Origin of the sequence: Nocardioides agariphilus, from assembly GCF_015352445.1 — a bacterium.
In the GTDB taxonomy this organism is placed as follows: domain Bacteria; phylum Actinomycetota; class Actinomycetes; order Propionibacteriales; family Nocardioidaceae; genus Nocardioides; species Nocardioides agariphilus.
Genome location: NZ_JADKPO010000030.1, coordinates 1 through 52,925 on the forward strand (window position 1 = coordinate 1; position 52,925 = coordinate 52,925).

The 52,925-nt window shown below is 70.1% G+C and carries 57 protein-coding genes and 1 riboswitch; of the genes, 37 read left to right on the top strand and 20 right to left on the bottom strand.

The window, feature by feature from the left end; all coding sequences use genetic code 11:
* The first annotated feature begins 377 nt into the window (after positions 1-377).
* The 5 genes from napA to ISU10_RS18080 all read left to right on the top strand — a co-directional run bounded on the left by napA (position 378) and on the right by ISU10_RS18080 (position 3,900).
* Complete coding sequence (napA, locus tag ISU10_RS18060) at positions 378-668, top strand: nucleoid-associated protein NapA (RefSeq protein ID WP_194697826.1); 291 nt, start codon at positions 378-380, stop codon at positions 666-668.
* Between the two features lie 96 nt (positions 669-764).
* Positions 765-1,235, top strand: a complete 471-nt coding sequence (locus ISU10_RS18065) for a LytR C-terminal domain-containing protein (RefSeq protein ID WP_370865638.1) — start codon at positions 765-767, stop codon at positions 1,233-1,235.
* Positions 1,236-1,262: 27 nt separating this feature from the next.
* Positions 1,263-2,096 carry a trehalose-phosphatase gene (gene otsB, locus ISU10_RS18070; protein ID WP_194697828.1) on the top strand — a complete coding sequence of 278 codons (834 nt, stop codon included), beginning with the start codon at positions 1,263-1,265 and terminating at the stop codon, positions 2,094-2,096.
* A gap of 60 nt (positions 2,097-2,156) precedes the next feature.
* A riboswitch (SAM riboswitch) is annotated at positions 2,157-2,278 on the top strand.
* Between the two features lie 10 nt (positions 2,279-2,288).
* Positions 2,289-3,590 (top strand): threonine synthase, encoded by a 1,302-nt coding sequence (gene thrC, locus ISU10_RS18075; protein WP_194697829.1) that lies wholly within the window; start codon positions 2,289-2,291, stop codon positions 3,588-3,590.
* 34 nt (positions 3,591-3,624) lie between these two features.
* Positions 3,625-3,900, top strand: coding sequence for a MoaD/ThiS family protein (locus ISU10_RS18080; protein WP_194697830.1), 276 nt, complete (start codon positions 3,625-3,627; stop codon positions 3,898-3,900).
* 6 nt (positions 3,901-3,906) lie between these two features.
* Here ISU10_RS18080 and ISU10_RS18085 read toward each other — a convergent pair whose 3' ends face one another.
* The 5 genes from ISU10_RS18085 to ISU10_RS18105 form a co-directional block, all read right to left on the bottom strand.
* Positions 3,907-4,383 carry a GDYXXLXY domain-containing protein gene (locus ISU10_RS18085; protein ID WP_194697831.1) on the bottom strand — a complete coding sequence of 159 codons (477 nt, stop codon included), beginning with the start codon at positions 4,381-4,383 and terminating at the stop codon, positions 3,907-3,909.
* Complete coding sequence (locus ISU10_RS18090) at positions 4,380-5,651, bottom strand: DUF2157 domain-containing protein (protein ID WP_194697832.1); 1,272 nt, start codon at positions 5,649-5,651, stop codon at positions 4,380-4,382. The genes ISU10_RS18085 and ISU10_RS18090 overlap by 4 nt, the downstream gene beginning before the upstream one ends.
* A 116-nt stretch (positions 5,652-5,767) precedes the next feature.
* The gene (locus ISU10_RS18095; protein WP_228501284.1) at positions 5,768-6,943 is read right to left on the bottom strand and encodes an RNA polymerase sigma factor; all 1,176 of its coding nucleotides are present in this window, start codon (positions 6,941-6,943) and stop codon (positions 5,768-5,770) included.
* A gap of 38 nt (positions 6,944-6,981) precedes the next feature.
* Positions 6,982-7,335 carry a YciI family protein gene (locus ISU10_RS18100; RefSeq protein WP_194697833.1) on the bottom strand — a complete coding sequence of 118 codons (354 nt, stop codon included), beginning with the start codon at positions 7,333-7,335 and terminating at the stop codon, positions 6,982-6,984.
* Positions 7,336-7,341: 6 nt separating this feature from the next.
* The gene (locus ISU10_RS18105) at positions 7,342-7,695 is read right to left on the bottom strand and encodes a YciI family protein (RefSeq protein ID WP_228501285.1); all 354 of its coding nucleotides are present in this window, start codon (positions 7,693-7,695) and stop codon (positions 7,342-7,344) included.
* 301 nt (positions 7,696-7,996) lie between these two features.
* Here ISU10_RS18105 and groL point away from each other — a divergent pair, with 301 nt between their 5' ends.
* Positions 7,997-9,625, top strand: a complete 1,629-nt coding sequence (gene groL / locus ISU10_RS18110; RefSeq protein WP_194697834.1) for a chaperonin GroEL — start codon at positions 7,997-7,999, stop codon at positions 9,623-9,625.
* A 144-nt stretch (positions 9,626-9,769) separates the two neighbouring features.
* Here the strand turns inward: groL and ISU10_RS18115 are convergent, their stop codons facing one another.
* Positions 9,770-11,458, bottom strand: coding sequence for an RCC1 domain-containing protein (locus ISU10_RS18115; RefSeq protein ID WP_194697835.1), 1,689 nt, complete (start codon positions 11,456-11,458; stop codon positions 9,770-9,772).
* A 59-nt stretch (positions 11,459-11,517) separates the two neighbouring features.
* On the opposite strand from ISU10_RS18115, the gene ISU10_RS18120 reads away from it, so the two are divergent.
* Positions 11,518-12,381: an EamA family transporter gene (locus ISU10_RS18120; protein ID WP_194697836.1), complete on the top strand. Its 864-nt coding sequence runs from the start codon at positions 11,518-11,520 to the stop codon at positions 12,379-12,381.
* A 38-nt stretch (positions 12,382-12,419) separates the two neighbouring features.
* Here ISU10_RS18120 and ISU10_RS18125 read toward each other — a convergent pair whose 3' ends face one another.
* On the bottom strand, positions 12,420-13,055 hold the full coding sequence (locus ISU10_RS18125; RefSeq protein ID WP_194697837.1) for a maleylpyruvate isomerase N-terminal domain-containing protein: 636 nt from the start codon (positions 13,053-13,055) through the stop codon (positions 12,420-12,422).
* A 74-nt stretch (positions 13,056-13,129) separates the two neighbouring features.
* On the opposite strand from ISU10_RS18125, the gene ISU10_RS18130 reads away from it, so the two are divergent.
* The 3 genes from ISU10_RS18130 to ISU10_RS18140 are packed head-to-tail and all read left to right on the top strand — an operon-like array spanning position 13,130 to position 14,919.
* Complete coding sequence (locus ISU10_RS18130) at positions 13,130-13,681, top strand: RNA polymerase sigma factor (protein WP_370865641.1); 552 nt, start codon at positions 13,130-13,132, stop codon at positions 13,679-13,681.
* Positions 13,678-14,310, top strand: a complete 633-nt coding sequence (locus tag ISU10_RS18135; RefSeq protein ID WP_194697838.1) for a hypothetical protein — start codon at positions 13,678-13,680, stop codon at positions 14,308-14,310. The genes ISU10_RS18130 and ISU10_RS18135 overlap by 4 nt, the downstream gene beginning before the upstream one ends.
* Positions 14,311-14,331: 21 nt before the next feature.
* A complete protein-coding gene (locus ISU10_RS18140) occupies positions 14,332-14,919 on the top strand; it encodes a nucleotidyltransferase family protein (protein WP_194697839.1) in 588 nt (195 codons plus the stop codon).
* Here ISU10_RS18140 and ISU10_RS18145 read toward each other — a convergent pair.
* Positions 14,873-15,673, bottom strand: a complete 801-nt coding sequence (locus ISU10_RS18145; protein ID WP_194697840.1) for a methyltransferase domain-containing protein — start codon at positions 15,671-15,673, stop codon at positions 14,873-14,875. The genes ISU10_RS18140 and ISU10_RS18145 overlap by 47 nt on opposite strands.
* 73 nt (positions 15,674-15,746) lie before the next feature.
* Here ISU10_RS18145 and ISU10_RS18150 point away from each other — a divergent pair, with 73 nt between their 5' ends.
* Genes ISU10_RS18150 through ISU10_RS18160 form a run of 3 tightly spaced genes read left to right on the top strand, consistent with a single transcriptional unit; the run spans position 15,747 to position 18,923 of the window.
* A complete protein-coding gene (locus ISU10_RS18150; RefSeq protein ID WP_194697841.1) occupies positions 15,747-16,622 on the top strand; it encodes an AAA family ATPase in 876 nt (291 codons plus the stop codon).
* Positions 16,622-17,758: a vWA domain-containing protein gene (locus ISU10_RS18155; protein ID WP_228501287.1), complete on the top strand. Its 1,137-nt coding sequence runs from the start codon at positions 16,622-16,624 to the stop codon at positions 17,756-17,758. Before ISU10_RS18150 ends, ISU10_RS18155 begins: the two co-directional genes overlap by 1 nt.
* The gene (locus ISU10_RS18160) at positions 17,751-18,923 is read left to right on the top strand and encodes an XdhC family protein (RefSeq protein WP_194697842.1); all 1,173 of its coding nucleotides are present in this window, start codon (positions 17,751-17,753) and stop codon (positions 18,921-18,923) included. The genes ISU10_RS18155 and ISU10_RS18160 overlap by 8 nt, the downstream gene beginning before the upstream one ends.
* A 51-nt stretch (positions 18,924-18,974) precedes the next feature.
* Here ISU10_RS18160 and ISU10_RS18165 read toward each other — a convergent pair whose 3' ends face one another.
* Positions 18,975-19,565, bottom strand: coding sequence for a DUF308 domain-containing protein (locus ISU10_RS18165; RefSeq protein ID WP_194697843.1), 591 nt, complete (start codon positions 19,563-19,565; stop codon positions 18,975-18,977).
* A 94-nt stretch (positions 19,566-19,659) separates the two neighbouring features.
* On the opposite strand from ISU10_RS18165, the gene ISU10_RS18170 reads away from it, so the two are divergent.
* The 14 genes from ISU10_RS18170 (at position 19,660) to ISU10_RS18235 (ending at position 33,582) form a co-directional block, all read left to right on the top strand.
* A complete protein-coding gene (locus ISU10_RS18170; protein ID WP_370865643.1) occupies positions 19,660-20,955 on the top strand; it encodes a transcriptional regulator in 1,296 nt (431 codons plus the stop codon).
* 63 nt (positions 20,956-21,018) lie between these two features.
* Positions 21,019-21,594, top strand: a complete 576-nt coding sequence (locus tag ISU10_RS18175) for an ArsR/SmtB family transcription factor (protein ID WP_194697844.1) — start codon at positions 21,019-21,021, stop codon at positions 21,592-21,594.
* The gene (locus ISU10_RS18180) at positions 21,591-22,868 is read left to right on the top strand and encodes an MFS transporter (protein ID WP_194697845.1); all 1,278 of its coding nucleotides are present in this window, start codon (positions 21,591-21,593) and stop codon (positions 22,866-22,868) included. The genes ISU10_RS18175 and ISU10_RS18180 overlap by 4 nt, the downstream gene beginning before the upstream one ends.
* Positions 22,869-22,977: 109 nt before the next feature.
* Positions 22,978-23,523: a hypothetical protein gene (locus ISU10_RS18185; RefSeq protein ID WP_194697846.1), complete on the top strand. Its 546-nt coding sequence runs from the start codon at positions 22,978-22,980 to the stop codon at positions 23,521-23,523.
* Positions 23,514-24,263 carry an ABC transporter ATP-binding protein gene (locus tag ISU10_RS18190; protein ID WP_194697847.1) on the top strand — a complete coding sequence of 250 codons (750 nt, stop codon included), beginning with the start codon at positions 23,514-23,516 and terminating at the stop codon, positions 24,261-24,263. The genes ISU10_RS18185 and ISU10_RS18190 overlap by 10 nt, the downstream gene beginning before the upstream one ends.
* The gene (locus tag ISU10_RS18195) at positions 24,260-25,528 is read left to right on the top strand and encodes a hypothetical protein (protein WP_194697848.1); all 1,269 of its coding nucleotides are present in this window, start codon (positions 24,260-24,262) and stop codon (positions 25,526-25,528) included. Before ISU10_RS18190 ends, ISU10_RS18195 begins: the two co-directional genes overlap by 4 nt.
* Entirely contained in the window at positions 25,525-26,130 is a 606-nt protein-coding gene (locus ISU10_RS18200) for a hypothetical protein (RefSeq protein WP_194697849.1), read from the top strand. Before ISU10_RS18195 ends, ISU10_RS18200 begins: the two co-directional genes overlap by 4 nt.
* A 1-nt stretch (position 26,131) precedes the next feature.
* Positions 26,132-26,488 carry a hypothetical protein gene (locus tag ISU10_RS18205; RefSeq protein ID WP_194697850.1) on the top strand — a complete coding sequence of 119 codons (357 nt, stop codon included), beginning with the start codon at positions 26,132-26,134 and terminating at the stop codon, positions 26,486-26,488.
* Positions 26,489-26,593: 105 nt separating this feature from the next.
* On the top strand, positions 26,594-27,082 hold the full coding sequence (locus ISU10_RS18210; protein WP_194697851.1) for a (2Fe-2S)-binding protein: 489 nt from the start codon (positions 26,594-26,596) through the stop codon (positions 27,080-27,082).
* Positions 27,079-29,550: a xanthine dehydrogenase family protein molybdopterin-binding subunit gene (locus ISU10_RS18215; RefSeq protein WP_194697852.1), complete on the top strand. Its 2,472-nt coding sequence runs from the start codon at positions 27,079-27,081 to the stop codon at positions 29,548-29,550. Before ISU10_RS18210 ends, ISU10_RS18215 begins: the two co-directional genes overlap by 4 nt.
* Complete coding sequence (locus ISU10_RS18220; RefSeq protein ID WP_194697853.1) at positions 29,547-30,398, top strand: FAD binding domain-containing protein; 852 nt, start codon at positions 29,547-29,549, stop codon at positions 30,396-30,398. Before ISU10_RS18215 ends, ISU10_RS18220 begins: the two co-directional genes overlap by 4 nt.
* Before the next feature lie 24 nt (positions 30,399-30,422).
* A complete protein-coding gene (locus ISU10_RS18225; RefSeq protein WP_194697854.1) occupies positions 30,423-31,133 on the top strand; it encodes an SRPBCC family protein in 711 nt (236 codons plus the stop codon).
* 78 nt (positions 31,134-31,211) lie between these two features.
* Positions 31,212-32,969: a DUF2207 domain-containing protein gene (locus ISU10_RS18230; RefSeq protein ID WP_194697855.1), complete on the top strand. Its 1,758-nt coding sequence runs from the start codon at positions 31,212-31,214 to the stop codon at positions 32,967-32,969.
* 52 nt (positions 32,970-33,021) lie between these two features.
* Positions 33,022-33,582, top strand: a complete 561-nt coding sequence (locus ISU10_RS18235) for a LemA family protein (RefSeq protein WP_194697856.1) — start codon at positions 33,022-33,024, stop codon at positions 33,580-33,582.
* Between the two features lie 235 nt (positions 33,583-33,817).
* On the opposite strand, the gene ISU10_RS18240 is transcribed toward ISU10_RS18235, so the two are convergent.
* The 5 genes from ISU10_RS18240 to ISU10_RS18260 form a co-directional block, all read right to left on the bottom strand.
* Positions 33,818-34,087, bottom strand: coding sequence for a DUF167 domain-containing protein (locus tag ISU10_RS18240; protein ID WP_194697857.1), 270 nt, complete (start codon positions 34,085-34,087; stop codon positions 33,818-33,820).
* Between the two features lies 1 nt (position 34,088).
* On the bottom strand, positions 34,089-34,955 hold the full coding sequence (locus tag ISU10_RS18245; RefSeq protein WP_194697858.1) for a bile acid:sodium symporter family protein: 867 nt from the start codon (positions 34,953-34,955) through the stop codon (positions 34,089-34,091).
* 39 nt (positions 34,956-34,994) lie between these two features.
* Positions 34,995-36,605 carry a peroxidase family protein gene (locus ISU10_RS18250; RefSeq protein WP_194697859.1) on the bottom strand — a complete coding sequence of 537 codons (1,611 nt, stop codon included), beginning with the start codon at positions 36,603-36,605 and terminating at the stop codon, positions 34,995-34,997.
* A 138-nt stretch (positions 36,606-36,743) separates the two neighbouring features.
* Positions 36,744-38,921: a M36 family metallopeptidase gene (locus tag ISU10_RS18255; protein WP_194697860.1), complete on the bottom strand. Its 2,178-nt coding sequence runs from the start codon at positions 38,919-38,921 to the stop codon at positions 36,744-36,746.
* 123 nt (positions 38,922-39,044) lie between these two features.
* The gene (locus ISU10_RS18260) at positions 39,045-39,680 is read right to left on the bottom strand and encodes an alpha-ketoglutarate-dependent dioxygenase AlkB (RefSeq protein ID WP_194697861.1); all 636 of its coding nucleotides are present in this window, start codon (positions 39,678-39,680) and stop codon (positions 39,045-39,047) included.
* A 188-nt stretch (positions 39,681-39,868) separates the two neighbouring features.
* On the opposite strand from ISU10_RS18260, the gene ISU10_RS18265 reads away from it, so the two are divergent.
* The 4 genes from ISU10_RS18265 to ISU10_RS18280 all read left to right on the top strand — a co-directional run bounded on the left by ISU10_RS18265 (position 39,869) and on the right by ISU10_RS18280 (position 44,372).
* Positions 39,869-40,216, top strand: a complete 348-nt coding sequence (locus tag ISU10_RS18265; RefSeq protein WP_194697862.1) for a hypothetical protein — start codon at positions 39,869-39,871, stop codon at positions 40,214-40,216.
* Between the two features lie 65 nt (positions 40,217-40,281).
* Positions 40,282-41,025 carry an ABC transporter ATP-binding protein gene (locus ISU10_RS18270; RefSeq protein WP_194697863.1) on the top strand — a complete coding sequence of 248 codons (744 nt, stop codon included), beginning with the start codon at positions 40,282-40,284 and terminating at the stop codon, positions 41,023-41,025.
* 9 nt (positions 41,026-41,034) lie between these two features.
* Positions 41,035-43,572 carry an ABC transporter permease gene (locus ISU10_RS18275; protein ID WP_194697864.1) on the top strand — a complete coding sequence of 846 codons (2,538 nt, stop codon included), beginning with the start codon at positions 41,035-41,037 and terminating at the stop codon, positions 43,570-43,572.
* A gap of 77 nt (positions 43,573-43,649) precedes the next feature.
* Entirely contained in the window at positions 43,650-44,372 is a 723-nt protein-coding gene (locus tag ISU10_RS18280; RefSeq protein ID WP_370865648.1) for a GntR family transcriptional regulator, read from the top strand.
* Here ISU10_RS18280 and ISU10_RS18285 read toward each other — a convergent pair.
* Positions 44,369-44,722, bottom strand: coding sequence for a DUF8819 family protein (locus ISU10_RS18285; RefSeq protein WP_194697865.1), 354 nt, complete (start codon positions 44,720-44,722; stop codon positions 44,369-44,371). The two genes, ISU10_RS18280 and ISU10_RS18285, sit on opposite strands and share 4 nt — an antisense overlap.
* Positions 44,723-44,816: 94 nt before the next feature.
* Here ISU10_RS18285 and ISU10_RS18290 point away from each other — a divergent pair, with 94 nt between their 5' ends.
* The 3 genes from ISU10_RS18290 to ISU10_RS18300 are packed head-to-tail and all read left to right on the top strand — an operon-like array spanning position 44,817 to position 46,239.
* On the top strand, positions 44,817-45,527 hold the full coding sequence (locus ISU10_RS18290; RefSeq protein WP_194697866.1) for a copper homeostasis protein CutC: 711 nt from the start codon (positions 44,817-44,819) through the stop codon (positions 45,525-45,527).
* 23 nt (positions 45,528-45,550) lie between these two features.
* Entirely contained in the window at positions 45,551-45,835 is a 285-nt protein-coding gene (locus ISU10_RS18295; RefSeq protein ID WP_194697867.1) for a DUF4031 domain-containing protein, read from the top strand.
* The gene (locus ISU10_RS18300) at positions 45,835-46,239 is read left to right on the top strand and encodes a VOC family protein (RefSeq protein ID WP_194697868.1); all 405 of its coding nucleotides are present in this window, start codon (positions 45,835-45,837) and stop codon (positions 46,237-46,239) included. Before ISU10_RS18295 ends, ISU10_RS18300 begins: the two co-directional genes overlap by 1 nt.
* On the opposite strand, the gene ISU10_RS18305 is transcribed toward ISU10_RS18300, so the two are convergent.
* The 5 genes from ISU10_RS18305 to ISU10_RS18325 form a co-directional block, all read right to left on the bottom strand.
* On the bottom strand, positions 46,236-46,829 hold the full coding sequence (locus ISU10_RS18305) for an HD domain-containing protein (RefSeq protein WP_194697869.1): 594 nt from the start codon (positions 46,827-46,829) through the stop codon (positions 46,236-46,238). The genes ISU10_RS18300 and ISU10_RS18305 overlap by 4 nt on opposite strands.
* A 64-nt stretch (positions 46,830-46,893) precedes the next feature.
* Positions 46,894-47,874: a magnesium transporter CorA family protein gene (locus ISU10_RS18310; protein WP_194697870.1), complete on the bottom strand. Its 981-nt coding sequence runs from the start codon at positions 47,872-47,874 to the stop codon at positions 46,894-46,896.
* A gap of 44 nt (positions 47,875-47,918) precedes the next feature.
* Entirely contained in the window at positions 47,919-48,464 is a 546-nt protein-coding gene (locus ISU10_RS18315; RefSeq protein ID WP_194697871.1) for a dihydrofolate reductase family protein, read from the bottom strand.
* Positions 48,465-48,535: 71 nt separating this feature from the next.
* Complete coding sequence (locus ISU10_RS18320) at positions 48,536-48,937, bottom strand: VOC family protein (RefSeq protein WP_194697872.1); 402 nt, start codon at positions 48,935-48,937, stop codon at positions 48,536-48,538.
* An 84-nt stretch (positions 48,938-49,021) separates the two neighbouring features.
* Positions 49,022-50,377: a transaminase gene (locus ISU10_RS18325; RefSeq protein WP_194697873.1), complete on the bottom strand. Its 1,356-nt coding sequence runs from the start codon at positions 50,375-50,377 to the stop codon at positions 49,022-49,024.
* Between the two features lie 43 nt (positions 50,378-50,420).
* On the opposite strand from ISU10_RS18325, the gene ISU10_RS18330 reads away from it, so the two are divergent.
* The 3 genes from ISU10_RS18330 to ISU10_RS18340 all read left to right on the top strand — a co-directional run.
* Positions 50,421-52,100 (top strand): FAD-binding dehydrogenase, encoded by a 1,680-nt coding sequence (locus ISU10_RS18330; RefSeq protein WP_228501290.1) that lies wholly within the window; start codon positions 50,421-50,423, stop codon positions 52,098-52,100.
* A 147-nt stretch (positions 52,101-52,247) separates the two neighbouring features.
* Positions 52,248-52,397 carry a hypothetical protein gene (locus ISU10_RS18335; protein ID WP_194697874.1) on the top strand — a complete coding sequence of 50 codons (150 nt, stop codon included), beginning with the start codon at positions 52,248-52,250 and terminating at the stop codon, positions 52,395-52,397.
* Positions 52,398-52,507: 110 nt separating this feature from the next.
* Positions 52,508-52,925: DUF222 domain-containing protein (locus tag ISU10_RS18340; RefSeq protein WP_194697875.1), on the top strand; the 418-nt coding region annotated here is incomplete at its 3' end.

Genomic DNA, 52,925 nt, shown 5'->3' on the forward strand with positions numbered 1-52,925 from the left:
TTCGAGACAGGCGCTGCGCGCCTTCCTCAACCAGCGGTGTTCGAGGGGGTCTTCCTCGATGGTGCGTCTGCTGGTTGAGGAGGTTGCGCCGCAACCGTCCGAAACCAGGATCGTGGGTGGTGCTGGGTTGCGTGTGGGGGGTTTCGAGACAGGCGCTGCGCGCCTTCCTCAACCAGCGGTGTTGGAGGGCTGCGCGCCTTCCTCAACCAACGGAGTTCGAGGCCATCTCAAAGTCCTCGAAGTAGAGCCAGGGGAGATCAGGCAGCTGACCAGGGCGTCGGCGGCTCCGGATGGCATAGCGTCAGGCTGGACAAACGCAGCAGCGACGCGCCGGGACCGAATGACATCCGTGTGATTCATCGCCTACAGTGGTCCGCATGGACGCCGCCACTCATCTCGCCCGGGCCGATGGCCAGCCTGGCCTGAGCGACCGCGACCGCGAGATCCTCGAGTTCGAGCGCCAGTGGTGGAAGTACGCCGGTGCCAAGGAGACCGCCGTCCGTGAGCAGTTCGATATGTCGGCGACCCGCTACTACCAGGTGCTCAACGCCCTCATCGACCGGCCCGAGGCACTCGAGGTCGACCCGCTGCTCGTCCGTCGCCTGCGCCGCCTGCGAGCTGCTCGTCAGCGTCAGCGCTCGGCGCGACGCCTCGGGTTCGAGGTCTAGGGCGACATGAGGCCGACTTCCCCGTCACGGCCACCCGCTCGGCCGAGTCCCCGGCCACACCGCCAAGGGCACCGGTGGGCTCGCACCGAGCACGGCGTGGTCTTCCCCTCGCCCGTGGTGATCCTCAGCATCGTCGCGGTCGCCATGGCCGGCCTGGCCTACTTCGCGACGCAGGGCCAGCCGCCCACCGAGCGTGAGGTCACGCCGGTCGCGACGACGCCGTCGGAGACCACCACGTCCACGCCGTCATCGATGCCCACCACCAAGCCGAAGCCCACCAAGCCGCCGGTCGACAAGGGCAAGGTCTACGTCGAGGTCTACAACAACTCCGGTGTCACCGGCCTGGCGGGCCGTATCGGCGACACCGCGACACAGGCGGGCTGGCAGGTGGTCGGCACCGACAACTGGTACGGCAGCATCCCGGCCTCGACGGTCTACTACCCGCCCGCGCTCAAGCGTGCGGCCCGGGCCTTGGCGCTCGACCTCGGCATCGGTCGCACCGCGTTGGCCGTCGACCCGATGAAGCGCGACCGGCTGACGGTCATCCTCACCTCCGACCACGCCTGAGCGAGAGGTTCATGCCAGGGTTGGCACGTGGACTTCACCTCGGCCGACGGCGAGCAGCGCTATGCGGACCTGGTCGCGCACGCTGAGAGCGTGATCGTCGGTCTCGACTTCGACGGCACCCTGGCCCCCATCGTCGACGACCCCGGCTCGGCCCACATCCACCCGGAGGCACCCGAGGTGCTGACCGACCTCGCGGAGGTGGTCCGCGCCGTCGCGGTGGTCACCGGCCGGCCCGCTCGTCAGGCGCTGGCCCTCGGCGGTCTCGACGAGGTCGGCGACGCGATCGGGGGTCGGGGCCGCGAGCTCTACCTGTTCGGCCAGTACGGCAACGAGCGCTGGACCTCTACCAACCGTCGCGTGATCACCCCGCGACCGCCGGCCGGGCTCGCGACGTTCGAGCGGGAGCTGCCACGGGTGCTGCGCGGCGCCGACGCCGCCGAGGCGTTCGTCGAGGACAAGGGCCTCGCCGTCGCCGTGCACACGCGTCGTCTCGACGACCCGGACGGCGCCTTCGAACGGCTCGTCAAGCCCATCGGCGACCTCGCCGAGCGGCACGGCCTGACCGTCGAGCCCGGCCGCCAGGTGCTGGAGGTCCGCTCCCACGGGATGCACAAGGGCCTGGTCGTCGAGTACCTCGCCGAGCACCTCGAGGCCGGCGGGTTCCTCTTCGCCGGCGACGACCTCGGCGACCTCGAGGCCTTCGAGGCCGTCTTGGACCTCCGCAGCCGGGGGTTGTCGACGCTCCTGGTCTGCTCGGCCTCCCGCGAGCAGTCGGCCCTGCGCGACCTGGCCGACGTCGTGGTCGCCGGTCCCGACGGCGTCCTCGACCTGCTGCGACAGCTGACGCGCGACGCCGCCTGACGCATCCGGATGGTGGACGCGCAGTACGCATGCTGAGACAGCGGCCGGTAGGTTAGGGCTTGCTCATCGAGAGGGACTGAGGGAACGGCCCTGCGAAGTCCCGGCAACCGGCTGCAACATCCAGGCAACTGACCGGTGCCAATTCCGGCCCGCGGCGAGAGTCGTCACGGGGAAGATGAGGGAGGTCAACTCTTGAGCGCCCCAGCCGTCGAACTAGCTGACCAGAAGCCGCGCACGACCCATCGCCCCGGTGCCTTCGGGCACGCCCGGGCGCTGGTCTGCCGGGAGTGTGGTCACGAGGTCGAGCTCGGCCCGTCCTACGCCTGTCCGGAGTGCTTCGGACCCCTCGAGGTGGGCTACGACGAGGAGGCGCGCGCCCGTGTCACCCGCGCGCAGATCCAGGCCGGCCCGCCCAACATCTGGCGCTACAAGGCCCTGCTGCCTGTGCCCGACGACATCGAGTCGAGCCCCAACACCGAGCCCGGCTTCACGCGGCTGCTGCGCGCGGACAACCTGGGCCGCACCCTCGGCATCGACACCCTCTGGGTCAAGGACGACTCCACCAACCCGACCAACTCCTTCAAGGACCGCGTGGTCGCCTGCGCCTTGAGCGCGGCTCGGGAGCTGGGCGCGACGACCTTCGCCTGCCCGAGCACGGGGAACCTGGCCAACGCCGTCGCCGCCGCAGGCGCCCGTGCCGGCATCAAGACCGTGGTGTTCATCCCGGCCGACCTCGAGAAGCCCAAGCAGGTCAACTCCGCCGTCTACACCGACTCGCTCGTGGCCGTGAACGGCACCTACGACGACGTCAACCGGCTGGCCTCCGAGATCGCCGGCGAGGAGGAGGGCTGGGCGTTCGTCAACGTCAACGTGCGGCCGTTCTACGCCGAGGGGTCCAAGACCCTGGGCTTCGAGATCGCCGAGCAGCTCGGCTGGCGACTGCCCGACCAGGTGGTCATCCCGGTGGCGTCGGGCTCGCAGCTGACCAAGGTGGACAAGGCCTTCCAGGAGCTGATCAAGCTCGGCCTGGTCGAGGAGAAGCCCTACAAGATCTTCGGCGCGCAGGCGACGGGGTGCTCGCCGGTGTCGGCGGCCTACAAGGCCGGCACCGACGCGATCCGTCCGGTCAAGCCCGACACCATCGCCAAGAGCCTGGCCATCGGCAACCCGGCCGACGGCATCTACGTGCTCGACATCTGCCGCCGAAGCGGAGGTGCGGTCGAGGACGTCACCGACGACGAGGTGCGCCAGGGGATCTTGCTGCTCGCGCGCAACGAGGGCATCTTCACCGAGACAGCCGGGGGCACCACCGTGGCGGTGACCAAGAAGCTCGTCGAGACCGGGCAGCTCGACCCGACGCTCGAGACCGTCGTGATCAACACGGGCATGGGACTCAAGACCCTCGATGCCATCGCTGACCAGGTGGGTCCCGCGGCGACCATCGACCCGTCGTACACCGCTTTCTCCGCCACCGGCATCGGTGCGCGAGACTGACCTGACCGAACCCCCACGAGGAGCTGAGCCACTGATGAGCGTGTCCGTCCGGATCCCCACCATCTTGCGCACCTACACCGGTGGCGAGTCGGAGGTCAGTGCCCAGGGCGCCGACCTGGCGGCCGTGCTCGACGACCTGGACGCCAACTTCGCGGGCATCAAGGGTCGCATCCTCGACGAGTCGGGGGCGCTGCGGCGCTTCGTCAACGTCTACGTCGGCAACGACGACGTGCGCTTCCTCGACAACCTGCAGACCCCCACGCCCGACGGCACCCAGATCTCGGTGATCCCGGCGGTCGCCGGAGGCTGACCGAGGTCAGGCCGGCTCCACGCGCACCAGCGCCGCATGACCCCGTGAGTCGACCTTGACGACGGCCACCATCTGGCCACCGGCGACGTCGTCCTGCATCGCGGCAGCCTCATCTTGCGGCAGGAACAGGCTCTCGATGCCGCAGCGCACCCGCCAGTCGCGGTCGTCACACGCCAGGTACGGCGTGCCCTGCGGCCGCGTGCGGGTGTAGTCGCCGGCGACCCAGAGGTCGCCGTCCTCGACCAGCGTGACGTAGAGCGTGCCGTCGCCGGCCACCTGCTCGGCTCGCTGCTCGGAGATCTCGGGGTAGTCGAGGTCCACGTAGGCGCCGCGGAACGGGTCGAGGGGATCCACCGGGGCAACCCGGAGGCGGTACTCCTCGCCGGTCGTCCTGGCCGAGATTCGCGGAGCGACTGCCAGCCCTACCAACGCGAGCTGGACCAGGGCGACGACGAGGACCTTCACCACTGCTGGACGTCTCATCGGACTGCTCCTTGTGCGTCGTCGGCGAGGCTGCGCGCGAGCTGGCGGCGGGCGCGGTCGGCGAGCCAGCCGGTGCCGGCGAAGACCAGCCCGAGCAGCAGGAACAGCCAGGCGCCCTGGATGATCGCGGCGAACACCGAGAACGCCTGCGTGGTCGTGAACACCACGAGCGCGGCGGTGGCCAGGAACGTCAGGCGGCGACTGTCGCGCAGCACGCCCAGGACGGCGAACCACCCTGCCGCGGCCACGTAGGCGACCACGCCGAACGCGGCGTGCGCCCAGCCCTCCAGCCCGACCTGGTTGCCGGTGTCGAAGTCTGCCCCCAGATCTGACCCGAACTCCCACAGCACCAGCAGCACGCCCACCACCGCGACGACCAGGGCCAGCGCCGGCTCGAGGCGCGCGTTGTCGGTCGCGAAGGCGGTCGAGGCGACCATCGCGAGACCAGCGGCGACGAGCACCGCGACCACGGTGGTGGACCAGCTGAAGTCGTCGGCGGTCACGAAGGGGAGAGCGGCCACGAACAGCGCGCCGAGGGACAGCAGAGCGCCGATCTCACGCCAGGCGCCCGAGAAGCCCCTGAACGACGTGCCCAGGCGCGTCGCGTGGACCGCGGCGACCGACGCCGCGACGCCTCCCGCCGAGAACAAGACGAGCAGCACGGTCAGCGCGTCGGGGGAGTCCCAGCTCACCTGCCACACCAGCCAGGACGCCAGGCTGAGCAGACCGATCACCAACGGACCCGCGGCGCGGACGGCGTACGCGTGCACCAGGGCGCCCAAGCCCCACCACGCCAGGAGCTGCGGCTCGTACGCCGGCACCTGCAGGCTCTGCGCGGCCTGCATGACCACGGCACCGAACGCGAGCGCGGCCATGATCCGCACGGCGCCCACGACCGGGGACGGGATCGGGCCGCCGTGCTCGCGCCGGCCGGCCAGAGCCTCACCGCCTGCGAGTAGGGCCAGCCAGAAGGCCGACACCACGATGAAGCGCGTCAGCGGCGGCAGCTGGTCGAGGTTGCTGGCGACCAGCCAGATGATGCCGACGCCCACGAAGCACGCGCCGAGCACGAGCAGCAGGCTGGCCAGGCTGAACCGGCGCGAGGGGTGGTAGCCGGCCAGGATCCTGGTCGCGGTCTGGTCGTCGAGAAGACCGGCGGCGCGCCAGTGGGGCAGCTCGGCGGCCAGCCAGTCGAGCTGGGCGGGGGTCGCCGGGCGGGTGCGTGGTGGTGCGGCGGGTGGCGGTTCGGTGGTCACGGCTGTGCTCATGGCCTCATGCTCGGGGCGCCACGGGTCGGGCGCCTGCGCCCGCGTACTCAGGTGACCTGGGTAGTAGGGCGCCAGTCAGGACCCCAGTCCGGACGCCAGTCAGGACGCCAGTCGCCTCAGCTGGAGCCGGGCAGCAGCCGCCGAAGTCCGGACCGCTCGGCCTCGTTTGCGCACAGGTCGATCGCGCGACGCAGCTCGGCGGCCGCCTCGTCGCCTCGGCCCAGGCGCAGCAGCAGCTGGCCGCGTACGGCCGGCAGCCGGTGGCCCGGCAGGTCCAGGTCGTCGAGCAGCGCGAGCCCGGCATGGGGGCCGTCGGCCTCGGCCACCGCGACCGCCCGGTTGAGGCGCACGACCGGCGATCCGGTGAGGTCGTCGAGCTCGCGGTAGTGCGCCGAGATCCGCGGCCAGTCGGTGTCGGCCGCCTCGGTGGCGATCGAGTGCTCGGCGGCGATCAGCGCCTGCAGGAGGTACGGCGTGCCCGGCGCGTGTGCCCACGGCGTCAGGAGTGCGAGCGCCTCGGCGATCTCGTCGTCGTGCCAGCGTCGCCGATCCTGGTCGGGCAGCAGCACCAGCTCTCCGCGGGCGTCGACGCGTGCGTCGCGCCGTGAGTGCTGCAGGAGCATCAGGGCCAGCAGGGAGTCGAGCTCGACGCCCGCAGGTGCGACCTCGCGCAGCACGCGCGCGAGCCGGACCGCGGCCGCGGCCTGGTCCGGTCGCAGGACGTCTGCGCCCGAGCCCGGCGCGTAGCCGGCCGTGAAGGCCAGATAGGCGACGTCCATCGCGAGGGTGAGTCGCTGCTCGAGCTCGGGACCGGGCGGCAGCTCGAACGCCTCCTGGGCCAGGCGCTTGCGTGCGCGCGTCAGCCGTGCGGCCATCGTCGGGATCGGCACCAGGAACAGCCGCGCGATGTCCTCGGTCGCCACCCCCATGACCAGGCGCAGCGACAGCGCCGCCGCCGACTCGGGCGAGAGCGTGGGATGGGCGCACAGGAGCACGAGCCGCAACCGCTCGTCGTACGCCGAGACGCCGAGGTCACCGGAGTCGACCATCACGCGCTGGGCCTCCTCGGTCAGCTCGGCCTCGACGGCGAGCACGGGCAGCTTGCGGGCGGCGACCGCCTCGGCACGGAGGCGGTCGAGGATGCGGTTGCGGGCGGCCGTCAGCAGCCAGGCCGACGGGTTGGCGGGAGTGCCGTCAGCGGGCCAGGTCCGAGTAGCCGCCTCGAAGGCGTCCCCGAGGCCGTCCTCGGCCAGGTCGAGGCGCCGGTACCGCGCGACGAGCAGGGCCAGCAAGCGGCCCCACTCCTCGCGCCAGACCTGCTCGACGTGGTTCAGAGGTCCTCGATGTCCACGACCGGACGCACCTCGATGACGTAGTGGTCCGGCAGCAGCCGGCACAGCTCCATCACCTCCTCGATGGTGCCCGCGTCGACGTGGTAGTAGCCGCCGAGCTGCTCGACCGTCTCGGCGTACGGGCCCTCGACGACCTGGCGGAGGCCCCCGATCGTGCGGAGCGTTCTCGCGGTCTCCTGGCGGGCGACCGCCTGGCCACCGAGGATCTTCCCGCGCGCGGCGACGGCTTCGCAGAACGCGTCATGGCCGGCCATCACCGCCGCTCGGTCGTCGTCGGTCATCCGACCCCACGAGTCGGGGTCGGCCTCGGCCAGCAGGACCAGGTGGCTCACCCGCGCTCACATCCCCTTGCAGGCACGGACCTCGATCAGGCTCTCGCCCTCGCCGAGCACCTTGCACGCATCGACCACGGCGTCGATGCTGTCGGCCTCGATCAGGTAGAAGCCGGTCAACTGCTCCACGGACTCGGAGTAGGGGCCGTCGGTGACGGTCTGCGTTCCGTCGGACGACGTGCGCAGGGTCTTGGCCTCTCGGGAGTAGGTCAGCTCCGAGCCGCCGGTGACGCGTAGCCCGCGCTCCTCGAGGAGCTTCGCGAACTCCTGGTGCTTGTGGTACGTCGCCTGCCGCTGCTCCTCGCTGGCGCCCTGCCAGGCAGCCTCGTCACCTGGCAGCAGCACGATGTACTCGGTCATGGGTCCACTCCTCTTCGGCTCGTGGTGAGTGTGTCACTGGCATGACGGGCGGGGTACGACGAAATCGACAGGTCTGCTCGAAGGCTTCCCAGCGCCCGGACGTCGAGCCACATCGTTTGCACTCGCAGGGTGCGAGTGCTAAACATGACGCTGGCACTCTCGGCATGAGAGTGACAAGACATCCGGACCGGGGTAGCTGAGGTCACGGGCGCCGGCGAGCAGGGTTCGCCGGGTCAGCCGGGGCCGTCCGTCGCGGGCAGCGAGCCGGCCACCAGACTCATAAGAAGGAATCGCAAACCAGATGGCGAAGCTGATTGCTTTCGACGAGGAGGCCCGGCGCGGTCTGGAGCGTGGCATGAACACGCTCGCGGACGCCGTCAAGGTCACCCTTGGCCCCAAGGGCCGCAACGTCGTGCTCGAGAAGAAGTGGGGTGCGCCCACCATCACCAACGATGGTGTGAGCATCGCCAAGGAGATCGAGCTCGAGGACCCCTACGAGAAGATCGGGGCCGAGCTCGTCAAGGAGGTCGCCAAGAAGACCGACGATGTCGCTGGTGACGGCACCACGACCGCCACGGTCCTGGCCCAGGCGATGGTCCGCGAGGGCCTGCGCAACGTGGCCGCGGGTGCCAACCCGATGGGCATCAAGCGCGGCATCGAGAAGGCCGTCGAGGCCGTCTCCGAGGCGCTGACCGCCGCGTCCAAGGACGTCGAGACCAAGGAGCAGATCGCCTCGGTGGCGGCCATCTCCGCGGGCGGCGACCAGAGTGTCGGCGACATCATCGCCGAGGCGATGGACAAGGTCGGCAAGGAGGGCGTGATCACGGTCGAGGAGTCGAACACCTTCGGCATCGACCTGGAGCTCACCGAGGGCATGCGGTTCGACAAGGGCTACATCTCGGCCTACTTCGTGACCGACCCCGAGCGCATGGAGACCGTGCTCGACGACCCCTACATCCTCGTGGCCAACCAGAAGATCAGCTCGGTCAAGGACCTGCTGCCGCTGCTGGAGAAGGTCATGCAGGCCGGCAAGCCGCTGCTGATCATCGCCGAGGACACCGACGGCGAGGCCCTCTCGACGCTGGTCGTCAACAAGATCCGCGGAACCTTCAAGTCCGTCGCCGTCAAGGCTCCGGGCTTCGGTGACCGTCGCAAGGCCATGCTGCAGGACATCGCGATCCTGACCGGTGGCCAGGTCGTCAGCGAGGAGGTCGGCCTCAAGCTGGAGTCGACCGGCATCGAGCTGCTCGGCTCGGCCCGCAAGGTGGTCATCACCAAGGACGAGACCACCATCGTCGAGGGCTCCGGTGACGCCGACCAGATCGCCGGCCGGGTCAACCAGATCCGCGCCGAGATCGAGAAGTCCGACTCCGACTACGACCGCGAGAAGCTGCAGGAGCGCCTGGCCAAGCTGGCCGGCGGTGTTGCGGTGATCAAGGTCGGCGCGGCCACCGAGGTCGAGCTCAAGGAGCGCAAGCACCGCATCGAGGACGCCGTCCGCGCCGCCAAGGCGTCGGTCGAGGAGGGCATCGTCGCCGGTGGCGGCGTGGCGCTCGTGCAGGCCGGCATCACGGCGTTCGAGAAGCTCGACCTCACCGGTGACGAGGCCACTGGTCTCAACATCGTCCGGGTCGCGCTGGCTGCCCCGATCCGCCAGATCGCGGTCAACGCGGGCCTCGAGGGCGGCGTGGTGGCCGAGAAGGTCGCCGGTCTGCCCATCGGTCACGGCCTCAACGCCGCGACCGGCGAGTACGGCGACATGCTCGCGGCCGGCATCCCCGACCCGACCAAGGTCGTCCGCTCGGCCCTGCAGAACGCCGCGTCGATCGCCGCGCTGTTCTTGACCACCGAGGCAGTTGTCGCGGACAAGCCCGAGAAGGCTCCCGCGATGCCCGGTGGCGACGGCGGCATGGGCGGCATGGACTTCTGAGGACTACTGCGCCGAGTCGGCGCAGATCGCCCCACCAGAGTCAACGAGTCGGCGCAGACAGCCCTTCCAAGAGGGCGATCTGCGCCGACTCGGCATTTGTCAGAGGCGGACGAACGATGTCGGACGCGGCCGATCTGCTGCTCCCTACCGAGCGGTCACCCGGGCACGGGCGGTGGTGGCGCGCAGGGAGCCGTTGCCGGCGTACGACGCCTTGATCGTGATGCGTACGGCGGCTCGCGTGGTCCGCAGCTGCGGCTGGGTGATCTCCACCCGGGCATGCAGCGTGCAGTCGCGCCGGACCTTGGTCGTGACCTTCTTCAGCACGCGTCCCGCGGGATTGGTGGCGACGAGCCGGACCTTGCCGGTGCAGGTGGCGGAGTCGCGGATGAACGCCCCGCCGAGCTTGCCGGTGACGGTGAAGGTGTAGGGACGCGTGCGGTCTCGCTGCGGACTGGCGTGGAGTGCGAGCGTGGGTCGTTCGGACGTCCGGACCCGGCGGCCGAGGTCGACTGGCCCGACGGTGCCGGGGGTCTCGTTGTCGCCGATCTGGTCGGTGTTGCCGTAGCCGAGCTGCCCGTAGAAGTTGTAGCCCCAGCAGCGCAGCTGCCGGTTGTCGAGGACCGCGCACGTGTGATCCCAGCCGGCGGCGAGAGCGAGCGCGGTGCGCCCGGTGCCGAGGTTGACCGGGCTCGCGGTCGCGGGGGTCTCGTTGTCGCCGATGTCGTTGGTGTGGCCGTAGCCGAGCTGGCCGTAGAAGTTGTAGCCCCAGCAGCGCACGGCCTTCGTGTCGAGGATCGCGCACGTGTGCTCGCCGGCGGCAGTGATGGCCGAGGCGGTGCGGCCGGTGCCGAGGTTGACGGGTCCGGCATCGGCGGGGGTCTCGTTGTCGCCGATGTTGTCGGTGTTGCCGTAGCCCAGTCCTCCGCTGGCGTTGTAGCCCCAGCAGCGAACGGCCTTGGTGTCCAGGATCACGCAGGTGTGGTAGTCGCTGACCGCGATGGAGAAGGCCTTGCGACCGGGGCCAAGGTCGACGGGCCCCGCGGTGCCGGGGGCCTCGTTGTCCCCGATGACATCGGTGTTGCCGTAGCCGAGCTCGCCGTTGCTGTTGAAGCCCCAGCAGCGCACGGTGTGGTTGTCGAGGACCGCGCAGGTGTGCTGGGCCCCCGCGGCGATGGCCAGCGCGGTGCGACCGGCCCCGAGGTCGACGGGTCCTGCCGAGGCCGGGGTCTCGTTGTCGCCGATGACGTCGAGGTTGCCGTAGCCGAGTCCACCGCTGGCGTTGTAGCCCCAGCAGAGCACGGTGTGGTTGTCGAGGATCGCGCACGTGTGGTCGACACCCGCAGCGATGGCCAGGGCAGTGCGACCCGTGCCCAGGTCGACCGGGCTGACGCTGGCTGGCGTCTCGTCGTCACCGATGTTGTTGGTGTTGCCGTAGCCGAGCTGGCCGTAGAAGTTGTAGCCCCAGCAGCGCACCGACCTGTCGTCCAAGATGGCACAGGTGTGGGCCTCGCCGGCGCTGATGGCCAGCGCGGTGCGGCCGGCGCCGAGGTCGACCGGTCCGGCTGTCGCGGGCGACGCGCTGTCGCCGACGTTGTCGGTGTTGCCGTACCCGAGCTGGCCGAAGTTGTTCTGCCCCCAGCAGCGCACGGAGCGGTTGTCGAGGATCGCGCACGAGTGATGGCCGCCGGCGGCCACCGAAGCCGCTGCGATCCGGCTCGCGGTCGAGGACGCCTGCTGGGCGTTGGCGGGCGCCGTACCGACGCCCATCGCGACCAGGAGCAGCGACAGGACCATCGATGACGCGCCGAGCCTCCGGCTCCTCAGCACCAGCATGGTGCCCACCGTGTCAGGTGCCGTGCAGCCTGGGAAGAGCCATGTGACAGCCTGCGGGCGTGGGTCCGGTGGCGCTGGCGCTGGTGCTGACGGCGGCCGTGCTGCACGCGCTGTGGAACTACGCCGCCAAGGGCGTGACCCAGGACCGGGTGCTCTTCGTCTGGCTGTTCGCCACGCTGAGTGCGGCTATCTGGATGCCCGTCGCGGTGGTCTGGATGCTGGCCTCCCACGAGCGGCCGCAGTGGACCTGGCTCGGCGCGGCCACGGTCAGTGCGGCGTTGCACATCACCTACAACCTCGTGTTGCAGCGCGGCTACGCCGAAGGCGACCTCAACCTGGTCTACCCGATCGCTCGGGGGACCGGGCCACTGCTGACCTTCGTGGTCGCGGTCTCGGTGCTCGGTGAGCGTCCGGGAGTGGTCGGTGCGCTCGGGGTGAGCCTGGTCGTGGTGGGCGTGCTGATGATCTCGTGGACGCCACGGGACCTGCATCGTCCGGGAGCTCGCGCCGGGATCACCTGGGGCGCCCTGACCGGCGTGACGATCGCGGCGTACACCTTGTGGGACAGCCACGTCGTCACCGATCTGGGCGTGCCGCCGGTGACGTACTTCGTGCTCGGGCTGCTCTGCCAGGTCCCCTCGCTGACCGCGATGACGGGCAGCCGGATCCGGGGCGTACGGCGGGCCTGGCCCACCATGGGTCGACGAGCTCTGGTCGTGGCCCTGCTGTCACCGCTCGCCTACATCCTGGTGCTCCGGGCCATGCAGGTGGCCCCGGTCTCGCTCGTCGCCGCGGCGAGGGAGAGCAGCATCGTCATCGGCGCCCTGCTCGGCTGGTTTGCTCTCGGCGAGGCGCGAGGCGCCCACCGCCTCGCCGGCTCCGCGGTCGTGGCCCTCGGCATCGCGGCGATTGTCGTGGGCTGAGGGCGGCTCTTGGCCTGCGTGGTCTCCGGACGCGGCGCTCAGAAGGCGTTGATCGCGGCGGGTGCTCGCTCGGCGCGGGTCAGCGCGGCGAGGACGGCGGACTGGCCGTGACGCCGGACGGCGAGGCGGGTCAGCAGTGAGAGGACGGGGCCGAGCACCTCGTCGGGCAACCCGGGAGCCGACACCCCGACGGATGCGGCGAGGTCGTCTGAGTGGACGGCGATCTCCATCATGCGGGTCACCAGGAAGTCGTCGCGGCGCAACGACCAGCCCTGCCAGGGGATCAGCACCGGCTGGTCTGAGGGCACCGCCGCCAGGACCGCCGGCAACGTGGCGGTCGCCTCACGCAGACGGGTCATCAGGGCGTCGTGGCCGTCGGCGGCGTCTCGCTGACCGCCCGTCCGGATGTTCTGGCTGACCTCGTCGCCGATCTCGGCGGTCACCCACGCCGCTCTGCGGTAGTGCTCGTCGAGGGCGATGGGGTCCACGCCCGGGTCATCGCTCAGGCGGGAGAGCCCGAGGAAGACCTGCGCCGCGAGGTGACCGGCGAGCCCGCCGACCGACCACTCGGCCAGGGCGCTCGGCCGGTCCCAGGCCGCGGAGACCTCGAGCCGGCCCACCAGGTCGAGCACGGAGCCGGCAGCGATGAGGTAGGCATCGGCGATCTCGCTCACGCACGCGAGTCTGGCAGCCGCCGCCGACAGTGAAAGACCGGGCGTGCTGCCGGACATGTGACACCGTGAGGCCCGTGGCCGAGGTGGTCGACGACGCGAGACGCGAGCGCTTCGAGTCGCTCGCGGTGACGCTGATCGAGCCCTTGCGTCGCTACCTCGCCCGGCGCGCGGATCCCACCACCGCCGACGACGTGCTCGCCGAGACGCTCCTGGTCTGCTGGCGCCGTCTCGAGGAGCTGCCCGGCGACCCGCTGCCATGGGCCTACCGGGTCGCCGCCAACTGCCTGGCCAACGCTCGACGCGGCGTACGGCGCCAGGAGCGGCTGGCGGCGAAGGTCGCGGTCGTGGACCCGCCCGCCTCCGTCGTGCCGGGCCCCGGGGACACCGAGGCTCCAGACCTGGACGCCGCGCTTGCTGCTCTCCGGGACGAGGACGCCGAGCTCCTGCGCCTGTGGGCCTGGGAGCAGCTCACGCCAGCCGAGATCGCGGAGGTGCTCGACATCACCCCCAACGCGGCCAGCATCCGGCTGCACCGAGCCAGGGAGAAGCTCCGTGCCGAGCTCGGGGCGCGAAAGGGAGATCGCCCGGCCGGACATGAGGAGTCGGACGAAGGGAGCAGGAGTTGAACGACGACCAGCTGCGCGAGCTGATGTCCTCGCGCGACCCCGCCGCCTCCCTCCCGCCGGCCCGCCCCGAGCGGGTGGCCCGACTCCTGGAGGACACGATGAGCCCCGACGTCCAGACGCCTGCGGACCAACGCCAAGAAGCCGACCCACGCCGGCGGACCCCACTCACCTGGGTGCTCGCCGCAGCAGCCGTCCTGGTGATCGCCGGCGTGGGTTTCTTCGCCCTCAACGGTGGTGAAGGCAGGCAGCCGACGGCGACGCCACCGTCGAGCGAGGCGCCGCGGACGGTGCTGCACCTCACTGCGCCCCCGCCGACCCAGGGCAGGTGCGCCATGGTCACCGCCCGCCTGCTCGGCAACCAGGACTCGGCGTTCGACGGCACGGTCACGGCGATCGACGGGAGGAGCGTGACCCTCGAGGTCTCGCACTGGTACCGCGGCGGCGACCAGGACCTGGTCGTCGTGGAGGCCCCGGATCCCGAGATGCAGGCGCTGATCCAGTCAGTCACCTTCGACCAGGGTGGGCGCTACCTGGTCTCCGCCACGGACGGCATCGTGACGGTGTGCGGGTTCTCGGCCGCGTACTCCGATGACCTGGCCGCGATCTACGCCGAGGCGTTCGGGGCGTGACGGGGGCATAGCCTGGCTGGCGTGAGCCTCGACGGACTGCTGCTGGCGGCAGGCGCGGGCACCCGGATGGGCCGGCCCAAGGCCCTCGTCGTCGGTGACGACGGCGTGCCCTGGCTGCACTCCACCGTCGCCACACTGCAGTCCGGTGGCTGTCGTCGGCTCACCGTGGTCCTGGGCGCGTCCGCCGAAGAGGCAGCGGTCCTGCTCGCCGCTGCGCCGATGCCTCACGAGGACGTCCACGTGGTCGTCGCACACGAGTGGGCAGAGGGCATGGGCGCCTCGTTGCGCACCGGCCTCGCGGCCGCGGACCCTCATGCCGACGCAGTGCTGGTCACCCTCGTCGACCTACCCGACGTCACATCAGAGGTCCTACGCCGCGTGGCGGCCAGCGCGACCGGGCCGGCGGCGCTGGCCCGCGCGACGTACGACGGAAGGCCGGGCCATCCCGTCCTGATCGGGCGCGACCACTGGGAGGGTGTGAGGCAGTCGGCCACCGGCGACAGGGGGGCCCGCGACTACCTGGCGGACCACGGGGCCATCGAGGTCGAGTGCGGTGACCTGGCTAGTGGTCGAGACGTCGACACACCAACACGAACATCCGGCGCGTGAAGACGAGGTCGTCGTCTCGCATCGCCAGCAGCTGCTCGGCGTAGCGGTCGACGGAGAAGTCCTCGGGCACCTCCCACGGCACCATCCGCACGTAGCTCACGAACGCGTCCACATCGGCGAACCGCAGGGAGCCGCTCCACTCCTGAGCCCGCTCGATGACGAAGCCCGCCTCCTCGGCCTCTGCCCGCAGGTTCGCCAAGGTCACGTGGGAGTAGGCCGGGGTGCCGCCGAACAACGCGTGCGTCTCCTCGAGGTCGCGGCCGTCGACCTGCTGGGTCACGAACACCCCGCCCGGCCGCAGCACGCGGAAGACCTCCGCCGCGACGTAGGACTCGTGGCGGTCGAGCACGACGTCGAACCGCCCGTCCTCGAACGGCATCAGCGCGTCGTGCTCGCAGTCATAGGGGACGATCGCGATGCCGTGAGGTGCGAGGGCCTCTGTCGCGTGGGGCAGGTTGGGCGCCCACCCCTCGGTCGCCAGCGTGTCCTCGGGCAGCGCGTCGACCAGCCGCAGCAGGACCTCGCCGCCGCCGGTCCCCATGTCCAGGGCCGACGTCGCACCGGAGAGCGCCGAGCGGGCGAGGTCCTCGTAGGACCAGGGCGGCTCGTCGGCCTCCACCTGCCCCTCGAGGAAGGAGAAGTCCCAGCCCTGACTGGGTTCTGCGAACCTGGCCCGCCACTGCTCCAGCAGCTCCTCGGGCAGCTCCTCGGGCAACTCCTCTGGCAACTCCTCTGGCACCACAAGCCAGAGCATCGCAGGCTTCTTGCGAGTTGCCGTTGTGTCAGCGCCAACCGCCGGCCAACTGAGCGGCAAGTAGCCTGGACGAATGCAACCGGAGTCTGCCTCCGACGTCGCCGCCCGACTGGCGGCGACGGGCTACCTGTGCGACGGCGACCTGGCCACGGTCACCTACCTCGCCTTGCGGATGCAGCGTCCGCTGCTGCTCGAGGGCGAGCCCGGCACCGGCAAGACCTCGCTGGCCGAGGCGATCGCCGAGTCGCTCGACCTGCCGCTGGTGCGGCTGCAGTGCTACGAGGGCATCGACGCCACGCAGGCGCTCTACGACTGGGACTTCCCGCGTCAGATCCTGCACCTGCGGGCGTTGGAGGCCGCAGGCGGAAGCGGCGACGTGGAGGAGGCCGAGAAGAGCCTGTACGACGAGCGGTTCCTGCTGGCCCGGCCGGTGCTGGCCGCGCTCCAGCAGAGCCCGGCAGTGCTGCTCGTCGACGAGGTGGACCGGGCCGACGACGAGTTCGAGGCGTTCCTGCTCGAGGTGCTCTCGACCTACCAGGTCTCCATCCCCGAGCTCGGCACCGTGAAGGCCACGACACCTCCGGTCGTCGTCCTCACCTCCAACCGCACCCGCGAGCTGCACGACGCGCTCAAGCGGCGTTGCCTCTACCACTGGATCGAGCACCCGGGTCTCGAGCGTGAGGTCGAGATCGTGCGGTCGCGGGCTCCGGAGGTCTCGGCGGAGCTGGCCCAGCAGGTCGTGACCGTGGTGCAGCAGCTGCGAGACCGCGACGACCTCGCGAAGCCGCCAGGAGTGGCCGAGACCCTCGACTGGGCGCGCGCCCTGACCTACCTGGGCACCGCCCAGCTCGACCTGGCCTCCGCAGCCGCCACGCTCGGGGCGCTGGTGAAGTACCGCGAGGACGGCGAGAAGGTCAGGCAGGCCCTCGACCAGATGCTGCGCGTGTGATGACGCCGGCGACGACCATGGGCCAGGTCCGCGGCGGCGACGAGATCCTGCTGGCCTTCACGCACGCCCTGCGAGCCGCAGGCGTGGCGGTCACGCAGGACCGCGCACAGGGGTTCTTGGCGGCCGTGGCGCTGCTCGACGTCGCAGACCAGCGCGCCACCTGGGTGGCGGGCCGCTCGACGCTGTGCGCCGGACCTGACGACCTGGCGAGGTACGACGCGGTGTTCGAGGCGTTCTTCAACGCCCGAGACGGGCTCCCGCGCACTCGACCCGCTGCCCTGTCATCACCTCAGACCTCCTCCCTCCCGGAGTCGGAGGGCGACGGCGACAGCGACGGCGACGAGGTCGAGACGATGGTGGTCAGCGCCAGCCGCGCCGAGGTGCTGCGTCACCGCGACGTCGCCTCGCTGTCTGCGGCCGAGCGGGCACGTCTCGCCGCGATGTTCGCGACGATCCGTCCGCGCGCGCCCATGCGCCGTACGGCTCGACACCAGCCCTGGCACCGCGGTCGCGTCGACGCCCACCGCACGCTGCGCTCGAGCCTGCGCCTGATGGGGGAGCCGACGAGGATCAGCTGGCGACGCCGGGGCAGCAAACCCCGTCGGCTGGTGTTGCTGGTCGATGTGTCCGGATCGATGAGTGCGTACGCCGATGCGCTGCTGAGGCTGGCCCACCGGCTCACCACCGCGCTGCGAGACCAAGGTGGCGTGGTCGAGACCTTCACCGTCGGCACCCGGCTGACCCACCTGTCGCGGGCGATGCGTCTGCGCGACCCCGAACGGGCGTTGGTGGCCGCGGGCGACACGGTGCCCGACTGGTCGGGGGGCACGCGCCTGGGCGAGACGCTGCGGGTCTTCATGGACCGTTGGGGTCAGCGTGGGCTGGCCCGCGGTTCGGTCGTGGTGGTGTTCAGCGATGGCTGGGAGCGCGGCGACCCGGCCCTGTTGGCCGAGCAGGTGCAGCGGCTGCGCCGGGTCGCCCACCGCGTCGTGTGGGTCAATCCCCACCGCGGCAAGGCCGGCTACGAAGCGGTGCAGCAAGGCGTGGTCGCCGTGCTGCCCCACGTCGACGAGTTCGTCGCCGGCCACTCGTTGGCGGCGTACGCAGAGGTGGCGGAGGTGATCTCCCGTGCGTGAGGTCCTGCCGGAGCTGATGGCCTGGTGGCAGGCCGGCGAGACGGTGGGCGTGGGCACCGTCGTGGCGACCTTCCAGTCCGCTCCGCGCCCGCCCGGTGCCTCGATGCTGGTCGGACCCGACGAGTCGGCGGTGGGCTCGGTCTCGGGCGGCTGCGTCGAAGGTGCGGTCTACGAGCTCGGGCAGTCGGTCGTCGAGTCCGGAGTCCCGGTGTTGCAGCGCTACGGCATCTCCGACGACGACGCGTTCGCCGTGGGGCTGACGTGCGGCGGCATCCTCGACGTCTACGTCGAGAAGGTCAGCAAGCAGACCTTCCCCGAGCTCGCCGAGATCGCTGCTGACATCGAGGCCGGCCGTCCGGTCGCCCTGGCGACGGTCATCGAGCACCCCGACCCGTCAGTGCTCGGACGACGCATCGTCGTACGGCCCGAGGAACCCGCCGTCCGTGACGAACGTGCTGTTTCAACCGACTTTTCACAGCACTTTCGTCACGGACGGCGATCCCTCGGCAGCTCCCGGATGGACGACGCGGTCCACGACGACGCGATCGGCCTGTTGGCGAGCGGTACCAACGCGACGCTGACCTACGGGCCTGACGGAGAGCGGCGCGGCGAGGGCATGCGCGTGTTCGTGTGGGCCTTCGCGCCGAAGCCCCGGATGCTGGTGTTCGGCGCGATCGACTTCGCGGCGGCCGTCGCGCGGGTCGGCGCGTTCCTCGGCTATCACGTGACGGTCTGTGACGCGCGGCCTGTCTTCGCGACCAAGAGCCGCTTTCCCGAGGCCGACGAGGTGGTCGTCGACTGGCCCCATCGCTACCTCCAGGCAGAGCAGGACGCCGGCCGTGTCGACCAGCGCACGGTGGTCGCCGTACTCACCCACGACCCGAAGTTCGACGTAGCTCTGCTCGAGGTGGCCCTACGCCTGCCCGAGGTCGCCTACGTCGGGGCGATGGGCTCGCGGCGCACTCACGAGGACCGCCTGGCGAGGCTGCGCGAAGCAGGGGTCACCGACAAGGAGATCGACCGGCTCTCCAGTCCGATCGGCCTCGACCTCGGCGCGCGGACACCCGAGGAGACGGCCATCTCGATCGCGGCCGAGATCGTGGCGCTGCAGTGGGGCGGTACGGGCGACCGGCTGGCCGAGCGCGACGGTCGCATCCATCACTGAGTCCATGGGCGAGCGGAGCTCGCCTGTCCGGCGCTGCTGCAGCAGGAGGCGTCAGCGGCCGCTGAGCAGACGAGGACCGGGGACCACGACGGCCCGCACGGGCTTGGCCAGGGCGCCGAGCACGAAGTACAGGCAGCCCCACAGCGAGGCCAGGGCGCCGCCGAAGAGGGCCAGGTTGGTCACGCTGCCGGTGGCGTGGGTGACGAGAATGGCCACCAGCCCGATGTCGACGAGAACGGCAGCACCCATCGCGAGCCGCGCCTTCGCGGTTGCCGTGTAGGCGCCGAGCAGCTCGAATCCCGCGCGGACGGCGAGCCAGGCCGCGAGCACCCAGGTCAGGGTCGTGGTCGACAGTCCGGGCACCACCACGACGATGGCAGCGGCGGCCAGTGCCACGCCTCCCAGCACCACGACGATCGGCTGCACGTCGACGCGCGGCGGGGTGCCCCAGCGCAGGTAGCCCTGCCGGATCGTGGTCGCGCCTTCGAGCAGGGCCCAGACGCCGAGGATGAGGACTAGGGTCGAGGCCGAGATGCCAGGCTGGTTGGAGGTGACGACGCCCACGACGAAGGCGATGGCGCCACGGGTCACGAGCATCGCTCGGCCCAGGGTGAGGGCACGGCTGGCTGGGGGCAGATCCATCAGGATCTCCTGTCGTCGTCCGGACCGGGTCCGGGTGACGGGGCCAAGGGTTGACCTGCAGTGTACGCCTACCTGATTTACTAGCGCTCGATAAGTGAGTACCCTGGCACGCGGACAGCACGAGGAGGACGCCGGCATGGCCACCGCCGACAGCGACCTGCTCTCGCGAAGGCTGGCCGCGGTCCGGGCGTGGACGACGTTCGTGGAGCTCGGCGACGAGGCGCACACGTTGGTGCGCCCGGAGATCTACGCCTCCTGGGAGCGATCCGGTGCAGTCGTCCGTCCTGACGTGCTGCACGCGCCCTTGGCCGACGAGGACGACACCCAAGCGTTCTGGCGGGGTTCGCCTCTCCAAGTCGCGGTGGCGCGGGTCGAGGAGGAGCTGCGGCGCACGGCCGAGGACGGCGACCTGGTCCTGGCCGTGACCGACGCGGACACCCGCATCCTGTGGACCTACGGCGGTCGGGTGATGCGCCGCAAGGCCGAGAGGGTCAACTTCGTGGCCGGCGGGCGATGGGACGACGAGAGCGTCGGCACCAACGCCCTCGATCTGGCCAACCGACTGGCCCGGCCGTCGATGGTGTTCTCGGCGGAGCACTACGCCTCGATGGTGCACAACTGGGTGTGCTGGGCCGCGCCCGTCAACGACCCCGTCACCGGTCGCCAGCTCGGCGTCATCGACCTGTCGACCACCTGGGACCGCACCCACCCGATCGGCCTGGCCACCGCGCGGGTGATGGCGCGTCTGATCGAGCAGGCGATGCCGAGATCGCATGAGCACCCCGGCCTGGCCCACCTGCGAGCCGCCGACGAGTCACCCGATGTGGCGGGCCTGACCTTGCGCCTGCTCGGCACCGCCGAGGCGCACCTCGACGGCCGGCGGCTGCTGTTGAACCGTCGGCAGACCGAGATCTTGGCGTTGCTGGCGATGAATCCCGAAGGGCTGTCCCTCGAACGCCTGCACGCGATGGTCTACGGCGATCACCACGTCACCTTGTCCACGTTGAAGTCCGAGGTCTCCCACCTGCGCTCGACGTTGCACGGCCAGCTGGCCTCACGGCCCTATCGCCTCACGCTGCCCGTGACCACTGACGTCGAAGCCGTGCTCTCCGCGGTCGGCCGCGGTGAGGTGACGCAGGCCCTGGTGGCCTATGGCGGCGACCTGCTCCCGGGCACGAACTCCCCTGCCCTGGCCGAGCTGGGGGAGTACGTCGCGGTCGCCGTCCGCGAGGCCCTGCTGGCCGACCCGCAGCCCGAGGCGGTGGTGCGCTACAGCGAGCTGGCGCCGTACGACGCCGAGGTCCTCGAGGTCTGCCTGGACCGCCTCGGCGACCGGCCACACCCCGCCGTGCCGCTGATCAAGGGGCGCCTGGCGGTCGCCGGAGGGTAGTCGGACACTTCAGTTTGCAAAGAAGTCTTTGCAAAGAAGTGTTTGCAGTCGTAGGGTGCGGCTGTGGAACTGACCTCGATCACCCCCGATGTCGCCGGACTGCGGGCCCTGGGCCACCCGACCCGGCTGAAGATGCTCGGCATGCTGCGCTCCGAGGGGCCGGCGACCGCGACCACCCTGGCCACCCGCCTGGGCATCAACACCGGCCAGACGTCCTACCACCTGCGCCAGCTGGCCCAGCACGGCTTCATCGTCGACGAGCGCGAGCGCGGCGACGGGCGAGATCGCTGGTGGAAGGCCGCTCACCAGTCCACGAGGACCGCGCCCGAGCCTGCCGACCCGGCCGACCGCGAGGCGTTCGACGCCTACATCCGGGCCGTGGCGATGATCTACGCCCAAAACATCCAGGACGCCGTGCGAGAAGGCCCCCTGCTTCCGAAGGCCTGGCGCGAAGCCTCGACCTTCAGCGACTACCACGTGCGGGTCACCGCCAAGCACGCCGAGGCGCTGACGACCAGGATGCACGAGCTGTTCATGGAGCTGCGCGAGGACGCCGACGACGATCCCGACGCCGCGGACTTCGTCTTCCAGTTCCAGGCCTTCCCGCGCCCCGGCCACCTGGGAGGTGAGGAGGCATGATCCGCGCAACCGGCCGCCGTACTCCTCTGTACGGCTTCCTGCTCGCCGACGCCATTTCGCTGTCCGGCACGCGCGTCTCGATGATCGCGATCCCGTGGCTGGTGCTGACCACGACCGGCTCGGCTGCCCAGACCGGCCTCGTCGCGTTCGCCGAGATGCTGCCGCTGGTGGTCGTCCAGGCCCTGGCCGGGCCGGTGATCGACAGGCTCGGCGCGCGCCGCGTCGCCATCACCTGCGATCTGCTGAGCATGGTCGTGGTGGGCCTGATCCCCCTGCTCCACCTGGCCCGCGCGCTGTCGTTTCCCGTGCTGCTGGGCCTGGTCGCACTCGGTGGCGGACTGCGTGGGCCGGGCGATGGTGCCAAGCACGCTTTCGTCCCGGCGCTCAGTGCCCACGCCGAGGTGCCCCTCGAGCGCGCGACCGGCCTCGCTTCGGCCGTCGAGCGTACGGCGAGCTTCGCCGGCGCCGCGATCGCCGGCGCGCTGGTGGCCTTCGCCGGGTCGGCCAACGCGCTGATCGTGGACGCGCTCTCCTTCGGCCTGTGCGCAGCGGTCTTCGCGTGGTCGACCTCGGCCATGCGCGCGGAGCGGGTCGACGAACGTCCTGTCGGCACGACGTACGTCCAGGAGCTCTCCGAGGGCTGGACGTTCTTGCGCAAGGACCCCGTGCTGGTCTCGATGTCCAGCATGGTCGCGGTCACCAACCTGCTCGACCTGGCGTTCTCCGCCGTGCTGTTGCCCGTGTGGATCAGGGACAACGGCTACAGCGTCGGCGTGCTCGGTGCGTACTTCGCCACCTGGGCCGCGGCGTCGGCCGTCGGGTCCGTGGTGGCCGCGTGGGCGGCGACCCGGTTGCCACGCTTCCACGTCTACCTCTGGTCGTTCGTGATCACCGGCATCCCACGGTTCCTGCTACTGGCCCTGGGCGTCCCGTGGTGGATCGTGATCGGCTCGTGCCTGGTCGGCGGCTTCGCGTCCGGATTCCTCAACCCGATCCTGGGCGCCGTGATGTACGAGCGGATCCCCGCGGCCGTGATGGGACGGGTGAGCACCATCAGCAACGCGCTGTGCTGGTCGCTGATGCCGTTCGGCGCTCTGCTCGGCGGCCTCATGTCCGACGGCTTCGGGGTGACGGCTGCCCTGCTGGTCACGGGTGCGGCCTACCTCGTGGCGACGATGGCCCCGCTCGCCGTCCCATCGTTCCGGCACTTCGACAAGCCGGCCGCTCCGAGGCTCGAGGAGGGCGAGCTGACGCCGGCCGAGAAATCGGCCTGACACCAATTCACGTCCAAGAACCTGGACGCCCAACCGTTTCGACCCGTACCTTTCGTGATCCAGCCGCGTCAAAGGACGCGGGGATCGCAACCTCGGGAGGTCCCGTCTCGTGTTCAAGTCCCTGTCCAAGGTCGTCGTCGTGGCGGCCGTCCTCGTCGGCCTCACGGCGACCAGTGCCGTGGCCGCGGTGCTGACGGCGCGCTACGAAGGGCTCTACGCCTACGGCGACGACGGCACCGTCCTCGCGGAGATCGACCGGACCACCAACACCAACAACCTGGTGCAGAAGGACACGTCCTATGCGGCCGGCGACAACATGCGCATCCAGATCCCGTTTCGCGACAGCAAGCCGGCCAACGGCAAGTCCGTACACGCGTCAGTGGCCTGGAAGAAGAACGCACTCGACTGCGGCATCTCGGGCATCGAGGTGACCGCGACGGGTGGTGGCATCTCGACCAGCTGCTACGTCGACTGGCAGGGCGCCGGTGACTTCGAGTCCGACAACGTCAGCGGTGACGGTTGGTGGTTCGTGAGCCCACGCAAGTTCTGGAACGGGTCTGACGGCATGCTCCGCGGCGGCATCCACGTGTGCCAGGCCCAGTGGAACTCCGACCCGTGCTCCGGCAAGCGCTGGGTGACCACGTTTTGGGACTGACGCCCTCGACGCGGATCTGCGCGGTGGGGGTGTCCTGCACGCTGTCGCGGCGCACCATCCTCGACGACGTCTCGCTCGAGCTGGCGGCTCCGGTGACCGTGCTGCTCGGTGTCAACGGTGCGGGGAAGACCACGCTGTTCCGCGTCCTGGCGGGCATCGTGGCTCCCTCGCGCGGCACTGTCACGTTCACCTCGCCCGGTCGCCCGACCCGTCCCATCGCCGACCGCGACTACTCGGTCGGCTACCTCCCGCAGTCGCCGAGCCCCGTGCGCGGCCTGCGGGTGGGCGACTACCTCGAGTACTTCGCGTTCCTCAAGCACCTGCCCCGGCAGGCTGCCCGCGATCAGATCGGAGAGCTGCTTGCTGTCACGGGTCTCGAAGCCGAGCGCCGCACGCCGACCCGACGCCTGTCGGGCGGCATGATGCGCCGTCTCGCCTTGGCGGCGGCCGTCCTGGGCTCGCCGACGGTCGTGCTGCTCGATGAGCCGACCGCCGGTCTCGACCCCGAGCAGCGGATCAGGATGCGCGAGCTCGTGCGCGAGGTCGGCACCCGGGCACCCGTGCTGGTCAGCACCCATCTGGCCGAGGATGCCGCGCACGTCGGCGACCACCTGGTGGTGCTGCACGACGGGAGGGTCGTGCGCGACCAGCCCATGACCCACGCATGGGCAGGGTCGGGTCCGGACGCCGCGGCGGTCGAGCAGCTCTTCTTGGCGGCCGTGCGTCAGGACGACGCGTGAGGTCCCTCGCGTGCGTCTGCTTCCTGGCTGTTCGGTCCAGCCCGGCGTTGCTGGCCCTTCCCTGCCTGCTCGGCCTCGAGCTGGGCGTCGTCCTGCTGCAAGGCACGGACTGGACTGCCGAGTGGCGCTGGGCGATCGACTGGGCCGGTGCCGGCGTGTTCCTGGCCGCGCCGTTCGCCGCGGGCCTGGCCGCCTGGCAGTCGCAGGTCACGAGCCGCTCCATCGGGGAGGCGGTGCAGCCGCTCCGCTCACCGGGTCGGGTCTTCGCCTTCAACGCGGGTGGGGTGCTGGTGTGCGCAGCCGTCGGCCACCTGGTGGTGGTCGCGCTGGTCGTCGCCACCGTCTATCGCGCCGGCACCGGGGGCAGCCCCGACCTCGCACCGGTCCTCCTGCACTGGCTCTTCCTGGCTGCCGCGGTCGCCATCGGCTACGCGGCCGGACAGGTCGCCGAGACTCGGCTGCTGGCTCCCTGCCTGGCGCTGGTCGTGCTGTTCTGCGTCATCGAGGCCTCCAACGGCTCGCTGCCCACCTTGTGGGTCGAGGTGGCGGGCGCCACGGGGCCCTTGGCAGGCCTCGCCTACCGGCCCGAGGTCGTCGCGGCGCAGGCGGTGGTCTTCGTGTCCCTGCTGGTCATCGCGGCCAGCGTGAGCCGGGGCGTCGCCCGACCGCTGGTCCGCTGGGTGCCCGCGGGCGCAGGGGCGATCTCGCTCGTTCTCGCTGCCGGCTGGCTGTCTGCGACCGAGGCTTCGCGCTTCACCCAGGTGGCCGCCGGCGATGTCGCTCGTCAGTGCTTCGGGCAGGCGCCGGAGGTGTGCGTGATCGACGAGAGTGCCGCCGCAGGACCGGCCATCCAGCAGGCTCTCGCCGACCTGCACCACGCGGCGGGGTCGCGCGCCGAGCTACCCGCCACCTACGCCCAGGTCGTCAGTGGCCCGGCGCCCGCCGGCGCGCGAGCGTTCGTCCTCAGCCCGGGCGCGGTGGTCGACGGACGGGCGGTCCCCGATGTCCTGGTCACCTTCGTCCTCTGGAACCACGACTGCCTCAGCGGCGATCACGCGCCGCCGGGTCGTGCGATCGAACTGATCTCCGACCTGTCGGTCGTCCTGCTCTCGAGGCTCGATCCCGACCGGCCGGACCCGGACCGCTTGACCAGGTTGTTCGACCGGCTCCCTCCGGGCGAGCAGGATGCCTGGATCGCGGCCGCCTTGTCGGCGTCCGAGCGATGCGCCTTCGACGAGATCCCCGACTGGCTGGACCGCGCGTGAGGGGCTACGCCAGGTCCAGGCGGGCGTTCTCGACGTCCTGCGGACTCGTGGTCGCGATCGCGACCACGATCGCGGTGCACTCCGCCAACCTCAGGCTGTACTTCGACCCGCAGAGCTCGACGGTCCGCCTCGGCCTGCTGACGCCCGTGCTGTCGGTCATCGCGCTGCACCAGTCCTTGGGGCTGCCGCTGGGGGAGATGGAGGCGGTGTTCGGGCGGGAGCTACGTCGCCTCCGCGCCCTCCACGTCCTCGCGGCGCTCGCCGTCCTCGCCGTCGGGGCCCTGGTCTACGTCGCCGTGCACGGAGCGACCGACGCCGTCGGGCAGTCGGTCCGCAACACCGCCATCTTGGTGGGCCTGCTGCTGGCGACCTCGACGGTCACGGGTCCCGACGCGGCCTGGGTGGTGCCCGTCGGTGTGGTGCTGGCGACCTACGGGTTCGGCGTCGACTACGACGGGGGCCGTCCGCGCGGATGGGCCGTGCTGTTCCACGCTCCGGCTCCGCCCGACGTACTCGCCGGAGTCGGCTTCCTGGCGATAGCGGCGCTGCTCTTCGTCGTACGTGGACCCCGCGGCGCACGACTCGGCGATGGAGGGCAGTGACGTGAGCAGCACGGTGCACAGATCGGTCCTGGCACTCGGCGTGGTGATCGCCCTGGTGTGCGGCGGCCTGGCCGGCTGGACTCTCGCGCGACGTGACGGCGGTGCTCGGGCTCCTGGTCTCACGGCGTTCGACGCGGTGGTCGACTCGGTGGACCCAGACGGGCTGCACGCCTGCGTGAGCGCTCTGGACCCGGCTGCCCTCGAGCGGTTCGGGGGGTCCGTGTGCGGCCGGGTCTTCGGCGCTGCAGACGTCGAGGTCGCGCCGCTTAGACGCGTGCACGTCGAGTGGTTCAGCGTCGTGACCCGTGCCGACGACGAGAGCGTCGAGGCCCTCGTGCTCACGCCCCTGCATCGCTGACGCCTCGACCAACGGTTGACCAACCTGCCGGTCCTAGCGTGAGGGCCATCACGATCGCCGTACCCATCTGCTCCCCCGTGCGCGGGGGTGAGGAGGCGCAAAGACATGGCCAAGATCAGCCTGACGGTCGACGGGGAGAAGGTCTCCGACGAGGTCGAGCCGCGGATGCTGCTGGTGCACTACCTCCGCGAGAAGCTCGGGAGAACGGGCACGGTCGTGGGGTGCGACACCAGCAACTGCGGCGCCTGCACCGTCCACCTCAACGGCCGGTCGGTGAAGTCGTGCAACGTGCTGGCCGTGCAGGCCGATGGTGCTGAGGTCACCACCATCGAGGGACTGGCCGCCAACGGTCAGCTGCATGCCGTGCAGGAGGCCTTCCGCGAATGTCACGGCCTCCAGTGCGGCTTCTGCACGCCGGGCATGATCATGCAGTCGGTCGACCTCCTCAACGAGAATCCGCATCCCACCGAGGCCGAGGTGCGCTTCGGGCTCGAGGGCAACCTGTGCCGCTGCACCGGCTACCACAACATCGTGAAGTCCGTGCTCTACGCCGCCGAGCACGGATCTGCGCACAGTGAGGGGGCGCAGGCATGACCACTCTCGAACAGGCCCCTGCTGCCGGGCCCGAGACCGGCAAGGAGATCGGCAAGGACCGGCGCCGCAAGGAGGACCAGCGCCTCATCACCGGGCGCACCCGCTGGACCGACAACCTGTCGGTGCCCGGGATGCTGCACATGGCCATGGTGCGCAGCCCGCACGCCCATGCCCGCATCGTCAGCATCGACACGTCCGCGGCCAAGCAGGCCACCAACGTCTACGACGTCGTCACCGGCCACGACATCGCCGACAGCCAGGGTGTGCTGGCCAATGCCTGGCCCATCACCGAGGAGCAGAAGACCCCGACCCACCTGCCGATGGCGGTCGATCGCGTCACCTTCGCCGGCGAGGTCGTCGCAGCGGTCATCGCGCGCAGCGCGGCCGAGGCGCGCGACGCGGCCGAGCTCGTCGACGTCGAGTGGGAGGAGCTGCCCGCGGTCCTCGACATCAAGGAGGCCCTCAAGGACGAGGTCCTCGCCCACCCCGACCTGGGCACCAACAAGAGCGCTCTGTGGCAGTTCGACAGCGCCGCAGCGGGCACCGGCGGTGACGTCGACGAGGCGATCGCCAAGGCCCGCACCGACGGCATCGTCATCGAGCGCGAGCTGCTGCAGCAGCGGCTGATGCCAGCGTTCATGGAGCCGCGCTCCTACCTCGCCGACCCGACCGGCGAGCAGATCACGCTGTGGAGCTCGACCCAGATCCCCCACATCGTGCGCTTCCTGCTCGCGGCGACGACCGGAGTGCCCGAGTCCAAGATCCGCGTGATCGCGCCCGACGTGGGCGGTGGGTTCGGCGGCAAGCTGGCCGTCCAGCCCGAGGAGTGGATCACCTTCGCCGTGGCGCGTCGTCTCGGCAAGCCGGTGAAGTTCACCGAGACCCGCAGCGAGAGCCTGATGAGCAACCACCACGGACGCGCGCAGGTCCAGCACATCACCTTGGCGGCGGAGAAGGACGGCACCGTCACCGGGCTCAAGGTGCACCTCGACGCGGACCTCGGCTCCTACGTCGCGCTGCTCGGCGGCGGCACTCCAGTGCTCGGTGCCTTCATGTTCAACGGGATCTACAAGTTCCCGGCCTACCAGTTCAACTGCCAGACGGTGTTCACCAACCGACCGTGGACCGACGCCTATCGCGGTGCCGGCCGGCCGGAGGCGACGTACGCGATCGAACGCGTGATGGACGACCTCGCAGCTCACCTCGGTGTCGATCCGCTGGAGATCCGCGAGAAGAACTGGATCAAGAACACCGAGTTCCCGTTCACGAGCGTGGCCGGTCTGGTCTACGACACCGGCAACTACGAGGTCGCCACGGCCAAGGCCAAGGAGATGTTCGGGTACGACGCCTTGCGCGCCGAGCAGAAGGAGCGTCGCGCGCGTGGCGACAAGGTCCAGCTCGGGCTCGGCGTCTCGACCTTCACCGAGATGTGCGGCCTGGCGCCGAGCCGGATCCTCGGGGCTCTGCGCTACGGAGCGGGAGGCTGGGAGCACGCGACCGTGCGCATGCTCGCCACGGGCAAGGTCGAGGTCGTCATCGGCGTCAGCCCCCACGGGCAGGGCCACGAGACGGCGTTCAGCCAGATCGTGGCCGACCGGCTCGGCGTGCCGTTCGAGGACGTCGAGGTGCTCCACGGCGACACCCAGGTCTCTGCGCGTGGGCTCGACACCTACGGCTCCAGGTCGCTGGTGGTCGGTGGTGAGGCGGTTCTTCGCGCGGCCGACAAGGTGATCGAACGTGCTCGCGTGGTCGCCGCCCACCTGCTGGAGGCCAACCTCGACGACGTGACCTTCGACAGCGGCCGCTTCAGCGTCGCCGGCACCGACCAGGGCATGGGGATCACCGACGTCGCGCTCGCGACGTTCACCTCGCACAACTTCCCCGACGACGTCGAGACCAACATCGACGCCCAGGGCTCCTTCGACGCGGTGACGTTCAGCTTCCCCCACGGCACCCACCTGTGCGCCATGGAGGTCGACACCGAGACCGGCCGGGTCAAGATGCGCAAGTACGTCTGCGTCGACGACATCGGCACGGTCATCAACCCGCTGATCGCGCAGGGTCAGGTGCACGGCGGCGTCACGCAGGGCATCTCCCAGGCCCTGTTCGAGGAGGCGGTGTTCGACGACGCGGGGACGCTGGTGAGCGGCTCGTTCGTCGACTACCTGCTGCCGACGGCGCTCGACACCATCAGCTACGACGTCGCCCACTCGCCCAACCCGTCGACGACGAACTCGCTCGGCGCCAAGGGCGTCGGCGAGACCGGCACCATCGCGTCGACGCCCGCGGTCGTCAACGCCGTCGTCGACGCCGTACGCCACCTCGGGGTGACCGACATCGCGATGCCGATGACCCCGGAGCGGGTGTGGACCGCGCTGCGGGGCGACCCGGGCGGCGCGGACACCGTGGAGTCGGCCGAACCCCACTTCGAGGGCGGCAACCTCGAGTCTCCGGAGGAGGACCGATGATCCCCGCACAGTTCGACTACCTCGCGCCGACCTCGCTCGAGGAGGCCCTCGCGGCACTGGCCGAGTCCGACGACGCGAAGGTCATCGCGGGCGGGCAGAGCCTGCTGCCGGTGCTGCGCATGCGGCTCAACGCGCCGGAGCTGGTGATCGACATCGGCAAGATCGACGCCCTTCGCGGAGTCCGTGACGACGGCGACGCCTTGGTGATCGGTGCGCTGACCACTCACCACGAACTGCTCAACGACCCGCTCGTCGCCGAGCACGCGCTGCTGCTCACCAAGGCGGCTCACGAGCTCGCCGACCCACAGATCCGGCACCTCGGCACCTTCGGCGGCGCTCTCGTGCACGCCGACCCGGCGGGCGACCTCGGTGCGCCCGTGCTGGCGCTCGGGGCGGAGTTCGTGATCGCCGGCTCCGGCGGGACCCGCACGGTGGGAGCCGACGACTTCTTCGTCGACCTCTTCGAGACCGCGGTCGGCGAGGACGAGATCCTGACCGAGGTGCGGGTGCCCAAGCGCAGCGGCTGGGGTGCGCACTACGAGAAGTTCGTGCGGGTGGCCCACCAGTGGCCCATCGTCGCCGTGGCCGCGACGGTGCGCCTCGATGGCGGCTCGATCGCCGAGGCCAGGATCGGCCTGACCAACATGGGCTCGATCCCGCTGCGCGCGCGAGGGGTCGAGCAGGCCTTGGTGGGTGCGTCCCCGTCCGAGGACGGCGTGGCAGCGGCCGCCGAGAGGGCGGCCGAGGGGACCAGTCCGCCCTCGGATCTCAACGGCTCCTCGGAGTATCGTCAGCACTTGGCCAAGGTGCTGACGCGTCGCGCAGTCGCGGCAGCGGCACGCCACTAGGGCCACAGGCGTAGAAAGGTCAGCATGGAGCTCACCCATCGTTTCAGTGTCCCGGTCCCGGTCGAGGTGGCCTGGGCGCACTTCAACGACATCGCCTCGGTGGCCGAGTGCTTCCCCGGCGCGGCCGTGACCTCGGCCGACGGTGACTCCTTCGCGGGCTCGGTCAAGGTCAAGCTCGGGCCGATCGCCCTGGTCTACAACGGGTCCGGCACCTTCACCGAGAAGGACGAGTCGGCGCACCGGTTCGTGGTCGAGGCCAAGGGCAAGGACAAGCGCGGCAACGGCACGGCAGGCGCCGTGGTCACCTTGGAGATGACCGAGCAGACGACCGGTGCCGGGGTCTCCACCGACGTCGAGGTGCTCACCGACCTGGCGATCACCGGCAAGCCCGCCCAGTTCGGCCGCGGCGTGATGCAGGACGTCTCCGACAAGCTCCTGGGTCAGTTCATGGACTGCCTCGAGCAGCGGCTGACCGCTCCGGTCGAGGAGGACGTCGCGGCGCACGCGATGGTGACGGCTCCCGATGACGTCAGTGCTCACCTCATGCCGGCGACCGCCGAGGTGCCGGCACCCGCGCCGGCTCCAGCGCCCGCTCCTGCCGTCGTACCCAAGAGGGAAGAGGCGCTCGACCTGGGGGCCACCGTGCTCCCGGTCCTGCTGAAGTCCTACTGGAAGCAGGGCGTGGTTGCCCTGGTCCTCCTCGTGCTGCTGGTCTGGCTGATCGTCGCGCTCTGAGGCTCGCGCGGTGCGCGGTCTGGACCAGCGCTGGCGCGTCGGCTCGGTGGAGCGCGGGTGCGCCTTAGGCTGCCGAGCATGAGACGGGTCGTGGGGGTCGTCGTCTGGCTCGCCGTCGTAGTGGGCACCATGCTCTGGCCGGCCGTCTCCTACAACTGGACCTTCGCGCCGACGACGTACGAAGAGACCACGATCCGCAACTACGACGCCGACTTCACCGTCGACGCTGACGGTGATCTGCACGCCGTTGAGACGCTGACCGTCGACTTCCCGGGCTACGGCAAGCACGGCATCTTCCGGTTCTTCGACGAGGCCGACCAGAGCCAGACCAACGCGCGCCGCGTGCCACACGACTTCTCGGTCACCCTCGACGGGTCGCCGGAGCCCTATGAGGTCCTCGACGACAACAACGGCCGGATCACCAACCTCAAGATCGGTAGCGCCGACGTCCTCATCGACGCAGGCCTGCACACCTACGTCATCACGTACTCGATCGACGGCGTCCTCGAGAAGGGCACGACCGGACAGCGCACGCAGTTCTACTGGAACCTGATCCCGGGCGGCTGGCTGCAGGCGATCGACAACGCGCACCTGACCGTGCACCTGCCGACCGAGGCCAGCGGAGTGCAGTGTGCGCGCGGTTCCGGGCAGACCGGCGGGTGCACGGCGGAGGGCGACGGCACCGACACGCTCACGGTCGATGCCACCGACCTGCTCGCCAACACCCCGGTCACGGTGAAGGTCGGCCTGGACATGGCCACGCCCGAGCGAGGTACGACGGTGCCGTGGGCGGCGCGCTTCGACCCCGTGCTGGGGCGCAGTCCCACCAACGCGCTGATCGTGTTGCTGCTGGCCGCCGCGGCGGGCATGTTCGGGCTGTGGCAGGCCCGCAAGGTCAAGGAGAAGACCCCACCGTTCCCCCTGCAGTACGCCCCGCCGGACGGCGTGGGGCCGGCCCAGGCGGCGTACCTGCTGACCGAGCGCACCGGCAAGAAGGCGTTCGTGGCCTCGGTGATGCAGGCAGCCGCCAAGGGTGCGGTGACTCTCGAACGTCCCAGCGACAAGTCGTGGACGGTGACCGATACGCAAGGGCCGCAGGGCTGGGCCGGCCTGGACTCCGTCACCCAGCGGGTGGCGCGGCTGACCGGAGGGCCGGGCCTCGCGTTCACGGCCAGCTCGAGCAGCGTCAGCGCGGGCGAGAAGCTCAAGACCGAGCTGGCCGGGTTCGAGGCGGCGACGCGGTCGTGGGCCAAGGAGTCGGGCAACATGCAGAGCGCGGGGCTGGGCTGCCTGGGCGGGCTGTTCGTGATCGGCGGCGGCATCCTGGCGCTGGCCATCGCCGGCGGCAACCTGTTCGACATGGGCCTGATCGCGCTGATCCCCGCTGCCCTCGCGGCGGGCGCCGGGCCGGTCCTGGCCACGGGCGCCAACACCAAGCGCACGGCGCAGGGGCGCGAGCTGTGGTCGAAGGTGGGCGGCTTCAAGCGCGTGCTGTCGACCCCGTCGAGCCAGAGCAGGTTCGACTTCTCCGGCCGCCGGGAGCTCTACACCGCCTACATCCCGTGGGCGGTCGCCTTCGACTGCGCCGACGAGTGGGCGGCCAAGTACCGCGCCGAGACCGGCCAGGAGCCGCCCGTTCCGACGTACTTCCCGGGCTACACCGGTGACCACACCGGCAACTACACCGACCAGATGGTCAACAGCTTCTCCAACACCGTCGACGGAGCCATCTCGTCCTACCAGGCCACGCAGTCCTCGTCGTCCAGCGGCGGCGGCGGAGGGGGAGGGTTCTCAGGCGGTGGCGGTGGCGGCGGCGGGGGAGGTGGCTCCTGGTGAGCACAGCGTCCAGAATCAACCCGACCCATCAGTCAAGACAGGGGACTCACCCATGACCGCTCTCATCATCGTCGGCGTCGTCGTCGTCGCTTTGATCCTCTTCGGCGTCAGCGGGTTCAACAAGCTCCGTACGTCCGACGTCGGCGCCCAGGAGGCTCTCGGCGGCATCGACGTACAGCTCACCCGCCGCGCCGACCTGATCCCCAACCTGGTCGACACGGTCAAGGGGTACGCCGCCCACGAGCGGGAGGTCTTCGAGGAGATCACCAAGGCCCGGGCCAACGTCCAACAGGCCGCCGCCGGCAACGACGTACCTGCCAAGGCAGCTGCCGATGCCCAGCTGCAAGGTGCGCTGGTCCACCTCAATGCCGTCGCCGAGGCCTATCCCGACCTCAAGGCCAACGCGAACTTCCTCGACCTGCAACAGCAGCTCGCCGACACCGAGAACCAGATCTCCTTCGCCCGCCAGTACTACAACGACGCCGTCGCCAAGCTCAACACGCTCGTGAAGACCATCCCCTGGCTGTTCTTCACCGGCATGGCCGGCGTGCACGAGCGCGAGTTCTACGAGGCTCCCGCCGGGTCCACCGAGGTCCCCCGCGTCGAGTTCTGAGCAACAGGGTCGGCCCCAGCCGGCGAGCACGGCGGCATCGGCGCGGGAGGCGCGCAGCAGTGCCGTCAGGCTCGAGACGCGCACCATGTGCACGGCGGTCACCATGAGCACGCCCGCGTGCGTCAGGGCCGCCAACCTGGCCGAACAGCTCGAGGTCGGGAACGTAGTGGATGAACCGCCCCGCGCCGGCACCGAATGAAGATGCCATGACTCAAGAGTTCGTCACATCGACATCTCAAGGTCGCGTCGGCGACGCGAGGAGCCGGCGATAGGTGTCCGCCACGTCGTCGGGCACCTCGACCAGCTTCGTCCGGCTGGTCGCTCCGGCGACCAGCCGGACCTCTGCTGACCGGATGCCCAACGCCCCCGCCAGCGCCTTCAGTGCTGCCTCGGTGGCGCGGCCGTCCACCGCGCGTTCGCGCACCCGCACGACGAGGGCGCCGTCGTGGCTGCCGCCGATGGTGGTGACCTTGGCGCCCGGACGGACGCGGATGGCGACCCGCACCTCAGGCGGCGACCGGTGGCCGAACCCTGCGGGAGACCAACGACCCCCACGACGCGGCGAGCGGGAACATCACCAGCGAGTAGACCGCTGCCGGGACCGAGATGGTGACGGCTTCGAGCACCTCCAGTGCGATGAAGATGGCCAACGTGCCGTTGTGCACGCCGATCTCCATGGACGAGGCGATGGCCTGGCCCTCGACGACGCCGACGGCCAACGGGACGACGTACCCGACGACCAGGCTGATCGCGCAGAACGCCGTGGCGACGACACCGACATCCGCGAGGTAGCCGCCGACGTTCTCGCGCTCGTCGACGAGGATGCCGAGGACGAGGACGGCGAGCACGACGGCCGACAAGGCGCGGACGGGACGGTCCATCCGCGTGGCGAACCCGGTGGTGCGAGCGCGCACGAACATCCCGATCGCGACCGGCACCAGGATGATCGCGAAGACCTTGACCACCTCGCCGAACGGCACCGAGACGTCCTCGCCGCGGTCGTAGTAGGCGATCGCGAAGCCGGTCACGATCGGCAAGGTCACCACCGAGATCACGGAGTTGACCGCTGTCAGGGTGATGTTGAGCGCGACGTCGCCGCGGAACAGGTGGCTGAACAGGTTGGCCGTCGTGCCGCCCGGAGATGCGGCCAGCAGCATCATCCCGATGCCCAGCAGAGCCGGGAGGTCGGCGAGCACGACGAGTCCGAAGCAGACCAGCGGCAACAGCACGAGCTGGCAGCCGAGCGCGACGGCCACCGCCTTGGGTCGTTGCGCCACCCGCCGGAAGTCCTCGCCGCTGAGGCCGAGCCCCAGACCGAACATGACGATCGCCAACGCGATCGGCAGGCCGATGGTGGTCAGTGACGACTCCATGGCGGCAGGCTAGTGCCCCGCGGGGCACCGGTGTGCCGGTCAGGCGCCGCCCAGCGGGTTGAGGCCCTTGGCGTCGCCGAAGGCATGCAGCAGCAGGTCGGTCATCTCGAAGGTGTTGCCGCGCCCGAGGGAGGGCGCGAAGTTCGTGTTGCGCACGATCGAGAAGTTGCTGCCCTCCATGGCGCGGTGGAAGGTCTCGGCGACGATGCGCGCGCCGACCCCGGTGAGCACCCCGTCGTTGAGCTCGGCCTCGCGCAGGACGTAGAACCACAGCGGTGCCTTGGTGGTCAGGGCGTCCTGCTGCGTCGCGGTCAGGCCGGCGAGAGCGGCGCCGCCGTTGCCGTCGAGCAGCTGTGCCTTGGTCAGCGCCGTGATGGGGACGCCCTTGTTGTTCAGCTTGGTCACCATCTGGGGCCCGGTGGCGAGCTTGACCATCCTGGCCCGGGTCAGGTTGCGGAAGGCCAGGTTGGCACGCGGGTCGTTGAACGGGATGTTGGCCGGCCCGTTGAACGTCCCCGGCGGCAGGTTGCGCAGCGGGTCGGTGAGCAAGGTGTCGATCCGCTTGGCCTGGTTGACCTTCGCGACGCCGCCGGGTGGGGTGAGCTCGGGGTGGCCGCCTGCGGCGAAGTCGTACATCCGCCGCCAGTCGGCCAGCCAGTTGCTGAGCAGTCGCAGCTGGCCACCCAAAGTGCCCCCGAGCCCCGAGAAGTCGAACATGTAGAACAGCGATCCGCCGGTGCCGGGGAAGCGCCGGTTCCAGTTGTAGGAGTCGCGGATCATGCTGTGCCCCAGCCGGAACGCGGCCACCGAGAACTCCAGCGGCATGGTCGGTACGGCGGTGGGCTCGGCGTCCGGCTCGACCAGCTTGCGGCCGTTGGTGAAGACGTCGTCGAGGACCGCGGGCTCAACGATGCGCGGCAGGTAGTCGTGGCGCAGCAGCCACTGGTAGTGCATGGTCACCAGCTTGCGAGCCTTGCGGAACCGCTGGGCGAGCGGCGTCGAGGCGAGGTCGTCGACGACCTTGTTGTGGAACCGGATCATCGCCATATGGGTCTGGGCGACGATCAGGTTCTCGTCGTTGCGGGGATCCGGGATCAGCGCGGTCCTCGCTCCCGCCACTCGCGGCAGGTCGTGCTTCTTCTTCGAGGCATCGGGTCCGATCTTGATCGTGTCGCCGACCTTGAGGTGGAGTCCGTCGTCCTCGTAGAACCTGGCCGAGGCCGGGTTGGCCGGCCCCACGCCATACAACGAGTCGAGGTCGAGCCGGGGCGAGCGGCCCTGCACCAGCTGGGCTGGTGTGACGTCCTCGCCGAGCTCCACGTCGGTGCGGTCGAAGGTCAGGTCGTGGTCGACGAACTGCCCCAGGTAGGTGTACCCCGCCGGGATGTCGCCCTGGCCACCACCGCCTTGGACCATCGCGATCGCCAGCTTCTTGGTCAGAGCCGGACCCAGCGGCTCGCCCTTGGGCCCGATGCGCGAGAACCTGAACGGCGGCGGCTCGCTGGCCGCGAGCGCTCGCGGCGCCGGAGCCGTCGGGTCGACCGACTCGGTGACCGGGTCGGGTACGTCCCCGTGCCGCCCTCCGAGCTGGGTGCCGACGATTCCCTCGCCCACGACGAAGAAGGATTCCTGACCGTGGTGTTGGGGCATGATCGACGCTAACCCGAGGTCAAGAGATCCCTCATAGTCCGTTCGGGCCATTCGGGCCTCGGCCACGCCGAGGTCGCCAGGTCGACGACGAAGGGCCCGGAGGTCATCGACCTCCGGGCCCTTCGTTGTTGAGATTTTCTAGTTCTGGCAGGCCGCCGGAAGGTCGAAGGACTCGACCGTCGTAGCAGTCTTGCCGTTGGCCACGCCGTGAGCACCGACACCGACGCCGTACTCGGCGAAGGCGTCCCAGACCATGCAGGAACGGTCGTCGTTGCCCGAGGCAGCCAGCCCGGTGAGGATGCCGTCACGCATCTCCTCGAACGTGGGCTCGCGCGGCGTGTAGTTCATGCCGTCGACCAGGTCGGCCAGCAGCACGCTCTTGTCGATGCCCGCGCCCTGGTAGTGCTGCAGCATGCGCCAGCCGATCGCGGCGTACACCTCACCGTCGAGGTGCACCTCCTCGCCGACGATGTCACCGTAGGTGCGGTTGTAGACGTCGTACGGCGCCGTGCGGATGCCGAGCGGGTCGCTCGAGGAGTACTCGCCGACGACGTCGTCCTCGTTGGCGATGAGGGACAGCACGTCGCCCATGCCCTCGCCGATCGCGCCGGCCATCGGGCCGCTCATCTTGCCGATCATCCGCCAGGTCAGACCGTGGCCGTACTCGTGCCAGACGATGTCGGAGTCGACGTCGCCGTCACGCTGCAGCGGCGGCTCGTCGGCCAGCTTGATCGTCGTGCTCGTGCCGGCGGCTGCCTTGATGGCGGTGCCGTCTGACTGGGACACCATCACGGCCGGGATCGTCACGCTGCTGTCGGCGCCACCCATGGTGAACGGTGCGCCCGCGTTGTTGTTGGCGATGACGATGCCGGCAGCGCCTGCGGCCTGGGCGTTCTTGGCCTTGGCGGTGAAGTTGCAGGTGCCCCGGTCGGCCACGACGAGCTGGCCCGTGTAGTCGCCCACGAGAGCCTCGCAGGCGTCGCTTGCGGGAGCCGTGCCGTCAGCAGCCACCGCAAGGACTCCGGTGACGCCCGTCTGGTCGAGGACCGCACCCCACGCGGCACCCTGGGCCAGGTAGGTGATGTCGCCGCCGGTCGCATGCACGACGACGTTGTGGGTGCCCAGACCGGTCCAGAGGTACATCTGCATCCGCGGGTTCACACCGTCGGGCGGGGTGGCGAAGTTGGCGTTGTCGGTGCCGCCGCCGTCTTGTGCCTCGGCGTCGACCGAGTCGCTGCCGCCGTTCTTGATCGCGAAGTTCTTCTCCTGGAAGTTGCCCGCGGCCTCGACGAAACCTGCGTCGTAGAGGGTGTCGTGGATGACGTTGTTGAGGTAGAAGAGGTTCTGGACGGCCACCTCACGGTTGTCTGCCGTCGTCGGCGAGGCGCCCAGGTCGGCCGCGGTCAGGAAGTTTCCGCCGGAGACCACGTCACCGCCCGCGTCGGGCTTGTTGTCCGGCACGGAGTCGAGGTAGGCGTGGGCGTTGTTGCCCTCGATGTTGGTCGACTTCTGAACCTGGGAGAACAACCAGCCGCCGGGCGACTGCGCGTTGCCGTTGCCGGGCCCGTTGACCACGGCCTGTGGCGTCTTGTCGGGGTCCTCGGTGAACACGTTGTAGGAGTCGTTGGCCGAGCGCAGCTCGTGGGAGATGACCGCACCGTCTCCACCGACGAGGCTGGAGTAGTACTTGTTGCTCTTCGCGTCCCAGGTGTCGACCTGGTAGCCGACGGCGAGGCCGTTGGACGTCGGCACGGCGACCCGCTCGACGCGGGGACCGACGTAGAACCTCGAGCCCTTCGCATACGTCGTGACGTTGCCCGCCTGGCTGGTCTGGCGAGTGTTGACCGCGCGCGAGGGGTAGAGGCTCTTGCTGGCGGCGCGCAGCGCGGCTGCCGACCCGACGCGAGCGGCGCGGGTGCTGCCGACCTTGACGGTGAAGTCGACCAGGTTGATCAGCTCGCCCTTGCGGTTGAAGGACGCCTTCGCCTCGCCGCCGTAGACGCGCAGGCCGCTGACCCGCTGCTCGAGGCGCAGGTGCGTCACTCCGCGGTAGGTCCACGACGAGCCCGAGGCGCGCAGCGAGTCGAGGGTCGCAGCGCTTGCGCCGCGGGACTTCAAGAAGTTCTGGACGGTCGCCAGGTGCGACTTGCCAGCGGGCTGGAGAGCCTTGAGACCGTTGCCGATGGAGCTCTTGCCCCCTCTGGGTGCGGCCGGTGCGGCTTGGATGGTCGCCGCGATGAGCGAGGCGGTGGCCAGCGTGGCGATCAGCCCGCCGACCAGAGTCTTGCGCCGTCTCGAGGTATGCCTGTGCTGCATCTGTCCTCCGAGGTGAGTGGTCGTAGCCGTGCCTGGCCCCCAGGCACAACAGGACAACGTATGCCTGGAAGTCGCGTCTGGGTAGACCGCTAGGGGTAAAGCCTGGCGATGGCGGGAAATCCTTCAGAACACGTTGAGCGGCCGGAACTGCACCGAGATGCGGGGTCCGGCGTGGGCGACCTTGGGGACGGCGTGCTCCCACGTGCGCTGGCAGGACCCGCCCATGACGAGGAGGTCGCCGTGTCCCATCTCGAAGGAGGTCGACTCGCCGCCGCCCCTGGGCCGCAGCGCCAGCCGCCGCGGGTCGCCGAAGGAGACGATGGCGACCATCGTGTCGAGGTGCTTGCCGCGGCCGATCGTGTCGCCGTGCCAGGCGACGGAGTCGCGCCCGTCACGATAGAAGCAGCAGCCAGCGCTGACGAACGGCTCGCCGAGCTCGGGCAGGTAGTGGGCCGACAGGGCGTCGCGTGCAGTGGTGAGCAGCGGATGGGGGAGGTCCTCGCCGAGCACGTAGGTGTGCACCAGGCGCGGGACGTCGACGATGCGGTCGTACATCGGGCGGCGCTCGGCGCGCCAGGGCACGTCGGCGACCAGCCGCTCGAGCACGTCGTCGGCGCCCATCACGAAGTTGCGGAGCACGTCGACCCAGGCGCCCCGCGTCAGGCGGATGCGCTCGGCAACGTCGAGGGACCGGACGCCGGGACCGTCGCTGACGGCGGTGGTCACTGCTCGGTCGAACAGGCTGCTCTGGAAGTCCATGCCCGCATCGTACGCCAGGATCGAACAGATGTTCGAGTCCCCTGGTCCGATCAGATCATGGACGCCCGGCGGGGTGGATGCCAGCCTGGGAGATCGGAAACGAGCACGGACCGAGCACGGGACGAGCACGGGATGAGCGCTGGGATGAGCGCTGGGATGAGCGCTGGGACGAGCGCTGGGAGGGCGCGATGGAGATCGATTTGAGGCCCCCGGCCGGCGGTTGCGCGATGGCGTTCGTCGCCGTCGCGACGGTAGGCGTCTACCCCTTGATCCGGATGCGCGTCGAGCGACGCTACGTCCACGAGATGGACGACGCGGGCTTCGTGACCCGTGCTGGCACCCGCGTCGCGTGGAGCGCGATCACCCGCGTCCGCCACATCTCCCGAGAGATGGACGGGCGGGTGATGTCGGAGGAGTACGAGATCAGGTCCCCGCAGGGGCGTAGCTGCCTTCCCATCTCCCGCATCGGCAACGTGCGCGAGGTCCTCGACTACTTCATCCAGCGCGTGCCGCCGGAGGCGTGGGTCACCGGCTGAGGTTCGGGGTCTGTTCGGGGGAGAACCCGGTGGCGAGAGTTGGCCGACGTTGCCAGTCTTGCGCCGTGACCAACGCAGCGGCACGGGTGATCGGCCTGACCAAGACCTACGGCTCGGGGGAGGCTCGCATCGTCGCGCTCGACGACGTGACGCTCGATCTCGCAGAGCGGGAGTTCACGGCGGTGATGGGCCCGAGCGGCTCGGGCAAGTCGACCTTGATGCACTGCTGCGCGGCTCTCGACACCGCTGACAAGGGCTCGGTCTTCATCGGCGACGAGGACCTCACCCAGCTCAAGGACAAGGCACTGACGAGGCTGCGCCGCGACCAGATCGGCTTCGTGTTCCAGTCCTACAACCTGGTCCCGACCCTGACCGCGCAGGAGAACATCGTGCTGCCGTTGGCGATCGCGGGTCGCAAGCCTGACCCCGACTGGTACGACGCGGTGATCGCGACCGTGGGTCTGGGCGACCGGCTGTCGCACAAGCCCAACGAGCTCAGCGGTGGCCAGCAGCAACGCGTCGCCGTCGCTCGTGCCCTGGTCAGCCGGCCGCGCATCGTCTTCGCCGACGAGCCGACCGGCAACCTCGACTCCAGGTCGGGTGCCGAGGTGCTCGACCTCCTGCGTTCCAGCGTGAGCGACCACGGCCAGACCGTCGTGATGGTGACCCACGACCCGGTGGCCGCGTCGCACACCGACCGCGTCGTGTTCCTCGCCGACGGCAGGATCGTCGAGGAGATGCGAGACCCGGACCGCGACGGAGTGCTGGAGATCATGACCCGGATGACCGCTGCCACCGAGGGCAGCTGAGCGACCGTCATGTTGAAGGCGACCATCAAGAGCCTGCTCGGCCGCAAGCTGCGGCTGCTGATGAGCACGTTCGCGATCGTGCTCGGCGTCGCGTTCGTCGGCGGCTCGCTGATCTTCTCCGACACCCTCGGCCGTAGCTTCACGGCGCTGTTCGCCTCGACGGTCGGCGATGTCGTCGTCCGCCCGGCCGACGGCAACACCAACGGCGGGCCTTCGACGGTGGCGATCCCGGCCTCGGTCGTCGATGACCTCGAGGACACCCCGGGTGCCGCACGGGTGGACGGCCACGTCACCGCCATCGGCGTCTACGTCGTGGACAAGGACAACAAGGTGGTCGGCGGTCAAGGGCCGCCCGCGATCGGCGGCAACTACTCGGACGCCCCTGCCGGACACGGCCTGCCCGGTCTGACGTTGGTGGAGGGACGGGCACCCGAGGGCCCGGACGAGGTGGTCTTCGACGCCAAGACCGCCCAGCGCTCGGGCTACTTCATCGGCGAGAAGGTGCACATCGTCACCGCCTCCGACCAGGCGCTGATCACGCCCACGCTCGTCGGCATCCTGGGCTTCCCCGAGGGCGGCTCGCTCAACGGCGCGACCTTCGCCGCCTTCGACACCCCGAGGGCTCAGCAGCTGTTCCTCGACGGCAAGGACGCCTACACCGACATCTGGGTGACCGCCGACGACGGCGTCAGCCAAGACGAGCTGCGCGGCGCCGTCGCCGAGCGACTGCCGGCGGACCTCGAGGCGGTCACCGGAGACAAGGCCGCCGACGACGCCGCGACCGACCTGCTGGAGGCGATCAGCTTCCTGCGCACCTTCTTGCTGATCTTCGCCGCGATCTCACTGGTCGTGGGCGCCTTCTTGATCGTCAACACGTTCTCGATCCTGGTCGCGCAGCGCAGCCGTGAGCTCGCCCTCCTGCGCGCGCTGGGTGCGTCCAAGCGACAGGTCACGCGGTCGGTGTTGGTCGAGGCCCTGCTCGTCGGCCTGGTCGGCTCCACCCTCGGACTCGGCCTGGGCGTCCTTCTGGCCATGGGCATCCGGGCCCTCTTCGCCAACTTCGGGCTCGACCTGACCGGCCAGCCGCTCGTCTTCGGGCCCCGCACGATCCTGGCCTGCTACGTCGTCGGCGTGCTCGTCACGATGGCGGCCGCGTGGCTGCCGGCCAGGCGCACGGCCCGGATCGCTCCCGTGCAGGCCCTGCGCGACGACATCGCCCTCCCGGAGACCTCGATCCACCGGCGCCTGCTCCTGGGTGTAGTCGGCATCCTCGTAGGCGCAGCAGCGATGGCGGCCGGGCTGTTCACCGACGTACCTCGCGGCGGCTACGTCCTGGGCCTGGGCACCCTGCTGGTACTGCTCGGGGTCACGGCGGTCAGCCCGGTGATCAGCAGGCCCTTCCTGGGCGCCGTCCAGGCGGCGTACCGCCGAGTCTTCGGCACCGTCGGCAACCTGGCCGGACAGAACGCGCTGCGCAACCCGCGTCGTACGACGGCCACGGCCTCCGCACTGATGATCGGGCTCGCGCTGGCCGGCACGATGGCCATCCTCGGCGACTCCGCCAAGGCCAGCGTCGACCAGGCGATCGAGGAGAACTTCGTCGGCGACTACGTGGTCAGCAGTGTGTTCGGGGAGCCGTTCTCACCGAGCATCGCCACGGAGATGGCGCAGGTCGACGGTGTGGACCGCGTGGTGCGACAACGCTGGGCGCAGGCCGAGCGCGACGGCGACTTCTTCGGGATCGCCGCCATCGAGCCGGCCGATGCGGAGTTCCTGGGCATCCGGATCCTCGACGGCAAGCTGTCGGACTTCAAGGACGGCAGCGTGCTGGTCGACGAGAAGTGGGCGGGCGACGAGGGACTCGAGGTCGGCGACACCTACACCGTCGACAAGACGCCGAAGGGCAGACTGACGCTCACGGTCGCCGGCATCTACGCCGACAACCCGGTCATCTTCTTCGACACCGTGACGACCATGCAGACGCTGAAGGACCAGGGCTACCCCGGCTCCGACAACGCGCTGGTCATCGATGCCGGACCTGACACCGTCGGCCTGAAGAACCGGCTCGGCGCCGTCGTCGCGGACCTGCCGATCGTCACGGTCAAGGACCAGGCGGAGTTCGCCGACGAGCAGCGCGCGCCGATCGACCAGCTGGTACTGATGATCTTCGCGCTGCTGGGGCTGGCACTGGTGATCGCCGTGCTGGGCATCGTCAACACCCTGGCGCTGTCGGTCATCGAGCGAACCCGTGAGGTCGGACTGCTGCGGGCCATCGGCCTGAGTCGCCGCCAGCTACGTCTGATGATCACCTTGGAGTCCGTCGTGATCGCCGTGCTCGGTGCCCTCCTGGGCGTCGTGCTCGGCATCTGCTTCGGCATCGCGATGATGTACGCCGTCCGCGACGAAGGGCTCGAGGTCATCAGCCTGCCGTGGGGTCAGCTGGGCGTCTTCTTGGCGGCCTCGGTCGTCGTCGGCGTGCTCGCCGCGGTCTTCCCGGCCAGGCGTGCGGGCCGCCTGGACGTCCTGCGAGCGATTGCGACCGAATGACCAAGGGAATAGTCCAAGTGGACTATGTCTGCGGGTATTTGCCCCGTTGACCCTTCCACCGCCCTATCGTTCGGCATGTGGAACAACTGCTCCACGCCGCGGGAAGCGGCGCCCTGAAGCACGTACAAGTGCGCGAGTACGTTCGCGCCCTCGTGCGTGACGCCGAACCCGGCGCCCCCGCACCGTCCGAGCGCGAGCTCGTGCAGCAGTTCGGCGTGGCCCGGATGACCGTTCGCCAGGCCATGGACGCGCTGGTCACCGAGGGGCTCCTCGAGCGCATCCCCGGTCGCGGCACGTTCGTCGCCCGCCCCCGCCGCGGGGTCGGCCGGCTCACCAGCTTCACCGAGGAGATGTCGCGCGTCGGCCACACGGCCGAGAACCAGACGCTGCACGCCCGCCTCGGCCAGGCCGGTCCCGGTGTGGCCCGTGCGCTGGGCATCACCGCCGGTGACGCGGTCATCCACTGGAAGCGACTGCGCTGCTCCGACGGCGAGGTCATCGCCATCGAGGACGCCTACCTCAACGAGATCCTGCTCCCCGGCTTCCTGCAGGCGCCGCTGCCCGCCAGCCTCTACGAGGAGCTGAGCGCGCGCGGCCTGCGACCCACCTGGGCCGAGGACACGGTCACCGCTGACGTCGCCTCCGCCGACGAGTCCGACCTACTCGGTGTCGCCGCCGGAGCCTCCGTGCTGCGTCAGACCCGGCGCGCTCTGGCCGGCGACGCGGTGGTCGAGGTGTCGCGGTCGTGCTACCGCTCCGACAAGTTCACCCTGCGCGTACAGCTCGGCAGCGAGAGCTAGGCACTCAACCCGCCGAGGGCGCCCAGAGCGGCGACCTCCTGGCCGGTCTCCTCGCACACCCAGACGGGGTCGGGGCCCCCGAGGTCGGGCTGGATGTAGAGGGAGTGCTCGGGTCCCTCGCAGCCGACGCACAGCGGCCACCGGCCGATCGTCTCGAGCAGCGCGTCCTGCACGTCCTGGGCGACCAGCCCGGCGACGTACGGCTCGCCCTCGGGCCACTGCTCGGCCCACCACTGGCGCTGCGAGATCGCGTCCTCGAGGTGCGAGACGGCCTCGGGCGTAGCGCAACCGCACGCCGCGAGGTCGGCGAGGACGAGTGCGCGAGCCCCGAAGATCAGCGATGCGTCCACCCAGCCGATTCTGCCCCGCCCCCCCTGAGACCGCCTCCCGGGCGACTTTCGCAGCCTGACGCGCCCTGGGCCCCGGTGCTCCTACAGTGAGCACATGGCTGGGGGCGCGCCGTTGCTCGAGGTGGCTGTCTCCCATCCGCGCGACGTGCCAGGAGCCGCCGAGGGCGGCGCCGGACGGCTGCACGTGGCCATTCGCGGTGAGACGTGCTCGCTGTCCCCCGAGCCGGGACTCGTGTCCGCGATGGGCCGCGAGTCCGAGCTGCCCATGTTCGTGCTGCTGCGGCTCAACGACTCGTGGACGACGACCGGCGGGGAGCTCGAACGTCTGGTCGGGCTGGCCGAGGACTACCTCGCGTGCGGCGCCACCGGCGTCTGCTTCGGCTTCCTCGACGCCGACCTCGAGATCGACGTCGCGACCTGCACGGCCCTCGCCGAACGTCTCCCTCAGGTGCCGTGGACCTTCACCCGGGCCGTCGACTCGAGCCTCGACCCGCGGCGGTCGTGGCGTCGTCTGCTGGCGTTGCCGCGGCTGCTGCACGTGCGGTCGGCAGGCTCCCCGCGCGGCATGGACGTCGGCTATGACGACCTGCTGGCGACCGCCGCGTCCGACCCGGTGATCGCGGCCCGCCTGATGCCGGGCGGTGGGCTGGCTGCCGAGCACGTGCCCTGGCTGGTGCGCGAGGGCGTGCGCGCCTTCCACGTGGGCCGGCAGGTGCGGCCGGGCGGCTCGGCGAAGGCCTACGTCGACGCCGGCTACGTGCGCTCCTGGCGGACGCTGGTCGACGATGCGATGGCCAGGATCTGAGGTCGTCTTGTGAAGGTGGTGCCGTGATCGTCATCGACCCGCCCGCCGTACCCCGCTACGACCGGATGTGGTCGCACCTGGCCAGCGACACGTCCTACGACGAGCTCCACCTCTTCGCTGCCGAGCTCGGCATCCCTGCGCGCGGGTTCGACCGCGACCACTACGACGTACCGTCGGAGTACTACGCCGCGGCCGTCGCTGCTGGTGCCGTCCCCGTCTCCTCGCGGGACCTGGTGGTGATGCTGGTGCGAGCTGGGCTACGACGGAGGAAGCGCGCCCGACCCGAACGTCTCGTCGAGGAGGGCTGATGCGCGGACGCACGAACCGGGATGCCACCACGGACCGCTGGCAACGCAAGGACTGGTGGGGAGTGAACGTGGAGGCGCCCGACCCGCCAACGCTGTTGCGGTTCTGGTCGGAGGTCCTCGGGGTGCCGATCCATGACATCGACGACAACGGTGGCTCCCTCGACTTCGGCGAGGGTGTCGGCTCCTTCACCGTGCAGAAGGCCGAGATCTACGAGCCTCCCGTGTGGCCGCCCGAGCCGGGGAGGCAGGGCATGCAGATGCACATCGAGGTCGAGGTCGAGGACCTCGCCGCCGCCGTGGAGCACGCGATCGAGCTCGGTGCGACACCGGCGGAGCACCAGCCGCAGGACGACGTGCGGGTGATGCTCGACCCGGCCGGCCATCCGTTCTGCCTCTATACCTAGGTCTCGAGGCGTCGCAGCTCCGCCTCGACGTTCGCCCGGGCGCGGGTCTCCCAGTGCTCGCAGGCGTGCGGCGTGTGGAACAGCGAGTCCTTGGCGAGGAGCTCGCGCAACACCGCGGCCCTGCCCCGGCAGAACAGGTCGTCGGGCACGTGCGCGTACTCGCGGCGCACGTCCGCGACGTACTCGGCGTAACGCTGCGGCGAAGCCGCCAGGATCGCGAGGTCGGCGTCGGAGAGGATGCACCCGTTGGGGTCGTCGCCGGCCGGGCGGTGCTGCTCTGTCAGGCGCACGAGCCGGGCCACCTCGTCGGCCTCGGGGCGCCTCGCCAGCGCAGAGAGGGCCCACTGCGCCGAACGTTCCTCGGCTCCTGGTCGGCCGTCGTACACGCCGTCGTGGAACCAGGCCGCCAGGCGCACGGCGAGACCGTCGAACTCCTCGCCGGCAGCGGCCAGCTCGTCGATGCGGTCGAGAACCTCCGTGAGGTGACGGGTGTCGTGGTAGCCACGGTCGCCGTCGTAGGCGGCCTGCAGCTCGTCGCGTACGTCGGCGAGGTCGTCGCCGAGTGGCCACCGGGCAGCGAGGTCGGACACCGGCCCATCGTGGCAGGCGGCCTGACGGGTTGCCGCACGCACCGCCAAGTACGACGGAGCGCCGTCACCACCAGCCCTGGCGGCGCGCCCAGGTGAGCAGCATCAGGCTGATGGTCACCATCACCACGAGGATGATGATGAGCTGGGTCCAGTGCGTCGACTCGTTGACGATCACGTTCATGCCGTAGACCGATGCGAGCGCGGTGACCGGCAACGTGACGGCCGCGATCACCGCGAGCCGCTCCATGGCCACCGTCATCTTGGTGTGCACCTTGGTCTGGTAGAGCTCGATCACGCCGAACAGGAAGTGCGCCTCGCCGTCGGCCAGCGAGCGCACCCGGTCGAACTGGTCGGCCACGTCGCGTGCGAACGCGCCGTCGACGTCGTCGGCCATCCGGTTGATGCCCGCCAGCCGCATCCACACGTCGTGGCACTGGGCGGCCATGGTGCGCGTGGTGATCAGCTCGTGGCGGATCAGGAACATCGTCTCCAGCAGCAGCTCGGGGTCGGTGAGCTTGGACGACATCACCTCGCTCTCCAGGCCGGGAAGCTTCAGCGCGACCTCGCTGATCACGGACCGTTGCCGGCGTGCGACGGCCGAGGCCACGGCGTACGACAGCTCGCTGGGCGACTTAGGGTGGAAGCGCCCGCTCTCCAGCCTGGCCAGCACACCGGACGTCTCGACCAGCGCCACCGAGACGTCGAGGTCGGGGTTGATCGGTCCATGCACGGTGACCAGGAAGTGGTGCCCGATGATCTGGTCGAGCTCGAGCAGGTGGACGTGGCCGGCGCGGCCGAGGTACGGCGACTGGGTGGTGATGAAGACGTGGTCCTCGTAGGCGTGCACGGTCGGCACGTAGTTGCGCTGCTGACAGCCCTCGATCACCAGGGGATGGCACCCCAGGCCGGCGAGCACCGCCTCGGCCTCGGCGTCCCAGCTCGGCACGTCGATCCAGTAGAAGCCGTCGTCGTGGGAGAACAGCTCCACGACGTCTTCGGCGTCGCACGAGCGGATCCCTTGCCCGTCGATGAAGCGGACCTCCACGCGCCCAGCGTGACTGTCGCCGGTCGAGCTTGTCGAGTCCCCGCTCACGCAGGTCCGTAGCAGAGGTGGACCACGCCGTTGTCGTAGACGTCGTGGGCCTTGAGCTCCAGCTTGTGCTGCTCGCCGTCCACCCAGAACCGCTCACCCTCACCGAGCGCAATCGGGTAGACGAACAGGTGCAGCTCGTCGACCAGCCCGTCGCCCAGCAGAGCCCGCACGAGCCGCCCACTCCCGGAGATGTAGATGAAGCCGTCGCGCTCGTCCTTGAGGCGGCGGATCACGTCGGCGTCGTAGGCGCCGATGCGCGTGGTGTTGGCCCACTCCTCGGCCGGCTCCTGCGAGCCGACGACGAGCTTCTCGGTCTGGTTGAAGAAGTCGGCCCCGGGGTCGTCCTCGACGGTGCGGTGGCGCCAGGCAGGCGCGAACATCTCATGGGTACGGCGGCCCAGCAGGATCGTCTGTGCGCTTCCGGTGATCTCGGCGAGGGTCTCGCCCATGCGGGGGTCCCACCCGAACTCGAAGGTCCAGCTGGGCGACTCGAAGACTCCGTCGGCGGAGATGAACTCGTGGACGGCGATGGTGGCGGTCATGTCGGTTCCTTTCGGAGTGGCTGTGACCATGCCACGAACGGAGCCTCGCCGATCCGACAGACCCTCGAGGATCAGCCCATCTGCCGGTCCATCTGCTGGTCCATCTGCTGGTCCATCTGCTGGTCCATCTGTTGGGCGAGACCGACCACGTGTCCCTGCGGGTCGGCGATCAGCGCGAACCTGACGCCCGGCACGTCGACGGGCTCCTGCACGACGCGACCGCCCAGGCGCGTGGCCGACTCGATGCTCGAGCCGATGTCGTCGACGCCGACGAAGAACGTGACGAGGTCGCCGTCGCCCTGCAGCGGGCTGATCGCGGTGTAGAGCGCGTCCGGAACGCCGGTGTCGACGAACGTGTAGCCGGGGTAGGCGCCCTCGGTGGGGTAGGTCCAGCCGAACAGCTCGCCGAAGAAGGCACGCGTGGCGTCAGGGTTGCTCGAACGGATCTCTGCGTGCACGACGGGGTGGCCCATGGTCGTCCTCCTGGTCCGGGGCCTTCCGGGCTGGTCGGCCGCTCACCTCGATGACGTGCGAGCCGGCCGGAAATCGACGGATCGTCAGACCAGCTCGGCGATGAGAGCGCCCAAGGCGTCGACGTAGGCATCGACGTCCTCGTCGGTCGCGGCGACCGAGCAGGTCGGGCCGGCGCCGATGATCGCCTCCCACACCCCGCGGTTGGCGAGGTAGACGCGCATCAGGCGGCGAAGCGGTACGTCGAGAGTCGCCTTCGCCTCGCTCGCCGTCCGTGGCAGGACCGGGCAGAACGACAGCCCGCTGCGCGGCCAGAACCGGTGCGTCGTCCAGTCGAGGCCGGCCGACGCCACGATGCCCTCGATGCCATCGGCGAGCCGCGAGCCCAGCCGTTGGCTGTGGGCGTAGGCCTCCTCGGTCAGCACCTCGCTCATCGCCGCACGTGCTGCTGCCATCGACAGCGGGTTGCCGAACAGGGTGCCGCCGACGGCGACCTGCGGTGTGTCGTCGTCACGCCCGCCGGGACGCTGCAAGACGGCCGCCACCTCCTCGGTCATGCCGTAGGCCCCGAGGGGGATGCCTGCAGCGATCGACTTCCCCACGGTCACGAAGTCGGAGGCCAGGGCCCACATCCGGGTGAGTCCGCCAGGTCCGACCACCTGCGTGTGCGTCTCGTCGTAGGCCAGCAGCGTGCCGGTGCGTCGGGTCACCTCCCGAAGCCCCGCATGGAAGCTGTCGTCGGGCATCAGCAGACCCACGTTGTTGGTCGGCGCCGGCTCGGTGATCACGACCGCCACCTCGCAGCCGGCCAAGGCGCGCTCAAGGGCGTCGAGGTCGTTGAAGGGCACGATGAGTGTCCGTGCCGTGACGTCGTGCGGCAGTCCCGCTTCCTCCGGCACCAGCCGACCGTCGTCCAGCTCGACGAGCACGTCGTCGAAGTGGCCGTGGTACTTGCCCTCGAAGAACAGCACCTTCTCGCGACCCGTGATCGAGCGCGCGATCCGGATGACCTCGGTGTTGGCACTCGTGGCGGCGAGGGTGAACTGCCACTTGGGCAGGCCGTAGCGCCGCGCCAGCTCGCCGGCGACCCAGATCGAGTCCTCGGTGGGCAACAGGTACTGCGACCCCATCGCGACCTGCCGGCTCACTGCCGCGACGACCGGAGCCGGCCCGTAGCCGGTGAACATCGACATGTCCGCGATGTTGAAGTCGGCGTACTCGTGGCCGTCGACATCACGCAGTCGTGAGCCGGTGGCCGACTCGATGAACAACGGCGGATGGTCGTAGGACGTGCGCAGCCAGCTCATCGGCACGCCGTTGGGCATCACGGCCTGCCCCGACTTCCAGAGCTCCATCGTGCGCGGACGCCGCTCGACGAAGGTCGCGTCCTCGCGTCCCTTCAGCTCTGCCACCCTGCCCGGGTCCACCTGCGATGCGCCCACGATCGGAAGGTACCGGAGCGGCGACGTGCGGCTAGATTCAGCCATGGTCATCACACCGGACGCCATCGTCGTCGGAGCCGGACTCTCCGGACTGGTCGCAGCTCATGAGCTGACCGCGGCGGGAAAGCGCGTCGCACTGCTCGACCAGGAGAACCACGCCAACCTCGGTGGCCAGGCCTTCTGGTCGTTCGGCGGTCTGTTCATCGTCAACAGCCCCGAGCAGCGGCGACTGCGCATCCACGACTCCCTCGAGCTGGCCTGGAACGACTGGAGCGGCAGCGCGGGCTTCGACCGGCTCGAGGACGAGGACGTCTGGGCGGCTCGCTGGGCGCGGGCCTACGTCGAGTGGGCAGCCGGCGAGAAGCGCTCCTGGCTGGATCGACACGGCATCAAGCTGCTGGCCACCGTCGGCTGGGCCGAGCGGGGCGGCTCGCACGCCGACGGTCACGGCAACTCCGTGCCGCGCTTCCACGTCGCCTGGGGCACGGGGACCGGCGTGGTCGCGCCCTTCGTCGAGTACGCCGAGCAGGCCGCGCGCAACGGGCTGCTGACCTTCCACCACCGGCACCGTGTCGATGAGCTGCTCATCTCGGGCGGAGCCGTGACGGGGGTTCGTGGCACCCTGCTCGCCGACGACGAGTCGGCGCGTGGGATCTCCTCCAACCGGGACGTCGCGGGGGACTTCGAGCTCTCGGCTCCGGTCGTGGTCGTCACGACGGGCGGCATCGGCGGCAACCACGACATCGTGCGCCGCTACTGGCCCGAGCGGATGGGCACCCCTCCGAAGAGCATGATCACCGGCGTGCCGGCGTACGTCGACGGGCGGATGCTCGACATCGCCGCGGAGGCCGGCGTCCGGCTGGTCAACCGCGATCGGATGTGGCACTACACCGAAGGCGTGCAGAACTGGAGCCCGATCTGGCCCGGCCACGCCATCCGGATCCTGCCCGGTCCCTCGTCGATGTGGTTCGACGCCTTGGGTCGCCGGCTGCCGCACCCGTGCCTGCCCGGCTACGACACCCTGTCCACGCTGCGGCACCTGCGCGCGACGCCCGACATAGCGCAGTACGACCACTCGTGGTTCGTGTCCAGCCAGGCCATCGTGCGCAAGGAGTTCGCGCTGTCGGGCTCGGAGCAGAACCCCGACATCACGGGCAAGGACCTCCGCGCGTTCGTGCAGCAGCGGCTGCTCAACCGCAAGGCCACCGACCCGGTGGAGGCGTTCAAGACCTATGGGGCCGACTTCGTCGTGGCGACCACGATCGAGGAGCTCGTCGCCGGCATGAACAAGCTGGCCCCGGACGCACCACCGCTCGACCCGGCCGCGGTCCGTGCGCAGATCGCCGCGCGGGACCTGCAGATGGACAACACCTTCAGCAAGGACTCGCAGGTGATGGGCATCCGCAACGCCCGGCGTACGTTGAGCGACCGGCTCGGCCGGACGGCCGCGCCGCACAAGATCCTCGACCCCGCCCACGGCCCGCTGATCGGCGTCAAGCTGCACATCCTGACCCGCAAGACGCTCGGGGGCATCCAGACCGACCTCGACTCCCGGGCCTTGGCCGCCGACGGCACGGTCATCGACGGGCTGTACGCCGCCGGCGAGGTGGCCGGGTTCGGCGGCGGTGGAGTGCACGGCTACAACGCCCTCGAGGGCACGTTCCTCGGGGGCTGCCTGTTCTCCGGACGCGCGGCTGGTCGGCACGCCGCGCGCGCTGGTTGAGGAGGGCGCGCTAACGCCGGCTCCGCTGGTTGAGGAGGGCGCGCTAGCGCCCGCTCCGCTGGTTGAGGAGGGCGCGCTAACGCCGGCTCCGCTGGTTGAGGAGGGCGCGCTAGCGCCCTCACTCGTTACCAGACGACTCTGCTCCCGATGGTTTCGAGACGGTTGCTGCGCAACCTCCTCAACCAGCGGGAGCTGCGCAACCTCCTCAACCAGCGGGAGCTGCGAACCTCCTCAACCAGCGACCACCCCCCGCTGGTTGAGGAGGGCGCGCTAGCGCCCTCACTCGTTACCCGGTGAGAACCAAGCCAGCCGGGCCAGAAATTGGTGGGCCCAGCATGTGAGAAACCCCAGCAAAACCAGGGGTTCTGGGCCGTCGACTGTCGGTGCCCTCTGTTTGGATTTCACCTATGTCCAGCCAGTACGCCGAGCCGCTCGAGCGGCTCGAGGCCTGCCTGGACGAGCTCCTCGGGATCGCGGCGGTCTTCCGCACCACCACCGAGAAACAAGACCTGCTCCTCCGGGCGGCTCGGGCACGGACCAGGCTGCAGGCCCTCGAGACCGCGGTCCTCACCGTCGCCGACGACGTCGCCGACAAGGCCGGCGCCCGGTCCCCCGCAGCGTGGCTAGCCGAAGCGACCCGCGACGCCCACGGACGCCTACGTGACCAGGCCCGCCTCGGCACAGCCCTGGAGACCCGCTGGCACAAGCTGGCCAAGGCGTTCGGCAAGGGCGAGGTGAACCTGGCCCAGGTCAGAGTCATCGACAAAGCCCTCACCGACCTCCCCCAGGCCGTGGGGGAGGACCTGCTGACCAAGGCCGAGACCT

Excerpts from the sequence above, each read along its gene's own strand:
- napA (WP_194697826.1), top strand. The coding sequence starts at position 378 with ATGGACGCCGCCACTCATCTCGCCCGGGCCGATGGCCAGCCTGGCCTG.
- ISU10_RS18080 (WP_194697830.1), top strand. The coding sequence starts at position 3,625 with ATGAGCGTGTCCGTCCGGATCCCCACCATCTTGCGCACCTACACCGGT.
- ISU10_RS18085 (WP_194697831.1), bottom strand. The coding sequence starts at position 4,383 with ATGAGACGTCCAGCAGTGGTGAAGGTCCTCGTCGTCGCCCTGGTCCAG.
- ISU10_RS18090 (WP_194697832.1), bottom strand. The coding sequence starts at position 5,651 with ATGAGCACAGCCGTGACCACCGAACCGCCACCCGCCGCACCACCACGC.
- ISU10_RS18105 (WP_228501285.1), bottom strand. The coding sequence starts at position 7,695 with ATGACCGAGTACATCGTGCTGCTGCCAGGTGACGAGGCTGCCTGGCAG.
- groL (WP_194697834.1), top strand. The coding sequence starts at position 7,997 with ATGGCGAAGCTGATTGCTTTCGACGAGGAGGCCCGGCGCGGTCTGGAG.
- ISU10_RS18115 (WP_194697835.1), bottom strand. The coding sequence starts at position 11,458 with ATGCTGGTGCTGAGGAGCCGGAGGCTCGGCGCGTCATCGATGGTCCTG.
- ISU10_RS18145 (WP_194697840.1), bottom strand. The coding sequence starts at position 15,673 with ATGCTCTGGCTTGTGGTGCCAGAGGAGTTGCCAGAGGAGTTGCCCGAG.
- ISU10_RS18150 (WP_194697841.1), top strand. The coding sequence starts at position 15,747 with ATGCAACCGGAGTCTGCCTCCGACGTCGCCGCCCGACTGGCGGCGACG.
- ISU10_RS18155 (WP_228501287.1), top strand. The coding sequence starts at position 16,622 with ATGACGCCGGCGACGACCATGGGCCAGGTCCGCGGCGGCGACGAGATC.
- ISU10_RS18165 (WP_194697843.1), bottom strand. The coding sequence starts at position 19,565 with ATGGATCTGCCCCCAGCCAGCCGTGCCCTCACCCTGGGCCGAGCGATG.
- ISU10_RS18180 (WP_194697845.1), top strand. The coding sequence starts at position 21,591 with ATGATCCGCGCAACCGGCCGCCGTACTCCTCTGTACGGCTTCCTGCTC.
- ISU10_RS18210 (WP_194697851.1), top strand. The coding sequence starts at position 26,594 with ATGGCCAAGATCAGCCTGACGGTCGACGGGGAGAAGGTCTCCGACGAG.
- ISU10_RS18215 (WP_194697852.1), top strand. The coding sequence starts at position 27,079 with ATGACCACTCTCGAACAGGCCCCTGCTGCCGGGCCCGAGACCGGCAAG.
- ISU10_RS18220 (WP_194697853.1), top strand. The coding sequence starts at position 29,547 with ATGATCCCCGCACAGTTCGACTACCTCGCGCCGACCTCGCTCGAGGAG.
- ISU10_RS18225 (WP_194697854.1), top strand. The coding sequence starts at position 30,423 with ATGGAGCTCACCCATCGTTTCAGTGTCCCGGTCCCGGTCGAGGTGGCC.
- ISU10_RS18230 (WP_194697855.1), top strand. The coding sequence starts at position 31,212 with ATGAGACGGGTCGTGGGGGTCGTCGTCTGGCTCGCCGTCGTAGTGGGC.
- ISU10_RS18235 (WP_194697856.1), top strand. The coding sequence starts at position 33,022 with ATGACCGCTCTCATCATCGTCGGCGTCGTCGTCGTCGCTTTGATCCTC.
- ISU10_RS18245 (WP_194697858.1), bottom strand. The coding sequence starts at position 34,955 with ATGGAGTCGTCACTGACCACCATCGGCCTGCCGATCGCGTTGGCGATC.
- ISU10_RS18250 (WP_194697859.1), bottom strand. The coding sequence starts at position 36,605 with ATGCCCCAACACCACGGTCAGGAATCCTTCTTCGTCGTGGGCGAGGGA.
- ISU10_RS18255 (WP_194697860.1), bottom strand. The coding sequence starts at position 38,921 with ATGCAGCACAGGCATACCTCGAGACGGCGCAAGACTCTGGTCGGCGGG.
- ISU10_RS18260 (WP_194697861.1), bottom strand. The coding sequence starts at position 39,680 with ATGGACTTCCAGAGCAGCCTGTTCGACCGAGCAGTGACCACCGCCGTC.
- ISU10_RS18265 (WP_194697862.1), top strand. The coding sequence starts at position 39,869 with ATGGAGATCGATTTGAGGCCCCCGGCCGGCGGTTGCGCGATGGCGTTC.
- ISU10_RS18275 (WP_194697864.1), top strand. The coding sequence starts at position 41,035 with ATGTTGAAGGCGACCATCAAGAGCCTGCTCGGCCGCAAGCTGCGGCTG.
- ISU10_RS18290 (WP_194697866.1), top strand. The coding sequence starts at position 44,817 with ATGGCTGGGGGCGCGCCGTTGCTCGAGGTGGCTGTCTCCCATCCGCGC.
- ISU10_RS18300 (WP_194697868.1), top strand. The coding sequence starts at position 45,835 with ATGCGCGGACGCACGAACCGGGATGCCACCACGGACCGCTGGCAACGC.
- ISU10_RS18315 (WP_194697871.1), bottom strand. The coding sequence starts at position 48,464 with ATGACCGCCACCATCGCCGTCCACGAGTTCATCTCCGCCGACGGAGTC.
- ISU10_RS18320 (WP_194697872.1), bottom strand. The coding sequence starts at position 48,937 with ATGGGCCACCCCGTCGTGCACGCAGAGATCCGTTCGAGCAACCCTGAC.
- ISU10_RS18330 (WP_228501290.1), top strand. The coding sequence starts at position 50,421 with ATGGTCATCACACCGGACGCCATCGTCGTCGGAGCCGGACTCTCCGGA.
- ISU10_RS18335 (WP_194697874.1), top strand. The coding sequence starts at position 52,248 with ATGGTTTCGAGACGGTTGCTGCGCAACCTCCTCAACCAGCGGGAGCTG.